Below are 43,811 nucleotides of genomic sequence, written 5' to 3'. Positions count from 1 at the left end.
GTCACATTGGTATTGCATTGCAGGGATAAGCTGGTTAAAGTTGAGATGGTGTGAAGCCTCGCTTTCGTGATGGTTTTTGTCGACTTAACCTTAGCATATAGGCGCACCCAATGGGTGAAACACCAAAGCAGCGCAGTCCCGTGTGAATCATGGGATTGCGCTGCTTTTTTGAAATTCTATGAATAATCCAGGATTAACAATTTCGCACGTTGATTCGGCTTAGTTGGGAACAAAAGGGGCTGTGACAAAGAAATTGTCACAGCCCCTGGTTGCCGTTGTACAGTGCGGTTACTTGTTGTAGTTAGCGACTGCTTTGGCGAGATCCGCGGTGTTGTTCACAATGGTGCCGTTTAATTTGATCAAGCCGGTGGTGTAAAGGTTGAGGTAGTGGAACTGATTTTCGGCGATTGACTGCAGCGCGGCCAATTTTTGCTGATTGCCCGCGCCCTGCTGGCGGCTGTCGGTGTACAAGCCCACGATAGGAATCGCGCGCGCGTAGGCCACCCCGATTTCACTGGCCACGCCGGCATCGATAGTGATCCCATCCAGAACGGCAACGACCAGGTCGGCACTGAGCAATTCGTCTGTGTCGGCTTGCGCAATCATTTTGGAGTCGGCGTAGGCTTCTTTGTCGTTAATTGCGGCGTTTTCTTGCGGCAAGTAGATGTCGACGCCAGGTACCTGGGCGCGTAAGTCAGCCACGATGCGGGCGTTGAATTCAAAATCAGCTTGGCTGAACAAACCATTGGCAAAATAAATTTTCATGAGCAACTCCTATTCTAGCGACGAGTGAAACTGACAACAGCCTCAACGCGGGCGGTCTGCGGGAACATGTCGACCGACTGGATGAAGTTAACCCGGTAGAGGCGGCTAAGGTCGCGCAAATCGCGGGCCAGCGTTGACGGGTTGCAACTGATGTAGACGAACTTGCGCGGCTTACTGCGCAAAATGGCTTTGATGAAGCCAGATTCCAGTCCGGTGCGTGGTGGGTCGACCACCACGGCATCTGGCTTAAAGCCGTCGTGGAGCCATTGTGGTAGCAAATCTTCTGCTTTGCCGACTTCATAGTCAACGTTTTGAATCCCGTTATCAGTGGCGTTCATCTTGGCATCATCAATGGCTGCGGGAATGATATCCATCCCGCGTACACTACCGGCGGTTTTGGCCATTGACAGGCCGATGGTGCCGACCCCACAATAGGCATCCACCAAGGTGTCGCCTGCCTGCAGGTGCAACGCATCTTCAGCAATCTGGTAGAGCGTAGCGGTTTGCTCGGGATTCAGCTGCAAGAAGGCTTGCGGGGAGAGCGCGAAGCGGTGGTCGCCGATTTCTTCGTAGATGTACTTGGTGCCAGCCAGGTGCCGGGTCTCGGCGCCCCACACGAGGCTGCTGCGGCCAGGGTTAACGTTCTGACTGACACTGACGATGGCGGGCAGCTCAGTCGCAATTGCTGTCAGTAGCTCGCGCTTGCGCGGCAATTTGCTGGAGTTGGTGATAATCGTCAGCTGCGCATTTTTGTCAGCAGCGGATTCGCGCACCACGAGTGTTTTGATGATTCCGGAGTTGGCCTTTTCGTCGTAGACCGGGATTGCCAGTTTCTCGATGATGGCGCACAGCCCCGTGATGAGCTGCATCGTCAACGGTCGCTGGGTGGCAAAAGTCGTCAGCGGAATGAGGTCGTGACTGTTGGGCGCGTACAGACCGGCGCGGACGTGTCCGTCCACAATCCGGACCGGGAACTGGGCCTTGTTGCGGTAATGCAGCTGCTGCGGTGCGGCAATGGTGGGGCGAACGTCAATGTCCTCCCAATCGCGCGGCTTAAATTTGGCCAGTGACTGCTTAATGACATCCGTCTTGAATCGTAGTTGCGCCGGGTAACTGAGTGCACCCAGCTCAATCCCGCCAATCTTGCCGTACAGCGAATCAACCGGCTGCACGCGGTCGGGACTCTTTTTACGCAGTTTGTGCACCTTGGCCTGCAAGTAGCGGGGGTGCACCATCGTCACCTCGGCCACAACGACTTCGCCGGGAAGCGCGTCCGGAACGAAGCAAATCTTGTGTTTGAAGTAACCAATTCCTGCGCCGTTAATGTCCAAACGCTTGATGGTGAGCGGAAAGCGGCTCCCAATCTGAACTTCCTCTTCCATGTGAATAAAGACTCCTTTTTTCAGTCTGACTATGTTGCATGACTCCCAACCATTGTAGCAAAAATTAACCCGCCGCTGGGACACTAACTCCTGTATACTGGACATAGATTATATTGACGGAGGCAGAACTTTGGAAATTACGTTTACAAACCCCACTTCCAAGCGGGTAAGTGCAAAAGTATGGCACAACGACGAGCTGCACACTTTGCACGATGGTGAGAAGTTAGAGCTCAACGTGCAGCAGGGTGACGTTGTGAAGTACAAGGTCGGCGCACTCAGCGCCGTGCGGACAATTAGCGTGCAGTCCAACAAGGCTCGCTTCATGATTGAACAGGACAAGAAAACGCAAATGTATGGTTTTGCGCTGATTTTCCTGCTCATCTTGGCGATGTACTTTACGAAGTTCTTCCAGAGCACAGTCGCTTCGACAATTGGTGCTGTGGTCGTGCTGGCAGTCTTTGAAACCTTCCTGTACTTCCGTGGTTACAAAATTACCATTTTGCACTGATTATGATTTCGACACTAAAAGGGTCGCACGGTAGCCAAGCAGGCACTGCGCGACCTTTTTTGATTGTTTACCGACTCGCGGCTTTTACCGCTGCTAGGTGGCGCAGCTTGCTCAGCAGAGAGTAAAGGTCCGCTTCGGTGTTCTCGGTGCCCCAGTACAGGATGTGCGGTCGGTGCGTTGGCGCCGTTAGGTGACCGTTCATCACGGCGAGCATCTGGTTCAGGTTGGGTGAGGATGTGATGACCACATCGGCAGGCGCGACAGAATTATCCGGCAGAACGTGAATCATCCCCATACCCTGCATGTAGTCGAGCATGTCACGGGTGATGATACCTTGGACTTCAACTTCCAGACGCACCTGCAGGAGGGCGTGCGGGTGAAAATCCTCATAGTCGGGCAGGAGTACGAAGAAGATCGATTCGGTAATATCAGGAAGGTAACGCTTGAAGATCCGCTCCGGCGCATGTTGCGAAATTTGGTGGATGTACTGCTGAATCTGCGCGCACAGTAAATCGCCACTCGCGCTGTATTCGGTCACGTCGCTGAAGTCGCTCGCTTTGATGAAGGTGCCGTTGATGACGTAGTAGGTATAAACGACCCGATAGAGATTGGTGCGCAACGACTGATCACTGCGCACCCGCAAGCGCTGAAACGGTTCGATCTTTGCACTTAAAGCGTCCAGCAATTGATCGGCAAAACGCCGAACCGGACTGTCAAAACTGGTGAAATAGGCGTAGATGTTCTGTTGCAGTTGGGAAGCTTGCCGCGACAGATCTAGTTTGGAAATGCGCATGAAGTAGTAATAGCCTTGCTCCGCTGTGAGCGCGCGTGGCGGCACGTGCGGGAAATAGGCAGTCGTGAAAATGAGTGCGCTCAGACTTTGATTTTCAGTGAGCATTTGGTTCATCTGCGCCGTGAGCACAAAATAGTGTTTTTGCTTGATACGCAGTAGCTGCACCGCTAGCGAGATGAGTCGACGCAACGTGATGACCTGTAAATTGGGCTCTTCGAACATGCTGGGCAGTTGTTGCAGCGTATTGTAACAAGCGGTTACCTCCGCTTTGCTGATGTGCGTAAACGGCCAAGTACCGCCGCCGCGATACGCTTCATTGAAGAAAGAGGACATGAGCTGGCGAATGGCGAGTTCACTGCCCTGGAGTACCCAATTATTCATGTCAAAAGCTAGTTGCCGTTCCGACAAAAACCGCCGAAACGGTTCTGCCTTGCGGCGCAAGGTGGAGCTACTAACCGCGTGTTTTTTCGCGAAGTCATCAAAATCAATGGCGCCATTTTGCAGGAGTGCGGTGTAGAATTGAAAGCACACCGAGTGCTGTAGTAGGTAGAAGCGATAACTATCAACGTGGATGCCGGCCGCAACCTCGATGAAGGTCTCACCTGCAGCGCGATCAGTGTCGCCGTTTGCCGCCTGAATGCTGCGGAGGTGCGTTTCGAGCTCGTGGTAGGTTTTGAGCGTTTTCTGGTACGATAAGTTGAGCTCGCTACTGAGCCGGTTGATGGTGAAGGGTTCAGTGCCGCGCGCTTTGAGCATTTTGAATAGGTTAAACGTCACTTGATCATGTTTATCCAGAAAGAATTGTTCAAACATGCACTGGCCCTCCTCCGTAGCTTTTGCGCGTATTATAACACGGAAAACGTCATTTTGACGACGCTTTCATGCACGACAACACTTAAAAATTCAGTCAATAATTGATGTTGAAAAAAGTGGGGTAGTCATTGGCTTGCACCCCATTGAATATAAAAGGATTGGAGATTAGGATGCCAATAATTAGCAGCATTGCCAGTCAGAAGAAGCCGGGTCGTTATAACGTTTATCTTGATGGCAAGTACGCATTCGCCGTGGACGAGGGGACGCTCATTCGCTTTGGTCTCAGTAAGGGACAGGAACTGAGCAAAGAAGATGTTGCGGATCTCGAGCGCGATGATGGTCGTGCCCGCGCTCTCGGACAAGCGCTCAATTACATTAGTCACCAGGCGCGCAGTGAACACCAGGTGCGCCAATTCTTGAGTGGCAAAGAGATTGAGGATGAAATCATTGAGCTGGTGATCGCCGAGTTGCAAGACCTGCATTATCTGGACGATGCGGCCTATGCGAAACGGTTTGTCGCCGAGAACGTCAGCTCAGGTGACCGCGGTCCCGGTAGTGTGCGTAGCTGGTTGACCCAGCGGGGCATTGATGCGAACACAATTGAAGATGCACTCGCAGGCTACTCTGAAGAAGAAGAGCTACGCATCGCGACGGCCATCGCCACCAAGTTTTTGGCACATCCGGGCAGTAAGAGTCACGGCGCGCTTTTGCAAGCACTCAGGCAGCGGCTCATGCAAAAGGGCTTTAGTAGTGACATCGCCAGCAGTGCCATTAGTGAAGCGGATGAAGAACCCGATGAAGAACGCGAAAACGAGCTTCTGCTGAAGGCGGCGGAGAAGGCTTGGCGGCAAAAGCGGGGATTGGACACCCGCACACGCTTGATGAAAGCCAAGCAGCAGCTTTACCGCAAGGGTTTCAATCTCGATGATATTAGTGCCGTTTTGGAACAAATTGAAGCGACAGAGTCTGACGATTAGCTTGGGCGCCGCGTGAATGGTGGCTACCGGTGTTGCGGCTGAACTGGTATAATGTTCAGGAATAAGAATATTATTGGAAAGCTGGTTGTCTATGCTGGTCCCACGAGAAGGCGATTATGTCGCGATTCAAAGCTACAAGCACAATGGGCAACTGCACCGGACATGGCGAGATACAATGGTTCTGAAGACGAGCGAAGATGCGCTCATCGGGGTGAACGACCACACGCTAGTCACCGAAAGTGATGGGCGCCGCTGGCTCACCCGCGAACCGGCAATTGTATATTTTCACCGGCACTACTGGTTTAACGTGATTGCGATGATTCGCGAGGGTGGCGTAAGTTACTACTGCAACTTAGCCTCGCCCTTCACGATGGACCAGGAAGCGCTGAAATACATTGATTATGATCTGGACGTCAAGGTGTTTCCGGATGGCGAGAAGAAGCTGCTGGACGTTGACGAGTACGAAGATCATAGCAAACTGTGGCAGTACCCCCAGAGTACTGACCGAATATTAAAACGTAACGTTGAGGTTTTGGTCGACTGGATTGACAAGGGCAAAGGACCGTTTTCCCAAGCGTATGTCGATTTGTGGTACAACCGTTACTTGCAGTTATCTCACCGGGTGTAAGTCCCGCGGGGTCGGGCTTGTTCCGGCCCTATTTTGTTGATGCGGCTAATTCAGGCGAATAGCCGCTAGGTTAGATATTAGAAGCGAGGGGGATTAATTCTTGGAACCCGTAATGCAAGATGCAAAAGTATTTATTGGCCGTGCGTACGCTGATGCACAGGCTTCCGCTAACGACTCTTTTCAGGAAGTCTGGGAAGATTGGGCAGCGCAGGACCGTTTCGCACCACTTGATGAACTTGCCAGTGGCGAGCAGCACCGGGCCAGTTTGGTGGTTTTCTCACCATATGGCACCATGATTTACTGGGTCGGCGCAATTTTCCCGGCCGGCACCGGGGTACCGAGCGGTTACCAGTCCTTTAGTTTGCCCGCTGCCACGGCGGCGACGGTCAGCAAAAAGGCGGGGATGATGTTTTGTGAGTATCCCGTTAGCATGGCTGTTTCCCAAGGCGTGACGGCGCTCGATCAGGCCGGCTTTGAACTGCCCGAATACTTCGGGCAAACGGCAACGCCATACTATCTGGAAGATTACACGCTGACTGATGGTAAGGTGGCGCAGGTGACCTACACCGTCTACGTTGGTGCTGATAAAGATTACGGCTTCGATGACGTGGACTAACTGACCTTAGAGAGTGGCAAATACAAAAAAACGCTCCGGCTACAACCTGAAATTCAGGACTGCTACCGGGGCGTTTATTTTATCTATTCGTTTTTAGCGTCGAGGTTCTCACGCGGCGTGATGCTCAGCGCGTCAAAATCAAGGTAGGCGCCGATACACAGTGATAAGAAGAGTATGGCGACGAGCCAGCCGTTCATGTGGCCCATGATGATGCTCTTGCCGGCCTGACCAGGGAATAGTTGCCGCAGCAAGTAGGTCGAACCGAGCGCGAGGATAAAATCAAAGAGGTAGTTGACGACGCGTTTCATTGGCTGTGGTGTTTCCAGAATGAAGAAGCGCACAACGAGGTGTGACAAGCGGAAGGTGTATTTGCCCAGAATGCTGAGCGGCCGCTCCAAGGGAATTTTGGCAAAAAACAGTAGCACCGCACCCACAGCGGCGGCAACGATGGAGCGCCACAGACTAGCACTGTGGAGTACCAGTGAGTTATACGCGACCCCAATAATGCCGATACCACAGAAGTAGGGGATTACAAACAAAAAGATAAAAATGACGTTGGCTTTTTTGCTGGTCATGAAAAGACACCTTCCAAGTTAATTAACTATGCCTAGTATAACATGTACGCGGTCTAATAAACGTAGGCCATTTCCCGGTGGCGGATGCCTGCGTCCAAGAATTCAGGTTTGTTAGTCAATGTAAAACCCAGTTTGGTGTAGAAACCGGTGGCATGGACCTGGGCGCCGAGCATTAACTTGGCCACGCCTTGCTTGCGACCATATTCAATGGCGGCGTTGATCATCTCGCGGCCAAGACCCAAGCCGCGGGCGCTTTTGCGTACTGCGACGCGCTGGACGTGCAGCCTATAACTTTCTGGCAGGAGCCGTAATGTGGCCAAAGCCTGGCCGCCTTCGTCGTAACCGGTGAAGTAGGTGGCGCGGGGTTCATCCGCGTCAACTTCCAGCGCCATGGGCACGCCCTGTTCCTGAACAAAGACTTCATTGCGGATGGCAACGCTGTCGCGGTGAACGGCGCTGTCCAGATCGGTGCTAATTTGAATATTTAGCATTATGTACGCTTCTTTCTGCATCACGCTTGAATTAGGGATATGGTATCATGAATGATGATAGCAATGCGCCGCGGCGCTTGCAAGCAGGTGCCGCAGTGGTCGGCCCGAAAAATAAAAGCAATACCCGGTGTGCGCACGAAGCGTCGCCGGCGGGAAGGAATTTTATGAATAATCAGGAACTAGAACAGGCGGTCGCAAAGCGCCGTACTTTTGCCATTATCTCTCACCCTGACGCGGGGAAAACGACCATTACTGAACAACTTTTGCTGTTCGGGGGTGTCATTCGCGAAGCCGGTACCGTTAAGGGGCGTAAATCAGGTCATTTTGCCAAGTCTGACTGGATGGAAATTGAAAAGCAACGTGGGATTTCCGTGACCAGTTCGGTCATGCAGTTTGACTACCAGGGTAAGCGGATCAACATTCTGGATACCCCAGGGCACGAAGACTTCTCTGAAGATACGTACCGGACACTGATGGCAGTTGATGCTGCCGTCATGGTCATCGACTCTGCAAAAGGTATTGAAGCGCAGACTAAGAAACTTTTCCAGGTCGTTAAGAAGCGTGGTATTCCGATTTTCACCTTCATGAACAAGTTGGACCGCGACGGGCGCGAACCACTCGACCTGATTGCTGAGCTCGAAGATTTGCTCGGCATCGTAGGTTACGCCATGAACTGGCCAATGGGCTCTGGGAAGACGCTGCTCGGGATTTACGACCGCGTGAACCACCGCATCGAACGTTACCGTCCCGAATCAGAAGACCAGCGTTTTGCAGCACTGGATGATGAAGGTCACTTGCCAGATTCAGATCCACTCACGAAGGATTCTTCCTACCGTGAATGCCTGGACGACATTGAGTTACTCGATGACGCAGGCAACCAGTTCGACGAAGCCAAGATATTGCGCGGTGATCAAACGCCGGTATTCTTTGGTAGTGCGCTGACGAATTTTGGGGTGGAAACCTTCCTCAATAGTTTCGTGAAATACGCACCCGCACCAAGCGCTAAGAAGACAGTGGACGGCGCTGAAGTGGCGCCAACCACCAATAACTTCTCCGGCTTCATTTTCAAAATTCAGGCGAACATGAACCCAGCGCACCGTGACCGCATCGCCTTTGTCCGGATTGTCTCCGGTGAATTCGAGCGGGGCATGGATGTCACCTTGAACCGGACGGGCAAAACCATCCGCTTGGCCAATTCCACCGAGTTCATGGCGGACTCTCGCGAAACCGTCAGCAACGCGGTCGCGGGTGACATTGTTGGGTTGTACGATACCGGTAACTTCCAGATTGGGGACACTATCTATAGTGGTAAGCAACAGATGGAATTTGAACCATTGCCACAGTTCACCCCGGAACTGTTCATGCGTGTCACCCCTAAGAACGTCATGAAGCAGAAGAGTTTCCACAAGGGGATGCAGCAGCTGGTCCAAGAAGGGGCCATTCAGTTGTACAAGACCTACTCCACCGACGAGTATATTCTTGGTGCGGTAGGGCAGCTGCAGTTTGAAGTCTTCAAGTTCCGGATGGCGAACGAATACAATTCCGAAGTTGAGATGACACCGATTGGCAGCCGCACGGCGCGCTGGATTGACCCTGAACAGCTTGACGAGAAGATGAGTTCTTCACGTAACTTGCTGGTTAAGGACCTGGACGGCAACCCGCTGTTCCTGTTTGAAAATCAGTTCGCTGAGCGCTGGTTCGCAAGTAAATACCCGGACGTGAAGTTGACGGCTAAACTCTAATCGATACGCAAAAGGCACTAAGCAATGTCAGTTGTTTTCAACGAGGATAAATAGTCAGTTAATAAGCTTTACAACACTCAAAAAAGGCAAGCTTCCAGTATGCAACTGGAGACTTGCCTTTTTTGAGTGGGTCAAGATAGTCTATGAGTTCTTGCACGGTTAACAGCTATACTTCATCGACTAATACACGACTTAAATTCGGCTGCTTGATTAACGCTTTGGCTAAATTCGTGGGCAGATACACGGTGGACGACCGTTTAAGATTAAAACTTTTCAAATGTCGTAGTTGGTTTGAGACGAATTCTGAACAGAAGTAGATTTTTTTTGAGTGACTTGGTAAATAGATATGAAAAACACTCAATATCGCACCCAGCATGTTATAGCGATAGATTTGTTTGTTCTTAGCGAAGTGCTTCAATGCGCTTTGCACACGGTGGTAGTCAGCTTCAGGCACTGTAAACTGGTAGCAGAGGCTTTCCTTACGCCCGTCGAATAACGGACGATGAGCAGGATGCTCTTCCCTGAAACCCTTGGCGCTAAAACTGTAGAATGCATCTGTTTGTTCGCCGAGGCCTAATGATGCGTGAGTATACTGTCTACCCGAAGTCCAATAGATTAGATTGGAGAATCGATTATGGTTTCTAGTAAACAGTACGGATATGGTAAATTCAGATTTTCCTTTTCTAACCGGACGTGGGTCCGCTAGACTGGATCTAACTTGTTGCTTGAGCGTTTCAGTCGTGACGTTCCAGCGGTAAATCTCCAGCATCTTCAATGCAAAACCTGCTAACAAGAAGCCCAAAAACAGCAACACACCAACTTGTAACATCTCAGTTGCGTGGGTGCCTTGTACGTTCAAGGTATAGAAAATCGCAGCTTGAATACAAAACAAGGCAACATGAGCGGACAAGTTGAGGAACAGTGCATTGAACCCACATTTCTTTCTATCTGTAACTTCGATTAGCCGAAGCTTTTGTTCGATGATTTGCTGTACGTCTTGGTTAATAGTTTTCAAAGGGGTATCAGATTGCAAAATTTCCAACTCATAGTTGCGACCGCTTTTGGTGATACGCCCAATTTCGTATCCAAGTTTTCGATAACAGGCCTGGTAGAAGGGGATTTGGTGTTTACGGGTTAAAACAACGAAAGCCAAATTCTGTTTTGTCATCTGTTAGACCTTGCGACGATGATATACCGCCAGACACCGACAACGATACAGATTGTACCAATCAAACCGAGAGCGATTAGCTGAGACATTACACCGATAATGAGTGCTTGCAACGCCCCGAGGTAAAATGCTAATCCCAAGAGTCCCAAGAAAATGCAGGCTACCTGGTGTAATCGTTTAGTCCATTGTTTGGGATTTGCGACCATTTTTTGTAACGATCTACTTTTCATGACGGCTGGTAGGCTTAGGATAAAGATCAGCCCGATGACGACCAGCATTGCGATGATCAGTCCTTGAAAAAGTGTTGCCATATTTGTATCCTCCAATGTGTAGTGTGTACTTGAAAGTCGGGTATTAGATGTAAGCTTATTTTAACCATCAGTTGTGGCGTATTGACCAAACTAAGAAGCACTTGGGTTTAGATGCGTGTTTGCTTGTAATAACTGGGTGGTCATCCACAGGACACGAACTAAGTTACAGAAGAATTGTTTGAGGAATTTGCGTGGAATGTTGCAGAAATATGAATTTGATTGAAATCGCGACAACCCCTCTGGATATTTTGCAATATTTATGTGATATGCTGAATAAAATTATGGAGGTACACCTATGGTCCAAATTCTCGTAGTAGAAGATGATCTAAATTTGAATGAGATTGTATGTACGCACTTGGCAAGTCATGGTTTTCAGGTTGACGGCGCGCCCAACGCTAATGATGCTTTTAATTTAATGGCGACCAATCTTTATGACATCGTGATCTCAGATATCATGATGCCGGATATTGACGGTTTTGAGTTTGCAACGCGTGTGCGCAAAATCAACCGCACGATTCCCATTCTATTTATGACTGCCAAGGACGATTTTGTTTCAAAACAAAAAGGGTTCGAGATCGGAATCGACGACTATATGGTCAAGCCGGTAAACCTTGATGAGTTAGTCTGGCGAATTCAGGCGCTGATACGGCGTGCACACATAGATGAATCAAACCAGTTGACCATAGGTGAATTCGTCATGGATAAATCTAGCATGGTGGTGAAGCTGAAGGATTCAGAGATTTCAACCACCGTGCGTGAGTTCAACATCCTATTTAAATTACTATCTTTTCCGAATCGAACTTTTTCGCGAGAACAACTGTTAGATGAGTTTTGGGGCGTTGAAAGTGATTCGAGTTTAAGGGCGGTCGATGTTTATATCACCCGCTTGCGTGAAAAATTCGCCGAGGTGAGCTTTGAAATTAAGACGGTGTACGGATTAGGGTATAAAGCGGTGGTCAAATGACTAAACGACGTAGTAGACATTATCGAAGTCGGTTTAACTGGTGGACTTACATCGGTGAGTTTCTTTTGTTCGGATTGCTGGGAATGTTGCCGTCAGTGCTGTTCGGCGGGTTCAAGTTCGTGATGTTACCGGAGACCAAGCAGTTCATCATCTGGTACCTTCTTTATTGGATTTTCGTGACCGCGGCATTTGCTGGAGTTACCGCATTTCAAAAGTATCGATCATTCGATAAACCGATGAATCAGCTATCGCAGGCGGCGGCTAAAGTTGCCCAGGGGGATTTTACGGTTTATTTACCACCAGTGCACCGTGAAGGCCATCAAGATTATGTTGATGGCATGTTTGAAGATTTTAATCAGATGGTAGAAGAACTGGCAAGTATTGAAACATTGAAGTCGGATTTTATTTCGGATGTTTCACACGAAATCAAAACGCCGCTGGCGGTAATCCAAAATTACATTACCGCACTGCAGGAACCAAATCTCCCACAAGAACGTCGACAACAGTATATGGAAACGATTGTTCATTCAACACAGCGAATGACAGAGTTAGTGGGCAATATTCTGAAGCTGAACAAGCTTGAAAATCAAAAGATTCGTCCGCAAGCCACAACTTATCGCTTGAGTCGGCAATTAAGTGACTGCGTGCTTCAATACGAGCAATTATTGGATGCAAAAGAGATCACTGTGAATGTGGCATTTGAAGAGCGAACGATGGTCACTGCTGATGAAAGTATTGCGGAGCTGGTATGGAATAATTTATTAGCGAATGCGGTGAAGTTTTCAAATCAAGGCGGTACGATCAAGGTGCAACAAACGACAAAGAATGACCAAATTGTCGTGGCCATTTCTGATAACGGCAGTGGTATGAGTGAGGAAACGGCTAAACATTTATTCGATAAGTTTTATCAAGGTGATACTTCGCATGTAACAGAAGGCAACGGGTTGGGGATGGCCTTAGTTAAAAATGCAGTTACAATATTAGGCGGCAGTGTTGTTGTTGAAAGCAGTCTTGGAATTGGCACGACTTTTACGGTTCGGTTACCTCAGGCTAAAGAAAACATAACGAGCGAATAGCTCGTTTTTTTTTGCGTGAATTAATATTTTTGAAACAATTATCGGATTTTCTCCAATATTCAGTCGATATCATGTCTAACATACAAGGAGGGGCATGATGAAAAAGCGGTTTGACTTACGGGGAATATTTGCCAATAACTGGCTCTATCTGGTGATGATCATTCTTGAGATTGGTGGGATTATCCCATTCTTCAAGTTGATGGCCGATCAATCCTGGGTCTTGTGGCTGATCGCATATGCAGTTGGCTACGGAACCTTCATCTACATCCTGAATCAGGACGAACAAGCTAGCACGAAAATTCCCTGGCTTTGTATCGTGTTAATCATGCCAGCCTTCGGTGCGTTGTTCTACGGATTATTCCATGAACACAAATTAAAACGTAAGGATCGCAATCATCTGGCGAGCTTGAGGCAAAGAATCGCAAGCCAAACTTCCAACCTGGATCGTTCTCGCGAATTGACTGATTCCGAAGTGGCTGGCAAGGTTCGAGCCTTGCGCCATGATGACCCAGAAACTGCAGCCTATCAAAATACTGTATCCAAGTATTACCCTGTTGGCGAATTAATGTACGAAGATATGTTGACGGATCTCAAATCTGCGAAATCGTTTATTTTCTTGGAGTACTTTATTGTTGAGCCTGGCGTGATGTGGGATGGCATTCTCGACATCCTCAAAGAAAAGGTCAAGGCTGGCGTTGAGGTGCGAATGCTGTACGATGATTTGTGCACATTTACGACTTTGCCGATGAACTACGACAAGTCGTTACGGGAAATGGGCATTCAATGCTATCGCTTCTCTAAGTTCACACCGATCGCGTCAACCGTTCACAATAATCGTGATCACCGCAAGATCATGGTGGTTGATGGCCTTGTGGGTTATACCGGTGGGATCAATATGGCAGATGAATATATCAATCACAAACACAAATATGGTCATTGGAAAGATGGCGGCGTTCGCCTTCAAGGTGACGCAGTTTGGGGCTTATCCAAGCTGTTCTTAACGAATTGGGATATGAATCAGAAAACATTCAGTGATTATCAAGCTTATCAGCCGATTCAACCGCAGCTTCCAGAGGCGCCAGGCTATTACATGCCATTTGGTAGTGGACCCAAGCCAGCTTACCTCACGACGGTTGGGGAAAATGCCTTCTTAAATTTGATCAATCAGGCTAAGCATAGTGTGACCGTGATGACCCCGTATTTGATTATCGATTTCGAACTTACAGACGCGTTACGTAATGCCGCCATCCGTGGTGTGAACGTTTCGATCATCACGCCACATATCCCAGACAAAAAGTTGATTTTTCTGATGACCAGAAGTGGTTATCAACCGCTTTTACAAGCTGGGGTCAAAGTCTATGAGTACGTTCCTGGATTCGTGCATATGAAGATGATGTTGGTCGATGATGAGTACGGAATTTCTGGCACGATTAACTTTGATTACCGTAGCTTGGTTCACCATTATGAAGACGCAGTTTGGATGTATCAAACGCCGGTTCTCGCTGATATGAAACAAGATGTTGAGGCGACCATCGCCCAATCACAGGAAGTGACTACCCGAAACCTCAAGATCGGACCATTTCAACGCCTTATCAAGTGCTGTATTCAGTTAGTTGCCCCGTTACTATAAAGGAGCATTTTTATGAGTGAACAGTTGATTCACTTTCAGTATTGCAATGTTAATGTCAAACAGCGTTATAAGTGGCTGTATTTGGACTATTATCCCTGTTTCGGATGGGAATGGTTGGAAACAGTTCCGGCAAAAGCAGGTCAGTCCTATACCCAATTAACGTTTAGACGAAAGTATACCTTGCAGCGTCATACCGACTTGCAACGGGCTCAGAATAAATTTGATAGTTGCATGGATGAAATCGACAATTTAGAAACCTCAACAGGATTTGCAGCAACTACTAGTGCGTTGGTACTGGGAATTATCGGTATCTTTTTCATCATTGGCACCATCTTGATGATGATCAAAGGGTGGGACAGCGCCATGTTGCTGTTGATCCCTGGTAGTGTGGCTTTTCTAGCTGCATACCCTGTGTATCTCATCGTGAAAAGGAATAAAGAAAAGCAGATTGTTCCGTTTGTGAGCAAGCGAATGGATAGGCTGTACGAGATATCGCTATCTGCTGAGAAGTTGAATAACTAGGTCTATGCCTTGATGGCAAATGCTAGTCTTGTCAGACAAATTTGGAGGTAAATAACATGAATCAAAAGATTGATGAATTACTAGCATCGATGACCCTTGATGAAAAAGTGGCACTTTGTGTCGGTAAGGATTTCTGGCATACGCAGGATGTTCAGCGTTTAGGGGTCGCATCAACAGTGTTGACAGATGGCCCTCATGGTATTCGTAAGCAAGTTGGAACTGGCAATCAGCTGGGGCTGGGTGAAAGTGTGAAGGCAATTTGTTTTCCAACCGGCTCGGCAATTGCTGCATCGTTTGACCCAAATACGTCTGAATTAGTCGGTTCAGAAATCGGGAAACTCGCGCGGAAGGAACAAATCGGCGTGGTATTAGGACCGGCAATGAACATCAAGCGTTCACCGTTGTGTGGTCGTAATTTTGAATATTACTCTGAAGATCCATTGGTCAGTGGGCAACTTGCAACTGGTGCAGTACGTGGCATACAAGGCGAAGGCATTGCGGCATGTTTGAAACATTTCGTTGCCAATAATCAGGAATATTACAGACAAACCGCAAACTCAGTGGTTGATGAGCAAACCCTGCGCGAAATCTATCTGGCGCCATTTGAGTATGCGGTGAAGCATGCTAGCCCAAATTGGGTCATGAGTTCATACAACCGAGTAAACGGTGAGTATGTGAGTCAGAGTCACAAATTGCTGACAGATATTCTTCGCAAAGAATGGAACTTCAGAGGCGCTGTCGTATCGGATTGGGGTGCTAGTGATGATACGGTTGCCAGTCTTGCAGCCGGAATGGATCTTTGTATGCCAGGGCCGGCGGCGGACAACGTGGCTGCGTTGAAGCGCGCCGTGACGAATGGTGAACTTAGCGAAGAAACAATCGATCTTGCCGTCGCCCGGATCTTGCTTAGCTTGCCTGAACAACAGGCAGTTAAAGCACAATATGATTTTGCCCATGGTCATATGATAGCCGAAAAAGCGGCGACTGAATCAGCCGTATTGCTCAAGAATGATGACGACATCTTACCGTTGCAAGACGCTGAAAAAATTGCATTGATCGGTCAATACGCCAAAGTGCCGCGTTATCAAGGTGGTGGCAGTTCACACATCAATGCAGCCAAAGTGACATCGGCTTTTGATGTGTTGGGCAAGCGTGACACCATCAGTTATGCACAGGGCTATGATGATGACGGTATCTTGAATGAGGAAGTTTTGATCAACGAAGCGGTCAAAGTGGCAGCATCCGCCGACAAAGCAGTCATTTTTGCCGGCCTGCCTGAAGTTTATGAAACCGAAGCTGTTGATCGCTCAAAGTTAGCAATGCCAGCTAATCAAAACGCCCTCATCAAGGCGGTGGCCGCTGTTCAACCCAACACGGTCGTGGTCTTGCATAATGGCTCGCCGGTGACGATGCCATGGCTTGGCGAAGTTAAGGCGGTCTTGGAGATGTATCTAGGTGGCGAAGCCGTTGGTGCCGCTACAGTAGCGCTTTTGTATGGTGAGGTCAATCCTAGTGGGCGCTTAGCAGAGACTTTCCCGTTGCGCGTCGAAGATACTCCGGCTTATCCATATTATGGTATCGAGCGCGATGATGTTCCTTATCGCGAAGGCAACTTGGTGGGCTATCGGTATTATGACACGATGCATCGAGCCGTCTTATTCCCATTTGGTCACGGACTGTCTTATACCAGCTTTGCGTATTCGGATCTTAGGATCACCCAAAAGCAGATTGATGATACGCAAACCCTTAAGATACAAGTGAATGTCACGAATACCGGTCATCGTTTTGGTAAGGAGGTTGTTCAATTATATGTCGCTAATCCTGTTGGTGATCATGTTCGTCCGCAAAAAGAACTCTGTGCGTTCACGAAAGTTGCACTGAAACCAAATGAAACGAAGAAAGTCAGTTTTGAACTAGATTATCGCGCCTTCGCTGAATGGAATGTGCAGCTACATGACTGGCTCGTATCTGATGGGCCATACACGATCCAAATTGCGCGCTCCGCGTCAGATGACGATGTTTTGTTGACGACGCCAGTGAGTGTGGTTTCCACTCGACGTCCACGACAGGTATTTGATGTGAATACGCCACTCGGTGATTTTCTAGCCGATCCGGCGGCTAAAGATTTAGTCATTGGTGCGTTGCACAACATGCTTGGCGCGCGTGCAGATAAGCTTGATGCGGATGATTCAGGTGATGAATCAGGCGCTTTGAGTCACGAAGCGATGCTTGCCAGTGCTGCTGCAATGCCATTGCGCGCCTTAGTCTCATTTAGTGAAAATGTCTCCCGAGAGCAGTTATTAAATCTCGTCGATCAAATCAATCGTGCAAATGCCAAGGAAGAGTAAAAGGAGCCTAATTATGAAGAACAATTTTAAAAAGACAGCCTCAAAAGTGATCGAAGGGGTCACCAGCAATCCAGTACTACTGTGGGGTAGCTGTGTGGGGATCTTCATTATCTTGTATCAACATCACCAGGCAAAACGCTAATTTTTCCGAATAAGCGTGAGGAGGGACAATGGTAAAATATCAGATTGTTGTTGAAAGTGGTGCAGATTTAACTCGGGAATACGTACGCGCGCACCCCGTTACCGTTGTGCCAATGCATCTCAATGTTGCTGGAGACGATTTTCGTGATGGTGATTTTCCGCTTCAGGGAATTTACGATTATTATCAGCATACCAAGCATGTTCCTAAGACCAGCGCACCAGCTCCAGATGCCTATAAAAAAGCTTTTGAAGAAGCTCGGCGCCGAAGCCCGGATTGTATCATCCTACATTTAGGGTATTCAGCAGCAACGACAGCCGCTATGCAAAATGCCCATATTGCTAGTGCTGGTTTTGCCGACGTCGTGCACATTGATACAAAATGTGCTTCAGCTGAGCAAGCAGTTTTGGTCGAGCGAGTGGTGGCCTTCATCGAGAAATATCCGAATGTTGAAGTTGGCACCCTCCAAGATCAGATTCATGATTGGATCTCGCGTTGTCGGATGTTCTTTGTGCCTGACAACATGGCATATTTGCGCGCTGGCGGGCGCGTCAGCAATGCAGCTTATATGGGGGCTTCGTTGTTGAATATTAAGCCTTTGATCGAAATGGTAGACGGTCAGTTAGTGTGTGAGCAGAAGTATCGCGGGTCGTTGAAACGGATTGTTTCCAACCTTATCGATACCGCATTCAATGATTATCAGTGGGAAAACGGTCAATTTCATCTTATTTACTCGCAAGGCCTTCCTGATACTGCTAAGCGACAAGCTGAGTTACTTGTCGCAGAACATGATATTCTCACACCTGATTGGCGACAAACCGGTGCTGTCGTCACTGCACACTGTGGTCCGAGAACTATTGGTGTTTGTGGTATGGTTAAACGTTGAGTTAGGCTTCGCTTATCAAAGTAAACCGTTAGACATCAAAGCTTTGATGCGAAAAATCTAGGAGTGATGTTGGCTACAAATTTGGAATATCTAAACAATTAAAAAATAATGCGCTTTGCTCACTAGGCAAAACGCATTATTTTTGTTTTTGGCGTGAGTATATGGTGACAATCGCACCGGCGATGAGATAAATCAAAGCCAGCACCAGACCAAATCTGCCTGCATAAAAAGACGCGGCTTGTGGATGGTACAAATGCAGTAAAGCGTAGTGAGCAATCACGATTGCCAAAGTACCATCCGCTAAGGCATAAGCTTTGAGTAACGTGAGATCCAAGGTGTGTAGCTTCCGCGCACGAATTAGGCCACTGATCGCAGTGGACAATTTTGCAAAGGCCATGATCGCCACAAAATATGCCGCAATCGGCGTGAAGGGCCGTGTGTACTCATGGCTCAGCATAATGGCAGCAAAAATCGAGTAAATCGCACCTAAGGTAAGTAGGAACAGGCCGCCCTTATATGTGTTGATTGGGCGATTGTGCCACCATTGGTTGATTGCCCACCCGCGTGAAAATGTGATGAGCAAATAGCAACTACTGAGTACAAGCATCCACGGGGAGTGTTGCCAGCCAGCAACTATCAGGTTGCCAACAGCGTTTAATCCACTGACTGGTAATGCCCAACATGCTCGCCAAAAAATTCTATCATGTTTATCGGCAACTCGATAATGTCGCCACTGATCTTGAATTTGATTTATCATGAAATTATGATAACACTTCCAGCTTTAATATGGCGACATTAACCAGTCTTGAATTTGAGACTGTTGAAAAAGATTTCATGACCAAAAAATCCCGCCATGATCTGCATCATTTATTTCGTGCAGTGAGATCATAGTGGGAAACTTTGGCGCGTCTTCATTACGTGGGTTGCCAATCGTGTTGGAGCGCTTGGTGAGAACTAATAGGCATTCTCTCGCATGTTTGTCGGCCAGTCTTTAATGGAGCGATGGCGATCAAATTTGGTCAGACTATCGATTTCTTCTGATGTCAGGCTAAAGCCGAAGATGTCGAAGTTAGACGCCACATGCGCTGGATTCATCGACTTTGGGATTGCGACGATTTGTTGTTGGGTCAAAAAGCGCAAGAGAACCTGTGCTGAAGATACGCCATACTTAGATGCAAGTGCCTTAACTTCTGGTAATTGCATCATCTCTGCACCTAAGCTTTCAGCCAACGGGGCCCAAGCTTCGTGGACGATGTTGTGTTGTTGCAAATATGCGCGCATTTTTGTTTGCTGCCAGTACAAGTGAGTCTCAATTTGATCCACTGCCGGCACAATATGACTATTGTTGATCAAGAGTTCGAGGTCCTTGGCGTTGAAATTGCTCACACCGATGGCACGAGTTTTACCAGCAGCCAAAGCGTCTTCAAGAGCGCGATATGAGTCTAGGCTATTTGGTGTTGGCCAGTGAATGATTAGCAGATCGAAATGATCACTGCCAAGGCGGTTGAGTGACATATCGATTCCCTGCTTTGTCTTGGCATAACCATCAGTACTCGTTTTCGATGTGATAAAGACTTGCTCTCGAGCAAGTCCACTTTGTTTGAGCGCTTGCCCGACACCAGCCTCATTACCGTAGGCTTGTGCAGTATCAATACTGCGGTAACCAGCGTTTAGTGCCATTTCAAGGTTTTCTGCGGTTGACTTTGGTGGCGTTTGAAAAGTGCCATAACCTAGGACTGGCATCTTCACACCATTGTTCAACGTAACAAATTCCATTTTGTGTTCCTCCGATATTGTGGGGTCTCAATATATGCTTGATGATTGTTAGTTTTGGCTGATCACAAGGGACTATTCAAAATTGAAACGTTTATAGAACTCGAGTTGTTGCTGGAATCCATGAGCGTCTTCAGAAAATTGGTAACCATTGCTCTCATTTAATGTGGCAATCTGTTTCATTTCATCGTCTGTGAGTTCGAAGTCAAAGACGTCCATATTTTGCTTCATGCGGTCGACATGCACTGTCTTTGGAATCACGATGATCCCGCGTTGCAGTAGCCAACGAAGGCTAACTTGTGCAGCTGACTTGCCATGTGTTTGCCCGATTTCGTTGAGGAGTGGTTGGGTGAAGACGTTGTGTTGGCCGGAGGCCAGCGGGGACCAAGCTTCCATTTGAACGTCGAAATCCTTCATTGCCTGATGATCTGCCACTCGTTGTGCGAATACGTTGGTTTCGACCATGTTGATTGCCGGACGCACGTCAGTAAAATTAATCAAATCAACGAGACGCTGTTGCGAGAAATTATCAACACCGATTGCACGGATGGTGCCTGCCTTGTAAGCTTCTGAAAGATAGCGCCAGGCACCATAGTAATCGCCGACAGGCTGGTGGATTAGATATAAATCTAAATAATCTAGGCCAAGTTTCTCAAGCGAGCGTTCAAGCCCTTTTTTCGCGCCTTTATAGGAGTTATCAGTTAACCAAAGTTTGCTTGTGATGAATAAATCCTTTCGAGGCACGCCTGCCCGCTTGATTGCCCGGCCGACTGCTTCTTCATTGGCATAAGCTGCGGCGGTATCGATCAAGCGATAGCCGAGCTTGATGGCTTGATAAACGGACTTTTCGGCGACGTCAAGGTCAGTGACTTGGAACACGCCAAGACCAAGCATTGGCATTTCAACACCATTATTTAAGGTTACAGTTTGCATGAGTATTCTCCTTTATTATGAGCGTGCAGTGTCAGGGTCGAATTGCATCCCATCCCGCCGGCGTAAGGGACTGTTTCAATCGCAGCCATTTCGTCAGCCGTCAATTCGAAATCGAAAATTTCAAGATTTGTTGCCATAGGATCAGGGTTCAATGCCTTAGGAAGCGGTACGATGCCCTTTTGTAAGAGCCAACGTAAAACGACTTGACCCGCATTCTTATGGTGGTTAACCGCGATGGCATTGATTGTAGCGTCTTGCAGAACGTGGCTGCCAGGCCCACCAAATGGCGACCAAGCTTCAACGACAATATCATGTGCCTGTGCGTATTCTGCGGCTTCTTTTTGTGCGAAGCCAGGGTGATATTCGATTTGGTCGACCATTGGCTTGATGTCTGCCATTTCGATTAAGGCTTCCAAGTGATTTGCTAAGAAGTTGGAAACGCCGATTGATTTGATGCGCCCAGCCTTGTAAAGCTCTTCAAGAGCGCGCCAGGTGTCAGCGTTGAGCTGCTTCCAGTCGTCGTGCCACGTTGCATTTGCCGGCCAGTGGATCAGATATTGATCCACGTAATCAAGCCCAAGCTTATCCATGGATTCTTCAAAGGCCTGCCATGTACGTTCATAGCCGCGATGATCCCACCAGGCTTTGGTACTGATGAAAAGATCTTCGCGATGCAAGGTTGGATCTTCTGCTAACGCTTCACGGACCGCTTGGCCCACGCCCCGTTCGTTGCCGTGAATACCAGCGGTATCGATGTTGCGATAACCGGCTTTAATAGCAGCCTTGATTGCAGTTACTGTGGGTTCGCCGTCAGGGATAATGCTACCGAAACCAATGACAGGAAGTTGGTAGCCATTGTTTAATTCGTAAGTTGACTGTGCGTTCATATTTTTTGCTTCTTTAATTGTGTTCCTTGATTGCTTTGGAGGTTGGCAGTGATAGCTCAACAAATGCAATCAATCCGACAATGGTCAGTAGTGACTCAAGCATCTGCAAGACCTCCTAAGTCTGGTTGATTTTAGTTCGTAGGTAGTCGAGTTGCGCGATGCGTTCCTCGTTGTCATGAACAGTGGCCAGAGCAGTTTGGCGCAGACGCTTGAGTAATAGGCGTTGTTCACCGGCAGAGGCTTTGAGATACTGCTCGACATCAATTCCCATCGCTTGCATCGATGTAATATCGCAGTTTGAATACATGTTTCACCTCGTAAAGAAAAAGCACGTGTGAGGTCTCATGCCTCATCACGTGCTTTAGTATAGGTGCCATACATAATTATTGAAAATGCTTAGTTTGTAGGCTTAGCCATACAATTATTGTATGGCACGCAGCTCCTGAATAAATGCGTTTGTCGCTTTATTATGCAACTGCTGGCCGCGCCAAGCTATCACTGAGTGCAGCACGAGTTTCGGTGCTAACGGCACAAAGCGCAGCTTATCGAAGTGCTGATCAAGTTGCAGACAGATTACCACACCCGCATTTTGTTGGGCCAACATTGCTGCATTGTACAACAAGTTATAGCGGGCCCAGTTGCGCATTTCCTTTGCGAATTCGCCAGACCATTTCGCAAGTTCCTTTTGCACAACGGTATCAAGGATCGTGATCACTGGGGTGCCGACAAGGTCACCTGGCTTAATGGCATCATATTGCGCAAATGGTGAATCTACATGCGCTAAAATGCCCCAGACTTCTTCACCTGGTAAGGTCACGGATTCATAGCGAGTGGTGTCAACTGGCTCAAGCAGGAGTCCCAAATCAATTGTCCCTTGTTCAAGCCACGTGCGAATATCTTCATTATTGCCGCTGTGTAAAGCGAAGTGGACCAACGGATGTTGACGCTGAAACTCGCCCATTGCTTTGGCCAGAGCGCTCATGCTTTGAAGTTCGGAGCAGCCGATTGCAATTTCACCAGCGACTTCATCAGATTCTTGTAACTCGTCACGCGCACGGTTTGCCATGTCGACAATATCTTGTGCTCGCCGCCGGAACAATAGTCCTTCGTTGGTCAACGATACACTGTGGTGATGCCGTTCAAATAAGCTCACATCGAGTTCGGTTTCAAGCGCTTTGAGTTGGCGAGAAAGGGTGGGTTGAGTGAGATGTAGTAACTCGGCAGCTCTGGTGATGTTTTCTTCTCGTGCTGTTAGCAAGAAGTATTCTAGAACACGTACGTCCATAATTAACCTCGAAATGGAATTAATTTTTTTCAGTAGACGATTATGATGATGCAAACTCAATTGCTAGAACATTTGCACTGGTAAGCGGGATTTTGTTCGGTAGAATCTCGAAAAATTTGTCAGGTCCACTAGTCCGAACGTGGAGTGAATGATTATGGTTACGACTTACGGAGATTATTAGAACAAACGCCCGATGCCGTAGTGAATAATCATGGTGATGATGCCGATGATGATGTTGCGCACCACCGCGTTTTGCACAAAGCCGTGACCCAGACGAGCGGAAAACAGTCCTGTGAGACCAACGGCAATCACGGTCGCGATAATGGTCCCAATCCAGCGCCAGATGCCTGGCAGGAAGGTTAAGGCCGCTAATGGCAGGATGCCGCCGAGTGCGGCGCAAATCAATGATGCCAGAGCGGCCATCCAGGGGTTCATCAACTCGTCAGGATCCAGTTCATACTTAACGCCGACGACAGTCTTGAGCGCCTGCTTCTTCATTAGTTCGTCGGCAATCTGGGCAGCCGTTTCCTGACTAACGCCTCGTTGCGTGTAGTCGGCAACGACGGCCGCGCGTTCCGCGGCAAAGTTAGTTTTTAACAACTTGGCCTCAGTTTGCACCGCAGCAGCCTCAGTATCTTTTTGCGAACTAACACTGGCGTATTCACCGCCGGCCATTGAGAACGCAACGGCCAGCAGGTCGGCGAGTCCAGCAATGAACAAGGTGAATGAATCCGTTGTGACCGCGCCAACCGAAAACAGCACGCCGACAACGGTCAAAATACCATCATTGGCACCGAGCACACCGGCACGTAAGGTGTTGGCGCGCATAGCCAGCGATTGTTCTTTTTTAACTTCTTCCATGACTTAGCGCCTCCTTAACGGGCAAACAGGTGACCAACACCATAAGTGACCGCCATCGTAATCAGTCCGGCAACAATATTGCGCAACGTAGCCCTCCCAATTTTGGCGTTACCAAGACGTGCAGCCGCGGCACCCGTAATGGCAAGTGCAATGATGACCGCGACGATTGTGAGCGGGATTTTGAGTCGGTTGGGGGCAAAGGAGATCATGAGCATCGGTAGTGCAGAGCCCAAGGGGAAGGACAGCATCGAGATGATTGCCGCACCGACTGCACTGGTGGATTTGGTGGGGTCAATGTTGTAGCGCTCACGCACGGCCGTGTTCAGCGGCGAGACCGCGAACATCTCGGCAGTTGCTTTGTGCGCGAGTTCACGACTAATACCGGTCGCCACGTATTTGTCCTCGACGAACTGCTGCTCTGCGTCTGGATTCACATGCAGACGAACGGTTTCGTCGGCTACCGCCCGTTTTTCGGCATCACGCTGGGCGTGTACACTAACGTACTCACCCATGGCCATGGAAATCGTTCCCGCTAGCATGCCCGCCATGCCAGCCAGCAAAATTGTGGCAACGTTATTAGTGGCGGCGGCAACCCCGAGGACAATCGCGGCGACCGAGAGGATCCCGTCGTTGGCACCCATTACGCCGGCACGAATCAAATTAATCTGTTCGGCAAGGTTTAAACTGGACTTTTTTTCTGATGACATAAGCTACTCCTGACCAACTTATTTTCAGATAACACTCTAGCACACTTGTTCGATATTACAACTTAGGGGACACTAAAAAGACCGCCAAACGCGATGATGACGGCGTTTGGCGGTCCTAGTATGTTTAGGGAAGCCTTATTTCTTTTCGGGAAAACGCAGGTAGCTGGCCTGGACGTAGTGACCATCATCCAATTGGAACCAAACGCTCCCATCACTGAGTTGCAGACGTGCTGTGGTGTGCACGGAGAGGCCATTTTCGAGCGTTTCTGGCTGAATCTGGCCGTAAGGGGCGGCCCAGACGCGAGTACCAGTACTTGGGCCGTCCACGGTGGCAGTGGCGGTAAGCGCTGCAGTATCGGCCGTGAAACTTAGCTGCGGCGTCTCGAGCTTAGTCGGGGCGGGCAGGTAAGGATTTTGCTTGTGCGGGCGCGTGTGGGTTGCTGTAATCCACTGACTACCACCGAGGTTGAGCCACACTTGGTGGGTCACTTCCTCGCGAACGAGGCCGAACACTTGCCAAACGGTGCCTTCAGGCAGAAAGGCGGCGAGTGCATCATGACTGCGGGCACGCGCGAAAACCTGCTTATTGACTGTCACCTCAACGTACGCGGCCTCAGGCAGACTACCGTGTTCAATTCCTGCTTCCTTATAATTGAAGTGGACGGTTTGCGCTGCGGTAGAGAAGACGCCTTGCTGGCTAGGCGCACCGATGACATCGTCAGTGCGGTCGGGTAGCGCACTGACCGTAAAGGCCATATCCACCGTGCCGTAAATCAGTTCTGGTGGTGCTAGTAAGCGCCCAGCACTGCCGCGATGATAAACACTGACAGGTGCAGCGAGCACTTCCTGGTAGAAAAGGGTGATGGTGCTGGTGGCAGCGGTGAAGGTGTCCGTAAAATTCTCCGCGCGGGTAAACAAGCGGCCAGGAAAATGGCGCCAGTTCAGCTGCAAGGGGGCGCCCTCTAAGCCGTTAATGACATCCGGTTCGTGCAGGGGACTGTTGGTTGCCTGATCGATGAAACGAACGGTGACGCGCACTGGCTGTGCAGGGACGACGGGTGCGCGTGGGACTCTATGCGGGGTGGCAGCTGCCGGCGACTTTGCCGATTCATTTGGTTTGGATGCTGGTACTGCAGCCTTTGCAACAGTTGGCGTAGCTGCCGGTTGCCGCGGCTGCTTGCGCGGCCGTGGTTTAAGTAAACGGCCAATTAAACTCAGAAGACTCATAGTTATACCTCGACAAGATGACGGGTGGCAAACAAATAGGCCGGCAGCAGCCGACCCATCCGCATTTATTAATTAGTAGCTGCTTCAGAGGTACGCATCGTGACTTCTGCGAGGTGACGGGAGCGCAGTACTTTGACAGCGTCAATCCCCTTACCAGTTAGTTCCTTCAGGGCAAAATCAATTTCGCCATTCTGGATGTTCCGGCGCTCGTTGGTGAAGAGTACCTCTTGGTGGTGTGGCGATTCGGTGAAGACCACCGTCGTTTGCCCCAGGGAGTAGACTTGCACGAGCTGAGCGTTGGTGTTTGCTAACTGCTGCGAGACGAGGTGTGCATATGAGTTTGTGACATCGATTAGCCGCATCGTGTATCAGTCCTTTCAGTTCCTTATACTGATTATTATAAGGTAATGGGGGCCGCGATACCACCTCAATGTGAAAACGTTTTTGGAAAAAATGGCGTTAATTTTGGTCAAAAGCGGTTTACAACGGGCACGCGGGCCGCCTCAAAATTATAAAACACTTCTCAAAAAAGTGTGAGAAGCGCAAGTGCACGTGGGCAAACGCCAAAAAGCCCCTCGTTATTTCTGAGAATAACGAGGGGCTAAGATTAATTTTGACTTTTCAGCTTACTTGCTACTGCTTTTGGCGGCAGCTTCAGGAGCGTCAGCGCCGGTAATCACAATGTTACCATCACTAATGCGCGCCTCAAGATTGGTGCTGTTTGGGTGATCCAGGTAGTAGTCCGCAACGCGGTCTTCAATCTGCTCCTGAATGACCCGGCGCAGTGGCCGTGCACCCATCGCGGGATCGTAGCCGAGTTCGACTAACTTGTCCTTGACGGGCGCGGTGACGTGAATGCTCAGCCCTTGAGCTTCAATGTTGCTGTTGGTATCAGCAATCATCAGGTCAACAATCTTCAGCAAGTTTTCCTTGCTCAGCGTGCTGAATTCAATGATGTCATCGAAGCGGTTGAGGAATTCAGGCTTGAAGAAGTTGCCCAGCTGGCCCAAAACGCTATGGGTGGTACCGTTGATGGAAGCACCGAAACCAACGTTGGCTTCAGCGTCGGTGGCACCGGCGTTACTGGTCATGATGATGAGCGTGTCCTTGAAGGAAACGGTGCGGCCCTGACTATCAGTCAGGCGACCGTCATCCAGGATTTGCAGGAACATGTTCATGACATCTGGGTGGGCCTTTTCAATTTCGTCCAGCAGAATCAGGCTGTAAGGGTTCCGGCGCACCTTCTCGGTGAGCTGACCGGCTTCTTCATAACCGACATAGCCAGGAGGTGAACCGATGAGCTTAGACACGCTGTGCTTTTCCATGTACTCTGACATGTCAAAGCGAATCATCGCGTCCTCACTGCCGAAGAGTTCAAGTGCCAATTGCTTGGCAAGTTCAGTCTTCCCAACCCCAGTTGGGCCAACAAAGAGGAAGCTGCCAATTGGTCGGCCAGTCTTGTTGAAGCCAATGCGGTTACGGCGAATGGCGCGGGCAACCTTGTCAACGGCCGGGTTCTGACCAATGACGTGCTGTTCGAGGGAACCCGCGAGGTTCTTGAGCTGTTCTTGCTCCTGCTTCTTGAGTTCGCCGACTGGAATGTTGGTCTTCTCTTCGACAATCTGCTCCATGTCCTTAGCCGTAACTTGCGGCTGATCTTCATCGGGCAGGTTCTCTTGATCCTTCTTCATCTTTTCAAGCTTGGTGACCTGATCGCGATAGAAGGCGGCCTTTTCATAGTCTTCACTCTTGAGTGCGGCTTGCTTTTGCTGTTCGGCTTCCGTGACCTTCTTGTCGATGACGGCAGGGTCAACGGCGGTAATCGTCAGGTTCTTGCGGCTACCGGCTTCGTCCAGCAGGTCGATGGCCTTGTCAGGCAGGAAGCGATCCTGGATGTAGCGTGCGGAGAGCTGGACGGCGCTTTCGATGGCTTCATCCGTGTAGTGCACGTGGTGGTAAGCCTCATAGCGACCCTGAATCCCCTTCAGGATTGCAATGGTTTCGTCCGGACTTGGTTCATCCACAGTCACTGGCTGCAGACGACGGGCAAGAGCAGAGTCTTTTTCAATGGTTCTGAATTCATTATTAGTGGTTGCACCCACAAGCTGAAGTTCGCCGCGCGCAAGGGCAGGCTTCAAGACGTTACCGGCGTCCATACCGCCCTCGGCGTTACCAGCGCCGATGATTTCGTGGATTTCATCGATGAACAAAATGACGTCTTGGCGTTTCTTCAGTTCATCAAGTAATTGCTGCATCCGTTGTTCAAATTGCCCACGCATGCTAGTGCCTTGAACCAGGGACACAACGTCAAGCCGAACGACCTGGCGATCCTGGAGCTTCTGCGGCACGTCGCCGTTGGCAATCTTGAGGGCAAGCCCTTCAACAACAGCAGTTTTACCAACACCGGCCTCACCAATCAAAACAGGATTGTTCTTGGTGCGACGGTTGAGGATTTCGATGACGCGCGCGATTTCCTTGTCCCGACCGATGACGGGGTCAATTTCCCCGTTCTTGGCCTGTTCAGTAAGGTTGACACCATACTGAGAGAGAACGCCCCCGCGCTTACCGCCATTATTCCCGCCGGCTTGGGGCCGCCGTGCGGATGCTGCGTTATCAGCCTGATTCTCACCACCGGCCGCACCGCCACCCATTGCGCGGAAGATGTCGTCCAAACTGTTAAAGCCGAATGGATCGTTCGTCTTGCTCGTTGCGGGTTCAGCACTTCCGGCCTGATTCTTCAAGGTCTGATAGCAGCTCTGGCACAAATTAACTTCTTTGCGTTGTCCGTTAACGTTTGTGTAGAGGTGGATAGTTGCTGGATTTTGTTTGCAGTTTTCACACAGCAATATATGTCACTACCTTTCTTGACCGTTTTGGCGTACTTAAGGAAAAGTGGAAATTCTTTGACCTTATTTGACCATGCTTTGAGTATAGCGCGATTTGTGGAATTTGCAAGCACTCGTGGACACAGAGTGCTAACTGTCCTTCTTGCAAGCTAGTTTTGCAAAATCTGCGTTAACTCAAGAGACGGTGTGGTCTCTTCCTATAATAGGCGCTTGCCGACTTTCAATCTAGTGCTGGGGGACCACTTTGAGTGCAAATCCGCTTCTTGCGATGAAACCGATTACGTGATAAACTAGCATCTATTCTGTAAGGGAGGGCTAATAATGGCAACCGATTACGTGGAGTTAATGAACAAACTGCGAAGTGGTGAGCTAAGCGAATTGGTGATTAAACCAGAGGACTTCATGGCCTTTCGTGAGGCGTGGAGTAACTATCCAGGCCGTAAGGAAATCGTGGGGAGTGCAGAGCGTGGGGGCACAATTGTCTACCACTATGATGCACACTTTGGTTAAACATTTTTTGCGTTTTGCGAAACCGCATTCTAAAAGTCTTGTTAACTGCAAGTAAAAATGGTAACCTTTACAGGAATTAATTTTAACCAGCTTAAAGGAGAGATTTTTCATGGAAACTCGTGATTACAAAGTTATTGCTGCTAGTGGTATCCACGCACGTCCTGCTACACTTTTGGTACAGGCTGCAAGCAAGTTCACCTCTGACGTTAACCTTGAATACAAGGGCAAGTCAGTTAACCTCAAGTCCATCATGGGCGTTATGAGTCTTGGTGTAGGCCAGGGTGCCGACGTTACCATCAGTGCTGAAGGTGCCGACGAAGCAGATGCTATCGCCGCTATCGACGACACGATGAAGAAGGAAGGCTTGGCTGAGTAATGACCAAAGAACTCAAGGGGATTGCTGCGTCTGACGGCATTGCGGTCGCTAAGGCCTACATGCTCGTTCAGCCGGATCTTTCCTTCACAAAGAAGACGATTGACGACACCGATGCTGAAGTAAGTCGTTTCCAGAAGGCAATTGCGGCGTCCAACGCAGATCTCAAGTTGATCCGCGACAAGGCTGCTGCTTCTCTCGGTGAGGAAGAAGCTCAGGTTTTCGATGCCCACATGATGATTCTGGCAGACCCTGAGTTCACCGGTGCAATCGAGTCCAACATTAAGGACAACTCAGTTAATGCTGAGCAGGCTCTTCAGGACGTTTCATCCATGTTCATCTCTACTTTTGAAGCGATGACGGACAACGCCTACATGCAGGAACGTGCAGCGGACGTCCGCGACGTTTCCACCCGTGTGATGAGCCACTTGCTCGGCGTGCAGCTGCCTAACCCAGCGCTGATTGACGAAGAAGTCATCGTGGTTGCCCACGACCTGACACCTTCCGACACCGCTCAGCTGGATAAGAAGTACGTCAAGGCTTTTGTTACCGATATCGGTGGCCGGACAGCGCACTCTGCCATCATGGCACGTTCGCTCGAAATTCCTGCCGTTGTTGGGACTCAGGACGTGACGACTTCCGTTAAGAACGGGCAGCAGATTGCTGTTGATGGTCTGACGGGTCAGGTTGTTGTTGACCCGACTGACGAACAGACTGCCAAGTTTACCCAGGAAGCTAAGACCTACGCTGACCAGAAGGCAGAGTGGGCTAAGCTGAAGACTTCAGAAACCCTGACAGCAGATGGCAAGCACTTTGACATCGCAGCTAACATCGGGACACCTAAGGACCTTGATGGTGTTCTTGACAACGGGGCTGAAGCCATTGGTCTTTACCGGACCGAATTCTTGTACATGGACTCCTCTGAGCTTCCTACCGAAGACGATCAGTTTGAGGCCTACAAGAAGGTTCTTGAAACCATGTCTCCAAAGCCGGTTGTTGTCCGGACTATGGACATCGGTGGTGACAAGCACTTGCCTTACATGCCACTGCCAGAAGAAATGAACCCATTCTTGGGTTACCGTGCGATTCGCATTAGTTTGGACCGCCAGGAAATCTTCCGCACCCAGTTGCGCGCACTTCTGCGGGCTTCCGAATACGGTAAGCTGCGCATCATGTTCCCAATGATTGCTACAATCCAGGAATTCGAAGCTGCTAAGAAGATCTTCCTTGAAGAAAAGGACAAGCTGGTTGCTGACGGCGTTAAGGTTGCCAGTGACATCCAGCTCGGGATTATGATTGAGATCCCTGCTGCGGCTGTTCTTGCGGATCAGTTTGCTAAGCACGTTGACTTCTTCTCCATCGGGACGAACGACTTGATCCAGTACACGATGGCTGCTGACCGTGGTAACGAACATGTTTCTTACCTCTACCAGCCATACAACCCATCAATCCTGCGCCTTGTTAAGCACGTCATTGACTCTGCTCACAAGGAAGGCAAGTGGGTTGGCATGTGTGGTGAAGCTGCTGGTGACCCAATTATGGTGCCACTGCTGCTTGGCCTTGGCCTTGACGAATACTCCATGAGCGCAACCTCCGTACTGAAGGTTCGTAGCCTCATGAAGAAGCTGTCAACCGCCGACATGAAGGAACTTGCTGAAAAGGCGATCAACGAAAGCATCTCTAATGATGAGAACAAGGCTTTGGTTGAAAAGGCTGTTCACAACAAGTAAACCATTCAAAATGAGTCTCCCATGTGATTGGGAGGCTTTTTTGTATGGCTGACTGGGTGTGACACGAATAGTGCAAAAAGAAGCCCATCTCTTGACGGAGATGGGCTTCTTTTTATACGAAAATAATTAGTCTCGATATTCATGCGGTGCGAGGACCTTGTAGCCAATCTCGTGATAACCGCCGCTGTTGGCCGCACGTGTGGTAAACTGGCGCAGAGGGGTGAAAGCGGGCGTTTCTTTCATTGCGAAGAAATCCGTGCTGTGTTCCCAAGATGACAGGAGCAGGTATTGAATGCGGTCCGTCTTAGCGCGCGCAAGAATCATGCCACCGAGACCAGGGGCAATTTCACTACTGGTGAACAACTTGTCCATTTGGCTAGTGAAGACAGCCTCTTCGTCTTCCGTGATGTAAAAGTACATGCACTGGACAAACTCACCGGTCTTGACCGTCCCGACTTCCTTGCTAACGTTAAAACGCACGGGTGCGGAAAACTTGCCTTTCCCGGACAAATCAAGCAACATGCTGACTTGCTCTGGTGAAGACGGCTTGAGTAAGAACGCTGGTTCTGGTGTTTTCTTAATTAAACTGGCCAGGAGGCCCTGGCTTCCGAATACAGTTTGAATGAATTGCGTCATAATGAGCACCTCCGCTACTAGTATACCGCTTTCACCAGGAATATAATGAGCAAAAAGGATGATGAACATGCAATTACAGATTTTAGGTTATTACGGCGGTTATCCCGATCACGGTGTCGGGACGAGTGGTTACTTGCTAAGTAGTGGTGATTACCACCTCGCCATGGATTTTGGTAGTGGCAGTCTGTTGGCACTGGAAAAAATCATGGATCCACTGCAACTTGACGGGGTCCTGCTCACACACTACCACCACGACCACACCGCCGACGTGGGGCCACTGCAGTACTTGTGGCAGTTAAAACCCGGTGTCAAAAAAGAACCCACTTTACCACTGTACGGCCACACCAAGGATCCACTGAATTACGCCGCACTGACTTTTGGCGACTTCACTAAAGGCATGGGCTACACAGCTGACAGCGTGCTGAACGTGGGACCATTTAAGCTGAGTTTTCTGGAGACTGAACACCCAGTACCAGCATTTGCGGTACGTGTGGAGGAAACGACTACCGGTAAGGTGTTGGTCAACACGAGTGATACGCGCTACTTCGCCGATTTGGCAAAGCTTAGTGCAGGCGCGGACCTGCTCCTGGCGGACACGAACTTCCTGGCCGACAAGCCAAAGCCGCGGTGGCACTTAACGGCGCCCGAAGCAGGACAGATTGCGGCTGATGCTGGCGTGCAGAAGTTGCTATTGACCCATTTACCACAAACCGTTGATCTGGAACTACTCCGGCGGCAGGCGCAGGAGACTGCAGGCGCAATTCCCGTCGGTCTTGCTAGCGATGCAGCAAGCATCACAATTTGATTCGGATTTAATTAGTGTTACAATAAGCCTTCAACCGTCGATTCATTGTCGCTGTATTTTCAAGCTGTTATAATGAAGAGGCATGGACGGTACTGAAATGAACGGGGGTGACCGTATTGGAAATGGAGCGCATTAACAAGGACACAATTCGTGTCATGATGACGCTTGAAGAACTTAATGACCGCGGCATCAAGATGTTAGACTTGGTGCAGGATCACAAGCAAATTGAGGACTTCTTCTATTCGGTTCTTGATGAGGTCGATAGCACACACACATTCGTGAATAATGGTCCGGTGACATTCCAGGTGATGCCGAATGGTGGGGGACTTGAGATCTACATTTCACGTACTAATCAAGACGACACCGACGATGAGACGAATGAGGACGCCTTTCAGCTGGACGGCGATGACGCTGACGGCAATGATCAGAATCAGCCGCAGGGCGACCGGTTCACGCGCATTGCGCGCGACAAGCTCTCGCAGTTCTTTGGGGATGAGACAGGCACTGCAAACGACAAGCAGCCAGCCGCAAAGCAAAGTTTCTTCGGGGATCATGACCACGTGCGTAGTGTGGTGATTGCCCTCGACAGCTTTGAAGACCTGATTAGCCTCGCCCAGGAGCTGTACCTGAATGGCGGCAAGAGCGACCTGTACAAGTATCAGGACGCGTACTTCCTAGTGCTCACCTTTGACAAGGACTTTGTCGAAGACTTCGATGCGGAGCGGCAAGCGAACATTGCAGCTGAATACGGTCACTTGAGTCCGGTCGGCGCGGATGTTTTGAGCGAGTACGGCCAGCACCTGATTACCGATAGTGCGCTTGAAACTGCGCGGTACTACTTTAAGTAAATCGATAAAAAAGCGTCACCGTTCAGTCTTTTGACTGCGGTGACGTTCTTTTTGTGTGTTGCCGTTAGTTTACTTGTGGCCTTTAATCCAGTCCGCGTACATTTGGTCCAGTAAGGATGGCTTGAGAATGACGTGCACCTTGTCGGTTGCCACCTGCATCTGCAGCGGCAGACCGGTACTCGGGTCACCATCAATGCGGCTTTTCAACTTGGCGCCGGGACTCGTAATTGTCAGTTCATTGGTGGCAAAATACGTCATTCCAGGCAACTTGTCGAACTTGCCCGCCAGAAAGTAGGGAATTAGGAGAAGGGTGCGGCCCCAAGTCATTTTGGGGGCAACAAAAACATGGAATAAGCCGTCGTCGGGTTTGGCTTGGGGCGCGATGTTCAGAAAGCCGCCGACGGAATTCGTCATGGTAATCAGCAGGAACGCTGTGTCGCGGTGCCAAGTTTGGTTAGCGCCTTTAATTGTGAGTTGCCAGTGTTGGTTTTTGCTGAGGCTGCGCAAACCGCGCGTGAGAAACACTAGTGGGCCAAAGCGCTGTTTTTCTTTTTGCGAGATAGAAACCGTCGCGTTGGCAAGGACCCCCATGGTTAAGGTCGAGATCATCACCCGGTCGTTCACAAGGCCAATGTCGAGCGGCTGCGGCTGCCCTTCGAGCAGATTCATGACTGCGAATTCTGGCGTCATGGGGATGTGCAGAACTCGGGCAATGTTATTAACTGTGCCTTTTGGGATGATGCCCAGGAGGGGTGGCTCACGGCGCTGCACGAGTCCCTCGGCAACCTGATTAATGGTGCCATCACCGCCAATTGCGACTGCGACGTCCGCCTGCGTGGTGAAAGCAAGGGTAGTCGCATCGCCCGCTTTGGCTGTTGGCCGCAGAAATACCTTGTGTCCAGCGGCTGTCAAACGTTGTGCCACGTACTTAGCGACTTTGGCCGCACCCTTGTGGCCGGCCTTGGGATTGTATATCAGTGCGTAACTTGTCATGGTTTCCGCCTCCTGACGTTATTTGGCCTTATTTTACCATGCCTACATGCGACTGGGGAGAGGGGGCACATCCGGATTGTCACAATTTACCGTTAAATCTTCACGGATTCTTGGTGGATTCGGCCAGTTATTTTCAAAATGCGACGGCATACTGAGTTTATTCCAAATGAAAGAGGTTATGCCTATGTCTCACTTATCTGCAATCACCCTCGCTTCTGTATCTGCGGGCACCATCGCCGCCGTCGCGCTGGTCTTGCGCCACCGCCGTCGTCTTGTGAAGATGCCGAACTAAAAGTGGTCACGTCAGGTTTTGAACAAGCAAAAAGTCGCCCTTAGCAATCCGCAGGGATTGTTAAGGGCGACTTTTTAGATGCGCCTGGCTACATGAGAAAACGAATTAGAGCTAGGGTGGCAACGCCGACAATGGCAATGACGAGCAGCGAGCGGGTAATGATTGCGGCGAGCACGCTTGGTAATGCTGCGAGAATATTCGGAACATTGGGTTCAGGTAAATGGCCCAAGTGCTGGGTGAACATGTTGTCAAAGACCAGGGCGGCCATGATAGCAACGGGGACGAAACTGAGGAATTCTTGGAGTAGTTTCGGCATGTTGAACTTTTTCAAGATCACAAATGGCAGCACGCGGCACAACCAGGTGACCAGGCCGGTACCGAGGATAACAAGGAGCAAGTAATTAAAGCTTGGCATGGTGTTGCACCCCCATTCCGACGAAGCAGGCAATTAGCGTGACGACGAGCACCAGCAGGCTGGACGGGATGAAAATCATCCCGACGTAGGTCAAAACGAGTACCAATAAGACGACGCTCAGCTGTAAGCTGAGTTTAATGCCCTTATCACCAATGATTTGCAGGTAGAGCAGGCCGATGAACATCGCGACTAAGGCGTAATCGAGCCCGAATTTTTCCGGATTACTGATGAGATTGCCCAAGAGGTTGCCACCGAGTGAGGCAGCGGCCCAGGCGCTGTACGCGAAAATATTGGCCGCATTCAGCCAGGGATAGCTGAGCTGCTGCTGGGTGTAGTTGAGCTTACTCATGCTAAGCGCGAAGGTTTCATCTGTGAGTAGGGTGCCGAGCCAAATGTTGCGCACCATACTTTCGTTTTTGAAGTAGCGCGCGACGGTCATGCTGGTGAGAATCATGCGCGCGGACAGCATGAAGACCGAGAGCACGATGGAGATATACGGACTGTGGGCCGTCAACATGCTGACGATGACGAATTGAGCAGCCCCACTGTAAGTGATGAGTGCCATCAGCAGGGCGCCAATAGCGGGGATGCCAGCTGCGTAGCTGACGATGCCAAAAGCTAGTCCGATACCGATGTAGCCGAAGACGGTTGGCAGAGTATCCGCCAAGCCGGTTCGGAAGTCGAGTTCATTATTCAAAGGTTTCACCGCCTGCAAAATTTATGTAAAAAAAGACGAAATCGTCTGGATTTCGTCCGCTCAATGGCTAGCTTAGAGTGCAATCGGGTTATCGTAATCGACCAAGTGGGACAACTTGTCGGCCTGATTCCGAATATCTTCGGGGAGGCTTTGTGCAATCGTGAAAGTAGTCTGCATTTTGTGAGGATCAAAATCACCCGGAACACTGATGATGGTGTAGAACGTGTCGTCCTTGTTATCGGGAATCGATGACAGGGTATACGCGGCAAGCGCAGCCTCATCATCTGGCAGCTGGTTCAAGAAGTCTGCGAGAACCCTGTAGGAGTAGTACACAGCCTCGATGTAGGTTACACCGGACGCATAAAGCTGCGGGATGTTGAGGAACTCAATCGTATACCCACTCTTCGTCTTGGTGTTTTTGGCGACGAAGAAATACCGACGTCCTGTTTGTGCCATATCCATCCCTCCTCTACGCCCAACATTATAGCACGGTTAGAAAATGGCTACAAGCGGTGGACGTTTCTAATTTTTGCAACCTTAATAGTTTAACACTCAGCTTGCTATTTTGCCACACTTTTTGCCACAAATACGGCATCTACTATAATATAGACGTCATTGACTGCGTGCGGCGCAACCGGCATGCATTGTTAGCAGATTTTTATACTTCAATCTGGCGAAGATGCTTGGCAAGTAATTAAGGTTCGTGCTATACTAATTATCGTTCTGATGCGGTCGTAGTTTAGTGGTAAAACTTCAGCTTCCCAAGCTGATGTCGCGAGTTCGATTCTCGTCGACCGCTGTAGTACCTAATGAGAAGGAAGATCCGGAATGAAGTATTCCAGTGAGCCCCTTGTGGTGAGATGTGGGCATACCGATACCGGGGCGCGCCTTTGAGGGCAATTTAAAATGTGTGAGCGGGCGGTAACGCCAACTAGAGTGGTACCGCGGGCGTGGCTCGTCTCTTTCATTTCCATGAAAGCGGCGAGTTTTTTTGTATAAACAGGAGGAAAATACATGGATTTCAAACAATCAGTCGTCCAGGCACTTGCCGGTGTCTTAAAGGATGATCTTAATGAGGACCAGATTAACAAGTTGATCGAAACCCCTAAGTCAAGTGACCTGGGTGACTACGCCTTCCCGTGCTTCGCGCTTGCGAAGGTGCGGCACATGGCGCCAGCCAAAATTGCTGAAGAACTCGTCGGCGAAATTGACGCCACTGGTTTTGAGAAGGTTGTCGCTACTGGCGCCTACATCAACTTCTTCCTGGCAAAGACGACTTTTGCCACCGCCGTACTGGCAGAAATTGCCAGCAAGGGGAGTGCTTACGGTGACCAGCAGCTCGGTAGTGGTAACGTGCCAATCGACATGTCTTCACCTAACATTGCGAAGCCAATGTCCATGGGTCACTTGCGGTCAACAGTGATTGGGAATTCCATTGCCAAAATTCTCACTAAGATTGGTTACTCACCAATTAAGATTAACCACCTGGGCGACTGGGGTACGCAGTTCGGTAAGCTGATTGTGGCTTACAAGAAGTGGGGGAGTGAGGAAGCCGTTAAGGCCGACCCAATCAAGAACCTGCTTGAATACTACGTGCGCTTCCACGCAGAAGCTGAAACTCAGCCAGAACTGGACGATGAAGCACGTGCTTGGTTCAAGAAGCTTGAAGACGGCGATGAAGAAGCGCACAAGCTCTGGAGCTGGTTCCGCAGTGAAAGCCTGAAGGAATTCAAGCGCATCTATGACATTCTTGGGGTTGAGTTCGACAGTTTCAAGGGTGAGGCTTTCTACAACGACAAGATGGACGCCATCACCGACGAACTGGCTGCTAAGAACTTGTTGCAGGAAAGCCGCGGTGCCGAAATCGTGGATCTCAGCAAGTACAACTTGAACCCAGCGCTGATTCGCAAGAGTGATGGTGCCACGCTGTACATGACTCGTGATTTGGCAGCTGCAATCTATCGGTACAAGACTTATGACTTTGCCCAGAGCCTTTACGTGGTGGGGATGGAACAGACCGAACACTTCAAGCAGCTCAAGGCCGTTCTTAAGGAAATGGGTTACGACTGGGCCGATGACATCCACCACATTCCGTTTGGTCTGATCACTGCCAATGGTAAGAAGCTTTCCACACGTAAGGGGAACGTTATCTTGCTGGAGAAGGTGCTCCACGAAGCCGTTGACCTCGCTAAGGAACAGATTGCCGAAAAGCATCCTGACCTCAAGAACGCGGACGAAGTTGCGGAAGCAGTCGGTGTTGGCGCGGTGGTCTTCCATGACCTGAAGAATGAGCGGGTTGATAACTTCGACTTTAACTTGAGCGAAGTGGTCCGTTTTGAAGGTGAAACTGGGCCGTACGTGCAGTACACGAATGCGCGTGCCAACAGTATCCTGGGCAAGGCTGCAGTGAAGCCAGATGCCAGCGTTGCACTGGACGATGGCAGCGCCTGGGACGTCCTCAAAATGTTGGCGGACTACCCAGCAACGATTGCCCGGGCTGCGCGTGACTACGAACCTTCTGTGATTGCTAAGTACGCACTGAAGCTCGCCAAGACCTTCAACCAGTATTACGCGCACACCAAGATTCTCGTCGAAGACCAGCAATTGCCAGCACGTTTGGCACTCGTGCAGAGTGTGTCCGTCGTACTCACGTCTGCTCTTGATCTGCTCGGCGTTAAGGCCCCTAAGGAAATGTAGTCGCAGGAGGAGTTCCGAATGAAAAAGGCAGAACGACAAAAGATTCTCGCCCAGATTATCGGTTCGTCGGTAGTCCAGACGCAAGAACAGTTGCTTCAGGAGTTGAGTAAGTGTGGCATTCAAGCCACGCAGGCAACCATTTCCCGTGACATTCGGGAAATGCGGGTCGTGAAGACCAAGGACGGTGCGGGCGTCAGCCGCTACACCATTTTGAAGAGCATGGGGGATGACAAGCTCACCGACCGGCTCAACAACATGGTCAAAGAGGTTGGCGTCAGCATCACCCGGGTCATGTTCATGAACGTCATCAAAACGTTGCCGAGCAACGGTAATTTGCTCGCGGCGCTAATTGACGATGCGAATTTTCCGCAGGTTGTCGGGACGGTTGCGGGCCACGACACCATCGTGGTCATTGGACCAGACGTCGAGTCTGCAGAGTGGTTCTACTCCCAGTACCATGACGCGCTCATCAAGACTAAGAACAAGTAGCGTGCAAAACGCCCAAGCTGGTATATCCGGCCTGGGCGTTTTCGCTGTCCGTCAGCGTAAGTGTTTTGGCGACGAAGTCGCGCACGACCTCTGTGCCGTTTTCATATCGCCGCTAGGCGGTGAAGTCGGCAACTCCGGCGTGAGTGCGCTTGGGCTGCGCTCCGGAGAACTACGTCGGGCGGGACCGCTCCAGGCGGCTTCGCCGTCTTTCGCTGGCAGATTTGCCGCAAACCCGGCGTCAAATCCGCGCTCCTGAGATAATCTGCGGTGTACACCCGGCAAAATCAGCCGGGCATACACTGCAGATTATCTTGTCGCCCGACTCCGTTCCCTCCGCTCCGCCCAAGCACACTCACGCCTCCGTGGCCGACACATACTGAACAGAAAACACCACAGAGACCTGTGACAGCGCACTGAAATGCTGAGGTTGATGTTCGGCTGTACCCAGGCTGCGTAATTGGACAATTACGCAATTACTGTATGCCGCATGGTAAAAGTATTCGGGTGTTTGATCAGCCAATGAATCTCTCACGATGCCAGCATTATTCAATCACGTGTCCATTTTTGGCCGATATTCTCGCCATCGAAGCCTGAAACTTTCACCACCACAGTCATGTGAATGCGCGTCGGAACTGGGTCGGATTGGCGGCAGCGGACGGGAAGGGTGTGCGTGCCCACGAAAATGGCAGTGTATGTTTCGCACATGGACTTCGTGCGAAATGTACACCGCCATTTTCGTTAGGAGCGGGATTTTGCCGGCGGGTTTGCGGCAAAATCGCCAGTGGAAGACAGCGCAGCTGGCTGGAACGGTCCCACGCACACCCTTCCCGGGAGCGTAGCAAATCCGACCCAGTTCCGACCTTCGGTCTAACAGTAAATTTCAACCCGAGCATCCTTGCGGATGAAAGTTTTCCGACCTACGCTGACGGACAGCGACACACCAATTTAGAATTCAGGCGGACATTCAATCGCGAGTGGTTGCTCGCTGAATGGCCTCGTGAGCAACATGCGTGTTGCGTGCAGGTACAAGCGGTCGGCAGGGTGGTCGCCATACAGTGGGTCGCCAACGATGGGAAACCCGATGCTAGCCAGGTGAACGCGGATTTGGTGTGTGCGCCCCGTATCCAGGCGCAGTTCGACGCGGGCAGTATTGTCGTCGGCCGTGAGCCGTCGGTAATGCGTTCGCGCCGGTAATCCGTCTGCTGCAACGGTGCGCTTGCGGACATCGTCATCCGCATGGGCAATCGGCGCGTCGATGGTGCCACTAACAGGAATGCCCGCTGCAGTGAGTGCGGTGTACTCACGGCGCATGGCTTTGGTTGCGAGCTGGCGATTGATGATGGCCTGGGTCAGCGGATCTTTGGCAAATAAGAGTAGGCCGCTGGTTTCCATATCCAGACGGTGAGTGATGAAAACGGGACCGTCGAGATAAGCAGCAGCGCGGTTTACCGCCGTGTCAGTTTCATCAGCGCGGTTGGGGTGCGTTTTCAGTCCGGCGGGCTTGTTCACGACCAGCAACTGGGCGTCTTCGTACACGACTGGAAGTGGCTGGTAACTCGGGACGTAAGCTTGCGCGTCTGCGGTATAGTTTAAACTCACCTGGCTGTTAGCCGGTACCGCGGCGGAGACGGGCCGGTACTTACCGTCGATGAGGATACCGTGGCTCATCCGCAACGCCCCTTGGTAGTGCTTTGGTAGCAACCAAGCACGCATGAGCGCGCGTACGCTCGGAAAGGCATTGGGTACGACAATCTTTTGCTTAAAATCGGTCAATGGTCCCACTCCAAATCTGTGAAAAATATGTAAACTGTTATTAGTAAGTCTGGTATTCAACATGTTTGTGCTACAATGCCTGAAGCGATAACTATTCTAGTATAAAACACTTGCGACGCAAAACGGCGCGGAAGGAGCGGCATTTTTGAACAAGGAACAAGTGAAATCTGGCATCGCCCGCGCCGCTGGCGTTGCTGGGCACGCCATTGCGCGCTTTATGCGGCGCTTTCAAATTATTCGGTGGGGGATTTTGCTGGTCCTCCTTGTGATTCTTGGTTTTAGCAGTTATTTTACCTACAAGGCGAAGACGTCTGACGTGGAGAACATTAAGAGTTCACTGCAAACGAAGACGGTCATTCTGGATCACAATAATAAAGAAGCAGGCACCCTATACTCGCAGAAGGGGACTTACGTCGACATTGACAAAATTTCGGTCAATGTTCAAAACGCGGTTATTAGTACCGAAGACCGGACCTTCTACAAGAACTGGGGCTTTAGCATTAAGGGTATTCTCCGTTCAGTCGTGAATCTGATCATCCACCGCGGGGCCATCACTGGTGGGGGGAGTACGCTGACCCAGCAGTTAGCTAAGAATACTCTGCTCACGCAGAAACAAAGTTTTCTGCGTAAGGGCCAGGAAATTTTCATGGCGGTGCAGATTACCAAGGAGTACAGCAAGAAGGACATTCTGGCGATGTATCTGAATAATGCCTACTTCGGTAATGGGGTGTGGGGTGTTCAGGACGCCTCCCGCCGCTACTTCGGAAAGGATGCCAGTCAGCTCACCGTTGGTGAAGGCGCGACGCTTGCCGCGATGCTGCGGAACCCGAGCTTCTACAACCCGATTGACCACATGGACAATGCCATCTCGCGGCGTAATCTCGTGTTGCAGTTGGAAGTGGAAGCTGGGCATCTAACGAGCAGTCAGGAAGCCGCAGCCAAGCAAACCAGCCTGACGCTGAAAAATACCTACACTAACGACAATGCGGACAAGTACCCATCGTACTTTGACGCCGTGATTGATGAAGCCGTGAAGGATGGGGTGTCCGAAAACGATATTCTGAACAAGGGTTACAAGATCTATACGACGCTGAACACGACTTACCAGGACAAGATGGATGCCACCTTCCAGAAGAGTTGGCTGTTCCCGGCCAATGCTAGTGATGGCACGATTGCCCAGGCAGCGTCAGTTGCGGTGGATCCAAGTACCGGTGGTGTACTCGCAGTTGTGGGTAATCGCGGGAAGCACGTATACCGCGGTTTGAACTACGCCACGCAGTTATCCGGACGTTCGCCGGGATCAACGCTCAAGCCGCTGATGGTGTACACGCCGGCGATTGAAAATGGCTACCACTATGATTCCGAGCTTTCGGATGATAAGCAGAGTTTTGGCAAGAACAAGTACACACCGACGAACCCAACGGGTGCTTACCAGAGCAAGGTGCCAATGTACACCGCACTCGCGCAGAGTCTTAATGTGCCGGCCGTGTGGTTGCTCAACAAAATCGGGGTTCAAAAGGGTGTTAACAGTTTGGCGCGCTTTGGGATTGACCTGAAAAAGTCGGACCAGAACTTGTCCGCAGCGCTCGGGGGTGTCAGCACCAACATTACACCGCTCGAACTCGCGCGTGCTTATTCCAGCTTTGCGAATGGTGGCAGCCTGCCGCAGACACATTTCATCCGCAAAATTGTCGATGCCTCGGGCACGGTGGTTTACCAAAGCAACGCCAAAAGTCAGTCGATTATGACTAAGAGCGTGGCCAAGGAAATGACCAGTATGATGATTGGTACCTTCACCCACGGGACGGCGGTTAATGCTAAGCCAAGTAACTTCACGGTTGCCGGGAAGACCGGGAGTTCTGAAGTGCCGACCTCATGGGGTTATGGCACCAAGGACCAGTGGCTAGTGGGATACACGCCGGACGTGGTCATTGCAACCTGGACCGGTTTCGAATACACTGATAAAGATCATTACTTGTCAGGCACCAGTGAGGATGGGGTTTCCAAAATCTTCAAGGACGAAGCTGAGAACATTCTGCCGACAACACCGCAGACGAGTTTTAACACGCAGGATGCGCAGACGCTCGCCACCCAGCAGGGCACCGCGAATGCTAGTTCGAATGCAAGCAGCGCCTGGAGCGGTATCCAGAGTGGCGTGCAAAATGGGATTGATTCCGCGAAGAGTACCTTGAGTCAGTGGGCGGATAACATCAAGAGTTTCTTCAACAATTAAAGGAGAGTACACAATGGTTAACATTTACGACAACGCAAACGAAATGGCAGCAGCGCTCAAGAGCACTACGCAGTACCAGGAACTCAAGCAGGCATTTGACATGCTGAAGCTTGACGCCGTGGCATACGGGCTTTTTGAACAGTTCCAGACCAAGCAGGTTGCCCTGCAGCAGAAACAGGCTACTGGTCAGGAATTGCCACCAGAAGACCTCCAGGACTTGCAGAACGTTGGCGAGAAGATGCAGAAGATTACGGCCATCCAGGACCTGATCAAGAAGGAACAGGCCATGGCCGGCTTGATGGATGAATTGAACGCCATTGTGAGTCAGCCCATCGCTGAACTATACCGTCCAGAAAACGCCTAAATCAGTGAATAAAGGTCCCGACATCGTGGTGTCGGGACCTTTTATTTTGCGCCTTGCCTGCGCTAGGGTCACATTATGATGGTAATAAGGTCCCAAAATCGGT

44 protein-coding genes and 1 tRNA gene are annotated in these 43,811 nt (G+C 50.1%); 21 read left to right on the top strand and 24 right to left on the bottom strand.

Features of this window, described 5'->3' with window-relative positions:
* Nucleotides 1-288 precede the first annotated feature (288 nt).
* Together EKM97_RS02445 and rlmD are read right to left on the bottom strand one after the other, a co-directional pair.
* Nucleotides 289-765, bottom strand: a complete 477-nt coding sequence (locus EKM97_RS02445; protein WP_125570687.1) for a nucleoside 2-deoxyribosyltransferase — start codon at nucleotides 763-765, stop codon at nucleotides 289-291.
* A 14-nt stretch (nucleotides 766-779) separates the two neighbouring features.
* A complete protein-coding gene (gene rlmD, locus EKM97_RS02440) occupies nucleotides 780-2,147 on the bottom strand; it encodes a 23S rRNA (uracil(1939)-C(5))-methyltransferase RlmD (protein ID WP_125570686.1) in 1,368 nt (455 codons plus the stop codon).
* A gap of 130 nt (nucleotides 2,148-2,277) precedes the next feature.
* Between rlmD and EKM97_RS02435 the strand changes: the two genes are divergently transcribed.
* Nucleotides 2,278-2,655: a hypothetical protein gene (locus tag EKM97_RS02435; protein ID WP_125570685.1), complete on the top strand. Its 378-nt coding sequence runs from the start codon at nucleotides 2,278-2,280 to the stop codon at nucleotides 2,653-2,655.
* Nucleotides 2,656-2,722: 67 nt separating this feature from the next.
* Here the strand turns inward: EKM97_RS02435 and EKM97_RS02430 are convergent, their stop codons facing one another.
* Nucleotides 2,723-4,261 (bottom strand): helix-turn-helix domain-containing protein, encoded by a 1,539-nt coding sequence (locus tag EKM97_RS02430; protein ID WP_125570684.1) that lies wholly within the window; start codon nucleotides 4,259-4,261, stop codon nucleotides 2,723-2,725.
* A gap of 170 nt (nucleotides 4,262-4,431) precedes the next feature.
* Between EKM97_RS02430 and recX the strand changes: the two genes are divergently transcribed.
* The 3 genes from recX to EKM97_RS02415 all read left to right on the top strand — a co-directional run bounded on the left by recX (nucleotide 4,432) and on the right by EKM97_RS02415 (nucleotide 6,482).
* Nucleotides 4,432-5,238 (top strand): recombination regulator RecX, encoded by an 807-nt coding sequence (gene recX / locus EKM97_RS02425; protein WP_125570683.1) that lies wholly within the window; start codon nucleotides 4,432-4,434, stop codon nucleotides 5,236-5,238.
* A 91-nt stretch (nucleotides 5,239-5,329) separates the two neighbouring features.
* A complete protein-coding gene (ntdP, locus tag EKM97_RS02420; RefSeq protein ID WP_125570682.1) occupies nucleotides 5,330-5,866 on the top strand; it encodes a nucleoside tri-diphosphate phosphatase in 537 nt (178 codons plus the stop codon).
* Between the two features lie 100 nt (nucleotides 5,867-5,966).
* The gene (locus EKM97_RS02415) at nucleotides 5,967-6,482 is read left to right on the top strand and encodes a hypothetical protein (RefSeq protein WP_125570681.1); all 516 of its coding nucleotides are present in this window, start codon (nucleotides 5,967-5,969) and stop codon (nucleotides 6,480-6,482) included.
* A gap of 83 nt (nucleotides 6,483-6,565) precedes the next feature.
* On the opposite strand, the gene EKM97_RS02410 is transcribed toward EKM97_RS02415, so the two are convergent.
* Nucleotides 6,566-7,057, bottom strand: coding sequence for a hypothetical protein (locus EKM97_RS02410; protein WP_125570680.1), 492 nt, complete (start codon nucleotides 7,055-7,057; stop codon nucleotides 6,566-6,568).
* A gap of 53 nt (nucleotides 7,058-7,110) precedes the next feature.
* Nucleotides 7,111-7,548 (bottom strand): GNAT family N-acetyltransferase, encoded by a 438-nt coding sequence (locus EKM97_RS02405; protein WP_125570679.1) that lies wholly within the window; start codon nucleotides 7,546-7,548, stop codon nucleotides 7,111-7,113.
* 164 nt (nucleotides 7,549-7,712) lie between these two features.
* Here EKM97_RS02405 and EKM97_RS02400 point away from each other — a divergent pair, with 164 nt between their 5' ends.
* Nucleotides 7,713-9,290 carry a peptide chain release factor 3 gene (locus EKM97_RS02400; protein ID WP_125570678.1) on the top strand — a complete coding sequence of 526 codons (1,578 nt, stop codon included), beginning with the start codon at nucleotides 7,713-7,715 and terminating at the stop codon, nucleotides 9,288-9,290.
* 166 nt (nucleotides 9,291-9,456) lie between these two features.
* Here the strand turns inward: EKM97_RS02400 and EKM97_RS02395 are convergent, their stop codons facing one another.
* Together EKM97_RS02395 and EKM97_RS02390 are read right to left on the bottom strand one after the other, a co-directional pair.
* Complete coding sequence (locus EKM97_RS02395; RefSeq protein WP_125570677.1) at nucleotides 9,457-10,458, bottom strand: hypothetical protein; 1,002 nt, start codon at nucleotides 10,456-10,458, stop codon at nucleotides 9,457-9,459.
* A complete protein-coding gene (locus EKM97_RS02390) occupies nucleotides 10,455-10,769 on the bottom strand; it encodes a hypothetical protein (RefSeq protein ID WP_125570676.1) in 315 nt (104 codons plus the stop codon). The genes EKM97_RS02395 and EKM97_RS02390 overlap by 4 nt, the downstream gene beginning before the upstream one ends.
* Nucleotides 10,770-11,064: 295 nt before the next feature.
* On the opposite strand from EKM97_RS02390, the gene EKM97_RS02385 reads away from it, so the two are divergent.
* From EKM97_RS02385 to EKM97_RS02360, 6 genes are all read left to right on the top strand, one after another.
* Nucleotides 11,065-11,733: a response regulator transcription factor gene (locus EKM97_RS02385; RefSeq protein WP_125570675.1), complete on the top strand. Its 669-nt coding sequence runs from the start codon at nucleotides 11,065-11,067 to the stop codon at nucleotides 11,731-11,733.
* Complete coding sequence (locus EKM97_RS02380) at nucleotides 11,730-12,809, top strand: HAMP domain-containing sensor histidine kinase (RefSeq protein ID WP_125570674.1); 1,080 nt, start codon at nucleotides 11,730-11,732, stop codon at nucleotides 12,807-12,809. Before EKM97_RS02385 ends, EKM97_RS02380 begins: the two co-directional genes overlap by 4 nt.
* Before the next feature lie 94 nt (nucleotides 12,810-12,903).
* On the top strand, nucleotides 12,904-14,439 hold the full coding sequence (cls, locus tag EKM97_RS02375; protein ID WP_125570673.1) for a cardiolipin synthase: 1,536 nt from the start codon (nucleotides 12,904-12,906) through the stop codon (nucleotides 14,437-14,439).
* A 12-nt stretch (nucleotides 14,440-14,451) separates the two neighbouring features.
* Nucleotides 14,452-14,961, top strand: a complete 510-nt coding sequence (locus EKM97_RS02370; RefSeq protein WP_125570672.1) for a hypothetical protein — start codon at nucleotides 14,452-14,454, stop codon at nucleotides 14,959-14,961.
* A gap of 56 nt (nucleotides 14,962-15,017) precedes the next feature.
* Nucleotides 15,018-17,309, top strand: a complete 2,292-nt coding sequence (locus tag EKM97_RS02365) for a beta-glucosidase family protein (protein WP_125570671.1) — start codon at nucleotides 15,018-15,020, stop codon at nucleotides 17,307-17,309.
* A gap of 170 nt (nucleotides 17,310-17,479) precedes the next feature.
* Entirely contained in the window at nucleotides 17,480-18,334 is an 855-nt protein-coding gene (locus EKM97_RS02360) for a DegV family protein (RefSeq protein ID WP_125570670.1), read from the top strand.
* Between the two features lie 136 nt (nucleotides 18,335-18,470).
* Here EKM97_RS02360 and EKM97_RS02355 read toward each other — a convergent pair whose 3' ends face one another.
* The 11 genes from EKM97_RS02355 to EKM97_RS02305 all read right to left on the bottom strand — a co-directional run bounded on the left by EKM97_RS02355 (nucleotide 18,471) and on the right by EKM97_RS02305 (nucleotide 28,853).
* Nucleotides 18,471-19,091 carry a hypothetical protein gene (locus EKM97_RS02355; RefSeq protein WP_125570669.1) on the bottom strand — a complete coding sequence of 207 codons (621 nt, stop codon included), beginning with the start codon at nucleotides 19,089-19,091 and terminating at the stop codon, nucleotides 18,471-18,473.
* A 197-nt stretch (nucleotides 19,092-19,288) separates the two neighbouring features.
* Entirely contained in the window at nucleotides 19,289-20,110 is an 822-nt protein-coding gene (locus EKM97_RS02350) for an aldo/keto reductase (RefSeq protein ID WP_125570668.1), read from the bottom strand.
* Nucleotides 20,111-20,182: 72 nt separating this feature from the next.
* Complete coding sequence (locus EKM97_RS02345; RefSeq protein ID WP_125570667.1) at nucleotides 20,183-21,040, bottom strand: aldo/keto reductase; 858 nt, start codon at nucleotides 21,038-21,040, stop codon at nucleotides 20,183-20,185.
* Nucleotides 21,028-21,927, bottom strand: coding sequence for an aldo/keto reductase (locus EKM97_RS02340; protein ID WP_125570666.1), 900 nt, complete (start codon nucleotides 21,925-21,927; stop codon nucleotides 21,028-21,030). Before EKM97_RS02340 ends, EKM97_RS02345 begins: the two co-directional genes overlap by 13 nt.
* Before the next feature lie 115 nt (nucleotides 21,928-22,042).
* On the bottom strand, nucleotides 22,043-22,234 hold the full coding sequence (locus tag EKM97_RS02335; RefSeq protein WP_125570665.1) for a hypothetical protein: 192 nt from the start codon (nucleotides 22,232-22,234) through the stop codon (nucleotides 22,043-22,045).
* A gap of 114 nt (nucleotides 22,235-22,348) precedes the next feature.
* The gene (locus EKM97_RS02330; protein ID WP_125570664.1) at nucleotides 22,349-23,212 is read right to left on the bottom strand and encodes a LysR family transcriptional regulator; all 864 of its coding nucleotides are present in this window, start codon (nucleotides 23,210-23,212) and stop codon (nucleotides 22,349-22,351) included.
* 177 nt (nucleotides 23,213-23,389) lie between these two features.
* Nucleotides 23,390-24,073: a VIT1/CCC1 transporter family protein gene (locus EKM97_RS02325; protein WP_125570663.1), complete on the bottom strand. Its 684-nt coding sequence runs from the start codon at nucleotides 24,071-24,073 to the stop codon at nucleotides 23,390-23,392.
* 14 nt (nucleotides 24,074-24,087) lie between these two features.
* The gene (locus EKM97_RS02320) at nucleotides 24,088-24,780 is read right to left on the bottom strand and encodes a VIT1/CCC1 transporter family protein (RefSeq protein WP_125570662.1); all 693 of its coding nucleotides are present in this window, start codon (nucleotides 24,778-24,780) and stop codon (nucleotides 24,088-24,090) included.
* A gap of 135 nt (nucleotides 24,781-24,915) precedes the next feature.
* Nucleotides 24,916-26,007, bottom strand: coding sequence for a MucBP domain-containing protein (locus tag EKM97_RS02315; protein WP_125570661.1), 1,092 nt, complete (start codon nucleotides 26,005-26,007; stop codon nucleotides 24,916-24,918).
* A gap of 68 nt (nucleotides 26,008-26,075) precedes the next feature.
* A complete protein-coding gene (locus EKM97_RS02310; protein WP_125570660.1) occupies nucleotides 26,076-26,369 on the bottom strand; it encodes a DUF1827 family protein in 294 nt (97 codons plus the stop codon).
* Nucleotides 26,370-26,633: 264 nt separating this feature from the next.
* Nucleotides 26,634-28,853, bottom strand: a complete 2,220-nt coding sequence (locus EKM97_RS02305; protein ID WP_164507405.1) for an ATP-dependent Clp protease ATP-binding subunit — start codon at nucleotides 28,851-28,853, stop codon at nucleotides 26,634-26,636.
* A gap of 321 nt (nucleotides 28,854-29,174) precedes the next feature.
* Here EKM97_RS02305 and EKM97_RS02300 point away from each other — a divergent pair, with 321 nt between their 5' ends.
* The 3 genes from EKM97_RS02300 to ptsP all read left to right on the top strand — a co-directional run bounded on the left by EKM97_RS02300 (nucleotide 29,175) and on the right by ptsP (nucleotide 31,466).
* Nucleotides 29,175-29,363 (top strand): hypothetical protein, encoded by a 189-nt coding sequence (locus tag EKM97_RS02300; protein WP_125570659.1) that lies wholly within the window; start codon nucleotides 29,175-29,177, stop codon nucleotides 29,361-29,363.
* A 109-nt stretch (nucleotides 29,364-29,472) separates the two neighbouring features.
* Nucleotides 29,473-29,739, top strand: a complete 267-nt coding sequence (locus tag EKM97_RS02295) for a phosphocarrier protein HPr (protein WP_125570658.1) — start codon at nucleotides 29,473-29,475, stop codon at nucleotides 29,737-29,739.
* On the top strand, nucleotides 29,739-31,466 hold the full coding sequence (gene ptsP / locus EKM97_RS02290) for a phosphoenolpyruvate--protein phosphotransferase (protein ID WP_125570657.1): 1,728 nt from the start codon (nucleotides 29,739-29,741) through the stop codon (nucleotides 31,464-31,466). The genes EKM97_RS02295 and ptsP overlap by 1 nt, the downstream gene beginning before the upstream one ends.
* A gap of 126 nt (nucleotides 31,467-31,592) precedes the next feature.
* Here ptsP and EKM97_RS02285 read toward each other — a convergent pair whose 3' ends face one another.
* Nucleotides 31,593-32,102, bottom strand: coding sequence for a hypothetical protein (locus tag EKM97_RS02285; RefSeq protein WP_125570656.1), 510 nt, complete (start codon nucleotides 32,100-32,102; stop codon nucleotides 31,593-31,595).
* Between the two features lie 67 nt (nucleotides 32,103-32,169).
* On the opposite strand from EKM97_RS02285, the gene EKM97_RS02280 reads away from it, so the two are divergent.
* Together EKM97_RS02280 and EKM97_RS02275 are read left to right on the top strand one after the other, a co-directional pair.
* A complete protein-coding gene (locus EKM97_RS02280; RefSeq protein WP_125570655.1) occupies nucleotides 32,170-32,907 on the top strand; it encodes an MBL fold metallo-hydrolase in 738 nt (245 codons plus the stop codon).
* A gap of 122 nt (nucleotides 32,908-33,029) precedes the next feature.
* On the top strand, nucleotides 33,030-33,755 hold the full coding sequence (locus EKM97_RS02275) for an adaptor protein MecA (protein ID WP_225419197.1): 726 nt from the start codon (nucleotides 33,030-33,032) through the stop codon (nucleotides 33,753-33,755).
* 69 nt (nucleotides 33,756-33,824) lie between these two features.
* Here EKM97_RS02275 and EKM97_RS02270 read toward each other — a convergent pair whose 3' ends face one another.
* The 4 genes from EKM97_RS02270 to EKM97_RS02255 form a co-directional block, all read right to left on the bottom strand.
* Nucleotides 33,825-34,748, bottom strand: coding sequence for a diacylglycerol/lipid kinase family protein (locus EKM97_RS02270; protein ID WP_125570653.1), 924 nt, complete (start codon nucleotides 34,746-34,748; stop codon nucleotides 33,825-33,827).
* 380 nt (nucleotides 34,749-35,128) lie between these two features.
* A complete protein-coding gene (locus EKM97_RS02265; protein ID WP_125570652.1) occupies nucleotides 35,129-35,455 on the bottom strand; it encodes an AzlD domain-containing protein in 327 nt (108 codons plus the stop codon).
* Nucleotides 35,442-36,152 (bottom strand): AzlC family ABC transporter permease, encoded by a 711-nt coding sequence (locus EKM97_RS02260; RefSeq protein WP_125570651.1) that lies wholly within the window; start codon nucleotides 36,150-36,152, stop codon nucleotides 35,442-35,444. Before EKM97_RS02260 ends, EKM97_RS02265 begins: the two co-directional genes overlap by 14 nt.
* A 72-nt stretch (nucleotides 36,153-36,224) precedes the next feature.
* Nucleotides 36,225-36,608: a hypothetical protein gene (locus tag EKM97_RS02255; RefSeq protein ID WP_125570650.1), complete on the bottom strand. Its 384-nt coding sequence runs from the start codon at nucleotides 36,606-36,608 to the stop codon at nucleotides 36,225-36,227.
* 272 nt (nucleotides 36,609-36,880) lie between these two features.
* On the opposite strand from EKM97_RS02255, the gene EKM97_RS02250 reads away from it, so the two are divergent.
* The 3 genes from EKM97_RS02250 (at nucleotide 36,881) to EKM97_RS02240 (ending at nucleotide 39,338) form a co-directional block, all read left to right on the top strand.
* Nucleotides 36,881-36,951: transfer RNA gene (locus EKM97_RS02250), tRNA-Gly, on the top strand.
* Nucleotides 36,952-37,166: 215 nt separating this feature from the next.
* Complete coding sequence (argS, locus tag EKM97_RS02245) at nucleotides 37,167-38,849, top strand: arginine--tRNA ligase (RefSeq protein ID WP_125570649.1); 1,683 nt, start codon at nucleotides 37,167-37,169, stop codon at nucleotides 38,847-38,849.
* Nucleotides 38,850-38,867: 18 nt separating this feature from the next.
* Nucleotides 38,868-39,338: an arginine repressor gene (locus EKM97_RS02240; protein ID WP_125570648.1), complete on the top strand. Its 471-nt coding sequence runs from the start codon at nucleotides 38,868-38,870 to the stop codon at nucleotides 39,336-39,338.
* A 945-nt stretch (nucleotides 39,339-40,283) separates the two neighbouring features.
* Here EKM97_RS02240 and EKM97_RS02235 read toward each other — a convergent pair.
* Entirely contained in the window at nucleotides 40,284-41,051 is a 768-nt protein-coding gene (locus EKM97_RS02235; protein ID WP_318530762.1) for an RluA family pseudouridine synthase, read from the bottom strand.
* A 277-nt stretch (nucleotides 41,052-41,328) separates the two neighbouring features.
* Here EKM97_RS02235 and EKM97_RS02230 point away from each other — a divergent pair, with 277 nt between their 5' ends.
* The gene (locus EKM97_RS02230; RefSeq protein WP_125570690.1) at nucleotides 41,329-43,344 is read left to right on the top strand and encodes a PBP1A family penicillin-binding protein; all 2,016 of its coding nucleotides are present in this window, start codon (nucleotides 41,329-41,331) and stop codon (nucleotides 43,342-43,344) included.
* Nucleotides 43,345-43,357: 13 nt separating this feature from the next.
* Nucleotides 43,358-43,708, top strand: a complete 351-nt coding sequence (locus EKM97_RS02225; RefSeq protein ID WP_125570646.1) for a YlbF family regulator — start codon at nucleotides 43,358-43,360, stop codon at nucleotides 43,706-43,708.
* Nucleotides 43,709-43,811: the final 103 nt, after the last annotated feature.

Source organism: Lacticaseibacillus songhuajiangensis (assembly GCF_003946025.1).
GTDB classification, from domain to species: Bacteria; Bacillota; Bacilli; order Lactobacillales; family Lactobacillaceae; genus Lacticaseibacillus; species Lacticaseibacillus songhuajiangensis.
This window is presented reverse-complemented; position numbering and strand designations above follow the sequence as displayed.

Coding starts and splice junctions, on each gene's coding strand:
- EKM97_RS02270 (WP_125570653.1), bottom strand. CDS start 34,748: ATGACAAGTTACGCACTGATATACAATCCCAAGGCCGGCCACAAGGGT.
- EKM97_RS02280 (WP_125570655.1), top strand. CDS start 32,170: ATGCAATTACAGATTTTAGGTTATTACGGCGGTTATCCCGATCACGGT.
- EKM97_RS02240 (WP_125570648.1), top strand. CDS start 38,868: ATGAAAAAGGCAGAACGACAAAAGATTCTCGCCCAGATTATCGGTTCG.
- EKM97_RS02230 (WP_125570690.1), top strand. CDS start 41,329: ATGCGGCGCTTTCAAATTATTCGGTGGGGGATTTTGCTGGTCCTCCTT.
- EKM97_RS02385 (WP_125570675.1), top strand. CDS start 11,065: ATGGTCCAAATTCTCGTAGTAGAAGATGATCTAAATTTGAATGAGATT.
- EKM97_RS02395 (WP_125570677.1), bottom strand. CDS start 10,458: ATGACAAAACAGAATTTGGCTTTCGTTGTTTTAACCCGTAAACACCAA.
- EKM97_RS02330 (WP_125570664.1), bottom strand. CDS start 23,212: ATGGACGTACGTGTTCTAGAATACTTCTTGCTAACAGCACGAGAAGAA.
- argS (WP_125570649.1), top strand. CDS start 37,167: ATGGATTTCAAACAATCAGTCGTCCAGGCACTTGCCGGTGTCTTAAAG.
- ntdP (WP_125570682.1), top strand. CDS start 5,330: ATGCTGGTCCCACGAGAAGGCGATTATGTCGCGATTCAAAGCTACAAG.
- EKM97_RS02400 (WP_125570678.1), top strand. CDS start 7,713: ATGAATAATCAGGAACTAGAACAGGCGGTCGCAAAGCGCCGTACTTTT.
- EKM97_RS02390 (WP_125570676.1), bottom strand. CDS start 10,769: ATGGCAACACTTTTTCAAGGACTGATCATCGCAATGCTGGTCGTCATC.
- EKM97_RS02285 (WP_125570656.1), bottom strand. CDS start 32,102: ATGACGCAATTCATTCAAACTGTATTCGGAAGCCAGGGCCTCCTGGCC.
- EKM97_RS02225 (WP_125570646.1), top strand. CDS start 43,358: ATGGTTAACATTTACGACAACGCAAACGAAATGGCAGCAGCGCTCAAG.
- rlmD (WP_125570686.1), bottom strand. CDS start 2,147: ATGGAAGAGGAAGTTCAGATTGGGAGCCGCTTTCCGCTCACCATCAAG.
- EKM97_RS02325 (WP_125570663.1), bottom strand. CDS start 24,073: ATGGAAGAAGTTAAAAAAGAACAATCGCTGGCTATGCGCGCCAACACC.
- cls (WP_125570673.1), top strand. CDS start 12,904: ATGATGAAAAAGCGGTTTGACTTACGGGGAATATTTGCCAATAACTGG.
- EKM97_RS02365 (WP_125570671.1), top strand. CDS start 15,018: ATGAATCAAAAGATTGATGAATTACTAGCATCGATGACCCTTGATGAA.
- EKM97_RS02345 (WP_125570667.1), bottom strand. CDS start 21,040: ATGCAAACTGTAACCTTAAATAATGGTGTTGAAATGCCAATGCTTGGT.
- EKM97_RS02315 (WP_125570661.1), bottom strand. CDS start 26,007: ATGAGTCTTCTGAGTTTAATTGGCCGTTTACTTAAACCACGGCCGCGC.
- EKM97_RS02430 (WP_125570684.1), bottom strand. CDS start 4,261: ATGTTTGAACAATTCTTTCTGGATAAACATGATCAAGTGACGTTTAAC.
- EKM97_RS02380 (WP_125570674.1), top strand. CDS start 11,730: ATGACTAAACGACGTAGTAGACATTATCGAAGTCGGTTTAACTGGTGG.
- EKM97_RS02410 (WP_125570680.1), bottom strand. CDS start 7,057: ATGACCAGCAAAAAAGCCAACGTCATTTTTATCTTTTTGTTTGTAATC.
- EKM97_RS02275 (WP_225419197.1), top strand. CDS start 33,030: ATGGAGCGCATTAACAAGGACACAATTCGTGTCATGATGACGCTTGAA.
- EKM97_RS02265 (WP_125570652.1), bottom strand. CDS start 35,455: ATGCCAAGCTTTAATTACTTGCTCCTTGTTATCCTCGGTACCGGCCTG.
- EKM97_RS02355 (WP_125570669.1), bottom strand. CDS start 19,091: ATGATAAATCAAATTCAAGATCAGTGGCGACATTATCGAGTTGCCGAT.
- EKM97_RS02360 (WP_125570670.1), top strand. CDS start 17,480: ATGGTAAAATATCAGATTGTTGTTGAAAGTGGTGCAGATTTAACTCGG.
- ptsP (WP_125570657.1), top strand. CDS start 29,739: ATGACCAAAGAACTCAAGGGGATTGCTGCGTCTGACGGCATTGCGGTC.
- EKM97_RS02255 (WP_125570650.1), bottom strand. CDS start 36,608: ATGGCACAAACAGGACGTCGGTATTTCTTCGTCGCCAAAAACACCAAG.
- EKM97_RS02350 (WP_125570668.1), bottom strand. CDS start 20,110: ATGGAATTTGTTACGTTGAACAATGGTGTGAAGATGCCAGTCCTAGGT.
- EKM97_RS02295 (WP_125570658.1), top strand. CDS start 29,473: ATGGAAACTCGTGATTACAAAGTTATTGCTGCTAGTGGTATCCACGCA.
- EKM97_RS02445 (WP_125570687.1), bottom strand. CDS start 765: ATGAAAATTTATTTTGCCAATGGTTTGTTCAGCCAAGCTGATTTTGAA.
- EKM97_RS02405 (WP_125570679.1), bottom strand. CDS start 7,548: ATGCTAAATATTCAAATTAGCACCGATCTGGACAGCGCCGTTCACCGC.
- recX (WP_125570683.1), top strand. CDS start 4,432: ATGCCAATAATTAGCAGCATTGCCAGTCAGAAGAAGCCGGGTCGTTAT.
- EKM97_RS02320 (WP_125570662.1), bottom strand. CDS start 24,780: ATGTCATCAGAAAAAAAGTCCAGTTTAAACCTTGCCGAACAGATTAAT.
- EKM97_RS02310 (WP_125570660.1), bottom strand. CDS start 26,369: ATGCGGCTAATCGATGTCACAAACTCATATGCACACCTCGTCTCGCAG.
- EKM97_RS02370 (WP_125570672.1), top strand. CDS start 14,452: ATGAGTGAACAGTTGATTCACTTTCAGTATTGCAATGTTAATGTCAAA.
- EKM97_RS02235 (WP_318530762.1), bottom strand. CDS start 41,051: ATGCGTGCTTGGTTGCTACCAAAGCACTACCAAGGGGCGTTGCGGATG.
- EKM97_RS02340 (WP_125570666.1), bottom strand. CDS start 21,927: ATGAACGCACAGTCAACTTACGAATTAAACAATGGCTACCAACTTCCT.
- EKM97_RS02335 (WP_125570665.1), bottom strand. CDS start 22,234: ATGTATTCAAACTGCGATATTACATCGATGCAAGCGATGGGAATTGAT.
- EKM97_RS02300 (WP_125570659.1), top strand. CDS start 29,175: ATGGCAACCGATTACGTGGAGTTAATGAACAAACTGCGAAGTGGTGAG.